Origin of the sequence: Gluconobacter sp. DsW_056 (assembly GCF_002153595.1) — a bacterium.
GTDB classification, from domain to species: domain Bacteria; phylum Pseudomonadota; class Alphaproteobacteria; order Acetobacterales; family Acetobacteraceae; genus Gluconobacter; species Gluconobacter albidus.
On the sequence record NZ_JOPF01000005.1, the window covers coordinates 57,672 to 115,342 of the forward strand.

The 57,671-nt window shown below is 61.4% G+C and carries 52 protein-coding genes (2 of these 52 cut by a window edge); 30 read left to right on the plus strand and 22 right to left on the minus strand.

Annotated elements, in window-relative coordinates; all coding sequences use genetic code 11:
• The 4 genes in view from HK22_RS04790 to HK22_RS04805 are tightly spaced (each overlapping or abutting the next) and all read left to right on the plus strand, a layout consistent with a single transcriptional unit that may run on beyond the window.
• On the plus strand, positions 1 to 987 hold the 3' portion of the coding sequence (locus tag HK22_RS04790; RefSeq protein ID WP_198945481.1) for an LptF/LptG family permease. It extends 123 nt beyond the left edge of the window; the window shows 987 of its 1,110 coding nt (coding positions 124-1,110); the start codon falls outside the window, past its left edge; it ends in the stop codon at positions 985 to 987.
• Positions 984 to 1,799 carry a sterol desaturase family protein gene (locus HK22_RS04795; RefSeq protein WP_062110317.1) on the plus strand — a complete coding sequence of 272 codons (816 nt, stop codon included), beginning with the start codon at positions 984 to 986 and terminating at the stop codon, positions 1,797 to 1,799. Before HK22_RS04790 ends, HK22_RS04795 begins: the two co-directional genes overlap by 4 nt.
• On the plus strand, positions 1,796 to 2,551 hold the full coding sequence (locus HK22_RS04800) for a nucleotidyltransferase family protein (RefSeq protein ID WP_077802556.1): 756 nt from the start codon (positions 1,796 to 1,798) through the stop codon (positions 2,549 to 2,551). Before HK22_RS04795 ends, HK22_RS04800 begins: the two co-directional genes overlap by 4 nt.
• Positions 2,548 to 3,618, plus strand: coding sequence for a glycosyltransferase (locus HK22_RS04805; RefSeq protein WP_086648525.1), 1,071 nt, complete (start codon positions 2,548 to 2,550; stop codon positions 3,616 to 3,618). The genes HK22_RS04800 and HK22_RS04805 overlap by 4 nt, the downstream gene beginning before the upstream one ends.
• A gap of 20 nt (positions 3,619 to 3,638) precedes the next feature.
• Here HK22_RS04805 and HK22_RS04810 read toward each other — a convergent pair whose 3' ends face one another.
• Entirely contained in the window at positions 3,639 to 4,529 is an 891-nt protein-coding gene (locus HK22_RS04810) for a hypothetical protein (RefSeq protein WP_086648526.1), read from the minus strand.
• Between the two features lie 83 nt (positions 4,530 to 4,612).
• Here HK22_RS04810 and HK22_RS04815 point away from each other — a divergent pair, with 83 nt between their 5' ends.
• The 3 genes from HK22_RS04815 (at position 4,613) to HK22_RS04825 (ending at position 6,917) form a co-directional block, all read left to right on the plus strand.
• Positions 4,613 to 5,152: an MmcB family DNA repair protein gene (locus HK22_RS04815; RefSeq protein ID WP_086648527.1), complete on the plus strand. Its 540-nt coding sequence runs from the start codon at positions 4,613 to 4,615 to the stop codon at positions 5,150 to 5,152.
• 9 nt (positions 5,153 to 5,161) lie between these two features.
• The gene (locus HK22_RS04820) at positions 5,162 to 5,950 is read left to right on the plus strand and encodes an inositol monophosphatase family protein (RefSeq protein ID WP_086648528.1); all 789 of its coding nucleotides are present in this window, start codon (positions 5,162 to 5,164) and stop codon (positions 5,948 to 5,950) included.
• Between the two features lie 88 nt (positions 5,951 to 6,038).
• Positions 6,039 to 6,917 carry a lipid-binding SYLF domain-containing protein gene (locus HK22_RS04825; protein ID WP_062030214.1) on the plus strand — a complete coding sequence of 293 codons (879 nt, stop codon included), beginning with the start codon at positions 6,039 to 6,041 and terminating at the stop codon, positions 6,915 to 6,917.
• Between the two features lie 35 nt (positions 6,918 to 6,952).
• On the opposite strand, the gene mltG is transcribed toward HK22_RS04825, so the two are convergent.
• The 7 genes from mltG to HK22_RS04860 all read right to left on the minus strand — a co-directional run bounded on the left by mltG (position 6,953) and on the right by HK22_RS04860 (position 13,342).
• Positions 6,953 to 8,002: an endolytic transglycosylase MltG gene (gene mltG / locus HK22_RS04830; protein WP_086648529.1), complete on the minus strand. Its 1,050-nt coding sequence runs from the start codon at positions 8,000 to 8,002 to the stop codon at positions 6,953 to 6,955.
• Between the two features lie 17 nt (positions 8,003 to 8,019).
• Complete coding sequence (gene fabF, locus HK22_RS04835) at positions 8,020 to 9,306, minus strand: beta-ketoacyl-ACP synthase II (RefSeq protein ID WP_086648530.1); 1,287 nt, start codon at positions 9,304 to 9,306, stop codon at positions 8,020 to 8,022.
• A 134-nt stretch (positions 9,307 to 9,440) separates the two neighbouring features.
• Positions 9,441 to 9,680 (minus strand): acyl carrier protein, encoded by a 240-nt coding sequence (locus HK22_RS04840; RefSeq protein WP_011253554.1) that lies wholly within the window; start codon positions 9,678 to 9,680, stop codon positions 9,441 to 9,443.
• A 222-nt stretch (positions 9,681 to 9,902) separates the two neighbouring features.
• Positions 9,903 to 10,643 (minus strand): 3-oxoacyl-[acyl-carrier-protein] reductase, encoded by a 741-nt coding sequence (gene fabG / locus HK22_RS04845; RefSeq protein WP_062030220.1) that lies wholly within the window; start codon positions 10,641 to 10,643, stop codon positions 9,903 to 9,905.
• 12 nt (positions 10,644 to 10,655) lie between these two features.
• Complete coding sequence (gene fabD, locus HK22_RS04850) at positions 10,656 to 11,600, minus strand: ACP S-malonyltransferase (RefSeq protein WP_077802550.1); 945 nt, start codon at positions 11,598 to 11,600, stop codon at positions 10,656 to 10,658.
• A 72-nt stretch (positions 11,601 to 11,672) separates the two neighbouring features.
• A complete protein-coding gene (locus HK22_RS04855; RefSeq protein ID WP_077802549.1) occupies positions 11,673 to 12,419 on the minus strand; it encodes a hypothetical protein in 747 nt (248 codons plus the stop codon).
• 44 nt (positions 12,420 to 12,463) lie between these two features.
• On the minus strand, positions 12,464 to 13,342 hold the full coding sequence (locus tag HK22_RS04860) for a bifunctional 2-polyprenyl-6-hydroxyphenol methylase/3-demethylubiquinol 3-O-methyltransferase UbiG (protein ID WP_086648531.1): 879 nt from the start codon (positions 13,340 to 13,342) through the stop codon (positions 12,464 to 12,466).
• A 254-nt stretch (positions 13,343 to 13,596) separates the two neighbouring features.
• On the opposite strand from HK22_RS04860, the gene HK22_RS04865 reads away from it, so the two are divergent.
• The gene (locus tag HK22_RS04865; RefSeq protein WP_062030228.1) at positions 13,597 to 14,376 is read left to right on the plus strand and encodes an acetoin reductase; all 780 of its coding nucleotides are present in this window, start codon (positions 13,597 to 13,599) and stop codon (positions 14,374 to 14,376) included.
• Positions 14,377 to 14,419: 43 nt separating this feature from the next.
• Here HK22_RS04865 and HK22_RS04870 read toward each other — a convergent pair whose 3' ends face one another.
• The 4 genes from HK22_RS04870 to HK22_RS04885 form a co-directional block, all read right to left on the minus strand.
• Positions 14,420 to 15,145, minus strand: coding sequence for a glycine betaine ABC transporter substrate-binding protein (locus tag HK22_RS04870; protein ID WP_086648532.1), 726 nt, complete (start codon positions 15,143 to 15,145; stop codon positions 14,420 to 14,422).
• Between the two features lie 74 nt (positions 15,146 to 15,219).
• Positions 15,220 to 17,304 carry a M13 family metallopeptidase gene (locus HK22_RS04875; protein ID WP_369827203.1) on the minus strand — a complete coding sequence of 695 codons (2,085 nt, stop codon included), beginning with the start codon at positions 17,302 to 17,304 and terminating at the stop codon, positions 15,220 to 15,222.
• An 83-nt stretch (positions 17,305 to 17,387) separates the two neighbouring features.
• On the minus strand, positions 17,388 to 18,023 hold the full coding sequence (locus HK22_RS04880; protein WP_086648534.1) for a Dabb family protein: 636 nt from the start codon (positions 18,021 to 18,023) through the stop codon (positions 17,388 to 17,390).
• A 101-nt stretch (positions 18,024 to 18,124) separates the two neighbouring features.
• Positions 18,125 to 18,946 (minus strand): acyl-ACP desaturase, encoded by an 822-nt coding sequence (locus HK22_RS04885; protein ID WP_062030236.1) that lies wholly within the window; start codon positions 18,944 to 18,946, stop codon positions 18,125 to 18,127.
• Between the two features lie 103 nt (positions 18,947 to 19,049).
• Between HK22_RS04885 and bioB the strand changes: the two genes are divergently transcribed.
• The 4 genes from bioB (at position 19,050) to HK22_RS04905 (ending at position 23,779) form a co-directional block, all read left to right on the plus strand.
• Positions 19,050 to 20,090, plus strand: a complete 1,041-nt coding sequence (gene bioB, locus HK22_RS04890; protein WP_086648535.1) for a biotin synthase BioB — start codon at positions 19,050 to 19,052, stop codon at positions 20,088 to 20,090.
• A gap of 124 nt (positions 20,091 to 20,214) precedes the next feature.
• A complete protein-coding gene (locus tag HK22_RS04895) occupies positions 20,215 to 21,516 on the plus strand; it encodes an Hsp70 family protein (protein ID WP_086648536.1) in 1,302 nt (433 codons plus the stop codon).
• Between the two features lie 258 nt (positions 21,517 to 21,774).
• Entirely contained in the window at positions 21,775 to 23,340 is a 1,566-nt protein-coding gene (locus HK22_RS04900; protein WP_198945482.1) for a carbohydrate porin, read from the plus strand.
• A gap of 148 nt (positions 23,341 to 23,488) precedes the next feature.
• Positions 23,489 to 23,779, plus strand: a complete 291-nt coding sequence (locus HK22_RS04905) for a hypothetical protein (protein WP_086648537.1) — start codon at positions 23,489 to 23,491, stop codon at positions 23,777 to 23,779.
• 4 nt (positions 23,780 to 23,783) lie between these two features.
• Here the strand turns inward: HK22_RS04905 and HK22_RS04910 are convergent, their stop codons facing one another.
• The 5 genes from HK22_RS04910 to HK22_RS04930 are packed head-to-tail and all read right to left on the minus strand — an operon-like array spanning position 23,784 to position 29,400.
• On the minus strand, positions 23,784 to 24,599 hold the full coding sequence (locus HK22_RS04910; protein WP_086648538.1) for a hypothetical protein: 816 nt from the start codon (positions 24,597 to 24,599) through the stop codon (positions 23,784 to 23,786).
• Positions 24,596 to 25,552 carry an MlaD family protein gene (locus HK22_RS04915; RefSeq protein WP_062110358.1) on the minus strand — a complete coding sequence of 319 codons (957 nt, stop codon included), beginning with the start codon at positions 25,550 to 25,552 and terminating at the stop codon, positions 24,596 to 24,598. The genes HK22_RS04910 and HK22_RS04915 overlap by 4 nt, the downstream gene beginning before the upstream one ends.
• The gene (locus tag HK22_RS04920; RefSeq protein WP_062110360.1) at positions 25,552 to 26,271 is read right to left on the minus strand and encodes a hypothetical protein; all 720 of its coding nucleotides are present in this window, start codon (positions 26,269 to 26,271) and stop codon (positions 25,552 to 25,554) included. Before HK22_RS04920 ends, HK22_RS04915 begins: the two co-directional genes overlap by 1 nt.
• Positions 26,264 to 27,088, minus strand: coding sequence for an ABC transporter permease (locus HK22_RS04925; protein WP_062030244.1), 825 nt, complete (start codon positions 27,086 to 27,088; stop codon positions 26,264 to 26,266). The genes HK22_RS04920 and HK22_RS04925 overlap by 8 nt, the downstream gene beginning before the upstream one ends.
• Entirely contained in the window at positions 27,085 to 29,400 is a 2,316-nt protein-coding gene (locus tag HK22_RS04930) for a cache domain-containing protein (protein ID WP_086648539.1), read from the minus strand. The genes HK22_RS04925 and HK22_RS04930 overlap by 4 nt, the downstream gene beginning before the upstream one ends.
• Positions 29,401 to 29,634: 234 nt before the next feature.
• Between HK22_RS04930 and HK22_RS04935 the strand changes: the two genes are divergently transcribed.
• Both HK22_RS04935 and hisI read left to right on the plus strand, forming a co-directional pair.
• Entirely contained in the window at positions 29,635 to 30,444 is an 810-nt protein-coding gene (locus tag HK22_RS04935; protein ID WP_086648540.1) for a folate-binding protein YgfZ, read from the plus strand.
• Positions 30,445 to 30,456: 12 nt separating this feature from the next.
• Positions 30,457 to 30,867: a phosphoribosyl-AMP cyclohydrolase gene (gene hisI, locus HK22_RS04940; RefSeq protein ID WP_062030248.1), complete on the plus strand. Its 411-nt coding sequence runs from the start codon at positions 30,457 to 30,459 to the stop codon at positions 30,865 to 30,867.
• On the opposite strand, the gene HK22_RS04945 is transcribed toward hisI, so the two are convergent.
• The 3 genes from HK22_RS04945 to HK22_RS04955 are packed head-to-tail and all read right to left on the minus strand — an operon-like array spanning position 30,855 to position 33,609.
• Positions 30,855 to 31,619 carry a ribonuclease T2 family protein gene (locus tag HK22_RS04945; RefSeq protein WP_086648541.1) on the minus strand — a complete coding sequence of 255 codons (765 nt, stop codon included), beginning with the start codon at positions 31,617 to 31,619 and terminating at the stop codon, positions 30,855 to 30,857. The genes hisI and HK22_RS04945 overlap by 13 nt on opposite strands.
• Positions 31,616 to 32,491, minus strand: coding sequence for an S-formylglutathione hydrolase (gene fghA / locus HK22_RS04950; protein ID WP_198945483.1), 876 nt, complete (start codon positions 32,489 to 32,491; stop codon positions 31,616 to 31,618). Before fghA ends, HK22_RS04945 begins: the two co-directional genes overlap by 4 nt.
• 2 nt (positions 32,492 to 32,493) lie before the next feature.
• Positions 32,494 to 33,609, minus strand: coding sequence for an S-(hydroxymethyl)glutathione dehydrogenase/class III alcohol dehydrogenase (locus HK22_RS04955; protein ID WP_086648542.1), 1,116 nt, complete (start codon positions 33,607 to 33,609; stop codon positions 32,494 to 32,496).
• A 181-nt stretch (positions 33,610 to 33,790) separates the two neighbouring features.
• Between HK22_RS04955 and HK22_RS04960 the strand changes: the two genes are divergently transcribed.
• The 5 genes from HK22_RS04960 (at position 33,791) to HK22_RS04980 (ending at position 38,355) form a co-directional block, all read left to right on the plus strand.
• Positions 33,791 to 34,666: a bestrophin family protein gene (locus HK22_RS04960; protein ID WP_077802540.1), complete on the plus strand. Its 876-nt coding sequence runs from the start codon at positions 33,791 to 33,793 to the stop codon at positions 34,664 to 34,666.
• Positions 34,667 to 34,754: 88 nt separating this feature from the next.
• Positions 34,755 to 35,342: a CarD family transcriptional regulator gene (locus HK22_RS04965; protein WP_062110371.1), complete on the plus strand. Its 588-nt coding sequence runs from the start codon at positions 34,755 to 34,757 to the stop codon at positions 35,340 to 35,342.
• Between the two features lie 173 nt (positions 35,343 to 35,515).
• Complete coding sequence (locus HK22_RS04970; protein WP_062030257.1) at positions 35,516 to 36,316, plus strand: SDR family NAD(P)-dependent oxidoreductase; 801 nt, start codon at positions 35,516 to 35,518, stop codon at positions 36,314 to 36,316.
• Between the two features lie 5 nt (positions 36,317 to 36,321).
• Positions 36,322 to 36,702 (plus strand): response regulator, encoded by a 381-nt coding sequence (locus tag HK22_RS04975; protein ID WP_086648543.1) that lies wholly within the window; start codon positions 36,322 to 36,324, stop codon positions 36,700 to 36,702.
• A gap of 9 nt (positions 36,703 to 36,711) precedes the next feature.
• Positions 36,712 to 38,355 carry a peptide transporter gene (locus tag HK22_RS04980; protein ID WP_233142407.1) on the plus strand — a complete coding sequence of 548 codons (1,644 nt, stop codon included), beginning with the start codon at positions 36,712 to 36,714 and terminating at the stop codon, positions 38,353 to 38,355.
• On the opposite strand, the gene HK22_RS04985 is transcribed toward HK22_RS04980, so the two are convergent.
• Positions 38,349 to 42,494 carry a translocation/assembly module TamB domain-containing protein gene (locus HK22_RS04985; protein ID WP_086648544.1) on the minus strand — a complete coding sequence of 1,382 codons (4,146 nt, stop codon included), beginning with the start codon at positions 42,492 to 42,494 and terminating at the stop codon, positions 38,349 to 38,351. The two genes, HK22_RS04980 and HK22_RS04985, sit on opposite strands and share 7 nt — an antisense overlap.
• Positions 42,494 to 44,590, minus strand: a complete 2,097-nt coding sequence (locus HK22_RS04990) for an autotransporter assembly complex family protein (protein ID WP_086648564.1) — start codon at positions 44,588 to 44,590, stop codon at positions 42,494 to 42,496. Before HK22_RS04990 ends, HK22_RS04985 begins: the two co-directional genes overlap by 1 nt.
• A gap of 284 nt (positions 44,591 to 44,874) precedes the next feature.
• Here HK22_RS04990 and HK22_RS04995 point away from each other — a divergent pair, with 284 nt between their 5' ends.
• The 11 genes from HK22_RS04995 to HK22_RS05045 all read left to right on the plus strand — a co-directional run.
• A complete protein-coding gene (locus tag HK22_RS04995) occupies positions 44,875 to 45,831 on the plus strand; it encodes a 1-acyl-sn-glycerol-3-phosphate acyltransferase (RefSeq protein WP_077803833.1) in 957 nt (318 codons plus the stop codon).
• Between the two features lie 272 nt (positions 45,832 to 46,103).
• Positions 46,104 to 47,504, plus strand: a complete 1,401-nt coding sequence (gene miaB / locus HK22_RS05000; RefSeq protein WP_233142409.1) for a tRNA (N6-isopentenyl adenosine(37)-C2)-methylthiotransferase MiaB — start codon at positions 46,104 to 46,106, stop codon at positions 47,502 to 47,504.
• Entirely contained in the window at positions 47,498 to 48,682 is a 1,185-nt protein-coding gene (locus HK22_RS05005; RefSeq protein WP_062030261.1) for a PhoH family protein, read from the plus strand. Before miaB ends, HK22_RS05005 begins: the two co-directional genes overlap by 7 nt.
• Complete coding sequence (ybeY, locus tag HK22_RS05010; protein ID WP_062110379.1) at positions 48,651 to 49,157, plus strand: rRNA maturation RNase YbeY; 507 nt, start codon at positions 48,651 to 48,653, stop codon at positions 49,155 to 49,157. Before HK22_RS05005 ends, ybeY begins: the two co-directional genes overlap by 32 nt.
• Positions 49,154 to 50,101 (plus strand): hemolysin family protein, encoded by a 948-nt coding sequence (locus tag HK22_RS05015; protein ID WP_062110380.1) that lies wholly within the window; start codon positions 49,154 to 49,156, stop codon positions 50,099 to 50,101. Before ybeY ends, HK22_RS05015 begins: the two co-directional genes overlap by 4 nt.
• Before the next feature lie 56 nt (positions 50,102 to 50,157).
• Entirely contained in the window at positions 50,158 to 50,793 is a 636-nt protein-coding gene (locus tag HK22_RS05020; RefSeq protein ID WP_086648566.1) for a thioredoxin domain-containing protein, read from the plus strand.
• Positions 50,794 to 51,429 (plus strand): thioredoxin domain-containing protein, encoded by a 636-nt coding sequence (locus HK22_RS05025; RefSeq protein ID WP_062030267.1) that lies wholly within the window; start codon positions 50,794 to 50,796, stop codon positions 51,427 to 51,429.
• Between the two features lie 35 nt (positions 51,430 to 51,464).
• Positions 51,465 to 56,000: an AAA family ATPase gene (locus HK22_RS05030; protein WP_086648545.1), complete on the plus strand. Its 4,536-nt coding sequence runs from the start codon at positions 51,465 to 51,467 to the stop codon at positions 55,998 to 56,000.
• Positions 56,001 to 56,112: 112 nt separating this feature from the next.
• On the plus strand, positions 56,113 to 56,799 hold the full coding sequence (locus HK22_RS05035; RefSeq protein WP_062030271.1) for a metallophosphoesterase: 687 nt from the start codon (positions 56,113 to 56,115) through the stop codon (positions 56,797 to 56,799).
• Entirely contained in the window at positions 56,789 to 57,133 is a 345-nt protein-coding gene (locus tag HK22_RS05040) for a chorismate mutase (protein WP_062030273.1), read from the plus strand. The genes HK22_RS05035 and HK22_RS05040 overlap by 11 nt, the downstream gene beginning before the upstream one ends.
• A gap of 27 nt (positions 57,134 to 57,160) precedes the next feature.
• Positions 57,161 to 57,671: the 5' portion of a histidine phosphatase family protein gene (locus tag HK22_RS05045; protein ID WP_077802532.1), read on the plus strand. The gene runs 5 nt beyond the window's last position; only the first 511 of its 516 coding nucleotides appear in the window; the start codon lies at positions 57,161 to 57,163; its stop codon lies off the right edge, out of view.

Sequence of the window (57,671 nt, forward strand, 5' to 3'; positions counted from 1 at the left end):
ATGGAGAAGACGACGCCGATCCTGAACCGGCATCTCGGGATCCGGGGGATCCTGACATTTGCGTTCCTGCATCTGCCGGCGCTGAGCATCGACATCCTGCCTTTGGCCTTCATGGTTGGCGCGCTTTTTCTCCTCACGCAGATGACGCTGTCGAGCGAAATTTCCGCCCTGCGTGCGGCCGGACTTTCGACACCTGCGCTGTATCGCCTGCTTCTGCCCGCCGTCCTGATTGTCGGTCTCTGCGGAACCTGCGCCCAGTACTGGCTGGTCCCCGCCTGTGAAAATGCCCTCACCACATGGTGGAACAGGACAGACCCTCTGGCCGGGCAGGACGGACAGCCTGAAGACGACATTTTGTGGTTTCGCGCAGGGCCAACGCTGGTGCGGATCGGACAGATCGCCCAGGGCGGATATTTCCTGCGGGATGTGACGATCTATCACCGTGATGCCACAGGACTACTGACCGGAACCGAACATACGAATACCCTGACCTACACACAGGGCCGGTGGCACCCGGATGGGGCCCAGGATCTTTCCCTTTCCGAAGACAAGTCGTTCGTGAATGTCACAAGAGGCGACAGCACCTTCATCATTCCCGCCACCCCGTCCACCATCATGACGCTGTCCCAGAACGGGGCTTTCGTCACCCCGGGTCAGATCAGCGCCATTCTGCACAGGGGCGCCCCTGCAAGTCTGCCACGGGCCACATACCGTATGGCCCTCTTTGGCGGCATGATTTTACCGCTTGAAATTGCAGTAATGCTTCTATTGACGCTGCCGGTGATCTATATCCCTCCTCGGGCAGGACTTCGAAATCCGCTTCCGGTGTATGTTCTTGGCGCCGGAATGGGCTTCGTCATCCTGCAGGGAATGATTTCCGCACTGGGAAACGCAGGCACGCTGCCAGCACCGCTGGCTGTCAGCGTCGGGCCGCTGCTTGGCGCCCTTCTGGGTTTGACCTGGATCCTGCGGATGGAGGAACGATGAGCACTTTCACTGCACCGTGGCGCAACATGTCCGCCATCCGGACTGGCCGCAGCTTTGATCTGGGGAAGATGAACCTCTCCCAGCTCTGGTTCGCCTATCTGACCTATCCGACGATCCTGCTCTATTTCGCCCTGATCGCGGGCGCTGCCTGGGCGGCCATACATTTCTCGACCAGTCTGTGGATGACGCTCATCCCCGTCCCCGTCGTGATCGTGGTCTACCCGCTGGCCTGGTATGCGATCCACCGTTTCATCCTTCACGGACGCTGGCTCTATCGCAACCACTGGACCGCCTCCCTGTGGAAGCGCATCCATTTCGACCATCATCAGGACCCGCATCTTCTGGACGTTCTGTTCGGCTCCCCGCTGAACACAGTGCCGACGATGGCCATCATCACGATGCCGATCGGTGGTCTAATCGCAGGGTGGAGCGGTGCGTTCTGCGCCCTTTCGACCGCGCTGATCATGACCTGCATCTATGAATTCTTCCACTGCATCCAGCATCTGGCCTACAAGCCGCGCTGGAAATGGGTAGCGGACATCAAGCAACTGCACGTCCTGCATCATTTCCATGACGAAGACGGCAATTACGGCATCACAAACTATGTGCCTGACCGTCTGTTCAGCAGCTTCTACCGTGAAGCGCGCGACCGGCCCCGCAGCAAGCATGTGTTCAATCTTGGCTACGACATTGAAGAAGCACACCGCTATCCGTGGGTCATGGACCTGACCGGCTCGCCGCCGAAAGATCGCCCGGACGGGGCCCGTCCGGCCTCATCCCGCACGACACCAGACCGTAACCGCGCCGCATGAGCCTTCCGGTTCTGGTCCTCGCCGGCTCCCGGGACGGCGAGAATGATGTTCTCGCAAAACTCGGGCAGGTCTCCCACAAGGCGCTTCTTCCCGTCGCAGGTCAGCCCATGCTGGCCCGCGTGCTCGCCACCATCGCCCGCACACCCGGCCTCGGCCCTGTTACGATCAGCATCGAAAACCCGGATTGCATCAGGGACCTCGCAGGCAATGCCAGGGTCCTGCGCTCCGCCTCCTCCCCCAGCGAAAGCGTGGCCGAAGCCATCGCGCAGATCGGCACGCCCTGTCTGGTGACGACGGCCGATCACGCGCTTCTGCGCCCGGAATGGATCCAGGAGTTCCTCGCCAAGGCACAGGGCTGCGATCTGGCGGCTGGTGTCGCACTCCGCGCGACGGTTGAGCGCGACGTTCCCGGCACGAAACGCACCTACATCCACCTGTCGGACATGAGTTTTTCAGGTTGCAACCTGTTCCTGATCGGCACCCCTAAAGGCCGGAACGTCATCGAACTTTGGAAGCGCCTTCAGCAGAACCGCAAGCGCCCGCTCCGGATGGCTCTGACGCTGGGCCTCGGCACGCTGCTGCGCGCCGTGACGCGCACGCTCAACTCCGCAGCCCTGTGCCGTCGCATCCAGACACTCACCGGAGCCAATGTCCGGCTGGTGACATTGTCGGACGGCCGTGCAGCGGTCGATGTGGACAAACCCTCCGACCTGACGCTGGCTGAACAGATTCTGGCCCAGACGACCCCATGAAAATCGCCTACATCATCAATTCGCTCGAATGTGGCGGCGCACAGCTTCCCATTCCGGATATCGTGTCCGTGCTGAAAGCACGCGGCGGGGATGTGACCGTCTTCGCGCTGGCCCGCAAGGACGGCCTCGCCATTCCGTTGCTCGAAGCCGCAGGCATTCCCGTCCGCGTCCGTGAAGGCACGACGCGCGACCATATCGTGGCATATCGCTGGCTGCGCGACGAGATGGAGGCGTTTCAGCCCGACCTGATCTGGACGTCACTCAGCCGCGCTACGCTTCTGGGACAACTGGTCGCCCTACGCCGCAAGACTCCGACGGTCCACTGGCAGCATTGCGGACGCCTCAAGAAGTCGAATGCGTTTCTTCTCCGGCTGTGCCGTCCCTACACCACGCTCTGGGTCGCAGACTCCCAGTCTGTCATCACCTTCGCCGCAAAAGAGCTCGGCCTAAGCGATAATTTCGTGGCCTGGCCCATTTTCCGCGCAGACCCTGACGCGCCCATCGCAACACCGTGGAAAGAGGGCGAAATCGTACGCGTCGGCTCGCTGGGAAGACTGAATCCGGTCAAGGCCTATGACATCCTCTGCGAGGCTGTGGCCCTGCTGAAGGATCACCCCGACCTGCCGCCGTTTCGTCTTCAGATTGCAGGCGACGGCCCTCTGCATGGCGCGCTTCAGGCCCGTATCACGGCCGGCAATCTGCCGATCGACCTTCCGGGCTATACGTCAAAGCCTCTGGATTTCCTGAAAACCCTGCACCTCTACGTCCAGTCGTCGCACTGGGAAGGGATGTGTGTCGCAGGGCATGAAGCCATGACCTGCGGACTGCCGGTTGTCGCAACTCCTGCCGGGGAGCTGCCATCAAGCATTCTCGACAGAGAGACGGGACGCATCGTGCCATTCGACAATGCCCCGGCCCTCGCAGCCGCTCTGGCGGACCTGATCGGCAGACCCGCCGATCTGGCAGCAATGGGCGAACGCTCCCGCAAACGGGTTCTGGAACGCTTCGGGCCGGAAGCCTTCACCCGCAATGGGAACGCCGTACTGGATCGCATTCCGGGCTTCTGAACACCCGGAATGCGTGTTCGTCAGGCGCCGAAAATCCGGCGCTTCATGTTCAGAAGGTCCCGTTTCGGGCCAAGTCCGATTTTCTTGACGTCGATCAGCGTCACCTGCCCGGCTGCGGAGAGCGTGTGCATGCCGTCCGGGAAGCGCCGACGCAGGGTGGCTGGGATGGAAACCGTAAGCCCGGGCGTGACTTTCGGCAGTTCACACTCCAGCCCCTCAATTTCCAGCAGCCGAATGCCCCGCCCATAGGTGCCCTGACAGTCCTGCGTCGGCAGGATGATCTTTCCATCCATCACGACCGGCGTCCCCGCCGGACGTGCTCCCGCACGGTCGTTCAGGAAAAGTCCGAGGTTTTTCCATGGCCCCGTCAGCGTATCGGCCACGGAAATGTTCAGCAGACTCTGACGTTCGACCTTGCTGCCCGCAGGAGTCCAGAACATCCACCAGCGACCGGCATAATGAAGAGGGGTTGCGTCGATTGCCGCTTCGGGGAAATCGAACGCTTCGACCCGCTCCCATTCCCGCGGGAACGACTTCGTACGATAGAGCGAGAGACGCCCGGAAGCGCTTGCTTCGGGCAACATAAAAACCTCGCCCTCATGCTCGAACACGAAGGGGTAAGACAGGTGCCAGGGCTCTTCCAGAACGCTCTCGCGCGACAGCATCCGCCCCGTACCGTCATAGATCAGAACGTCGATCGTGCCTTTCGGATGCCGATAATCGAAGGCTTCGGCAAAGACATGCAGCTTTCCATCCCGCCACAGGCCGAAAGGGTCCGCCAGAAAACGATGGTCTCCGATGTCAGGCAGTGTCGTGATGGGAAAACCGTTCAGGCTGGCCGCTTCGACAAGCTCCACCAGAGGCGCATGAACGATGGCGCATCGCCAGTGATCCGTCCGCAGAAATGGCATGAGGCACTCCTTCCGCAAAAATACAGCTTCAAAAAATATCTGCCGGGGCAGACGTAGAGCGCAGATCGGGGCAGGATGGAACCATGAGTGAGGCTCTTTCCGCAATTCCCGCAGACATCACCTGCGGTCTGCCCGAAACGCAACTGGCCATCCGGCGCGCCGTTCTCGGCCTGTGCCGGACGATGAACTGGGCGGCCATCAATGAATTCTCCCTTCCCGCCGCAGGCCGTCGCGCAGACGTGATGGCGCTTCTGCCCGACCACTCCCTGACCTGTATCGAGATCAAGTCCGGCCTGCGTGATTTTCAGACCGATCAGAAATGGCCCGAATACCGCGACTGGTCCGACCGTCTGTTTTTCGCAGTGGATGATGCTTTTCCCGCGGCGCTTATCCCGCCGGACGTGGGTCTGATCGTCGTCAGCGTCAGCGCCGTCCCCCCTGCCCTGCGCGACGGCGTTCTGGCAGAATGTACGATCATCCGCGAACCCGCGCTCCACAGACTCGCTCCTGCCCGGAGGCGGACGCTGCTGCATCTGTTCGCGACAACAGCCGCCAGCCGTCTCATGAGCCTTGAAGACCCCGCCATCACCTCATCCCTCCGCGCCGCACGACGCGCTGAATAGGACTGTTCCATGACCTTTGATCCGATTGCCGTCCGCCTAGAAGCCGCCCGCAGCGTCGTCCGCGACGCAGCTCAGCTGGCCCTCTCCCTGCGCCCGGCCCCCGGTGGCCCGAGCGGAACTCTCAAGGGACGGCAGGACTATCTGACCGAAGCGGACGGCGCCGTCGAAGCCCTCGTCAGCCGCCGCATTCAGGAGCTTTTCCCCGAAGACGGTTTTCAGGGCGAAGAAAACGGCGCCACCCGCCAGGGCCGCTTCCGCTGGGTCGTGGACCCGATCGACGGCACATCGAACTACGCCCGTGGCCGGGACCGCTGGTGTGTCTCCCTCGGTCTTCTGGAAGGCGACGAACCTGTTGCGGGTGTGATTGAAGCCCCGGCGCTGGGTGAAGTCTTCACGGCCAGCAAAGGCAAGGGCGCGTTCCTGAACGGCAAGCCCATCAAGGCGTCTCCCATCACCAACACGCAGGAGGCCATGATCGAAATGGGCTGGTCCTCCCGCGTTCCTGCCGAAACTTTCAACGAAAAGATCGCAGCCATCATGGCGCTGGGTGCCATGCCGCGCTCTGGCGGGTCCGGCGCGCTGGCTCTGGCGGATGTGGCATGCGGTCGCTCCGACGGCTATCTGGAAATTGTCATCCAGCTCTGGGATGTGGCCGCCGCACTGGCCATTCTCGCGGAGTCCGGCGCGGCCGTCTCGCCCTTCCTCCAGACTGGCGGCCTGACGGGCGGGGCGACAATCCTTGCAGCCGCACCCGGCGTGGCACAGGCTCTTTCAGCCGCCGTTGACATGGAAATCTGACATCTCCCTCCCCCCGCACTCGTGATTTGGCCGCATTTGGCGCATAGTGCGGGAAACATCTTTTCGATGACTGCAGAAGGTATCTTCCATGACCCTGTCCGGTCTCCTGCGTACCACCACGCTCGTCGCTTCGGGCTGCATTGCCCTGTCGGCCTGCTCCGACGCACCCCAGACCACTGCCAGCCAGCAGCAGCTTATCGTTGATCGCGCGACACTGGCTGTTCAGGATCTCTTCGCGGGGACCACCCCCCAGTCGCGCTCGCAGAAACTCCTCGCGGAAGCGAAGGCCGTCATGGTCTGCCCGTCCGTGCTGAACATGTCATTCGGGATCGGCGGCTCCGGCGGTCGCTGCCTGCTGCTCAGCCGCGATGCCCGCGGGTCCTGGTCCGATCCGGCTTTCTATCGCCTGAGCACGGCGTCGCTGGGATTACAGGTCGGCGTCCAGAGCGCTGAAACCATCCTGTTCATCATGTCTCAACGCGGCATTCAGGCCATTCTGGACAGCCAGTTCAAGTTTGATGCCTCCGCCTCCGCCTCCTTCGCCAGCATTGGCACGGGTCTGGAAAACAGTACGGCCGGCGCGCACAACACCGACATTTACGCCGCTCAGAAAAACGAGGGTCTCTATGCCGGTGCGGCTCTGGGCGGCTCGAAACTGACCGTCGATAGCGGTGCAAACCGCGCCTATTACAACCAGACGGTCGGTCCCGAGGACATCGTCGTGACGATGCGCGTCAACAACCCGTCTGCCGACCCGCTACGCCGCGCCCTGATGTCGGTTGCCCAGACTCCGGCAGCTTCCACGGTCTCGTCCCGTGTGACGCAGGCGGCCACTACAGCCCGTAACACGGCCGCGCAGGACGTTGTGGGCAACAGCCCCTATCCCACGACCTATGATGCCTCCCGCCCCTATTCGGCGCAGGCCGCAGGTGTCCAGAGCCAGAGCCTCGCGCCGCTGAAGCACTGATACGCCGTCCCGTCCTCTTGCCGGAGGGCGGGACTTCAGTCCGGGTTCTGCGGTGTCGCAGTCAGATGTGCGCGATAGGCGCGGATATTTTTATCCTGATCGGCAAGGGTCTCGGCGAAATTATGCCCGCCCGATCCTGTCGCCACAAAATACAGCATTTTGCCATCAGCCGGATGCGCCGCCGCATCCAGAGAACTCTGCCCGGGTGAGCAGATGGGTCCAGGGGGCAATCCGGCCTGAAGATAGGTATTATACGGCCCCGGCGTTTGCAGGTCCTCATGCGTCAGAGGCGCATCAAGCGTTCCCACACCGTTGCTGAGCCCGTAGATCACGCTGGGGTCCGTCTGCAGCCGCATTCCCAGCTTCAGACGGTTCAGGAACACGCGCGCCACCATGGGCCGCTCGGACGGTACTGCCGTCTCACGCTCGATCAGGGACGCCAGAACCAGCAACTCCTCCGGAGACTGGATCAGTCCGTCCAGCGCCTCGACATTGCGCCCGTCCCATGCTGCGGCCAGCCTGGTCGCCATCATTTTCTGCAATTTTTCGGCCAAGGCCTGACGCGACGTGCCCCAGACATAGGAGACAGTTTGCGGAAAAACCGTCCCTTCCGCCAATGCCGGCAGATCACCACTCAGGGCCGGGGCCTTGTCCAGAATAGCTGTAATTTTAAGCGCCGTCAGTCCCTCAGGCACTGTTACCTGGTGGGAAACAGGCTTGCCGTGACGCAGGATCTCAAGAACATGCGCGACCGAGACGCGAGAGGGAAACTGGAGTTCCGCCGCATGAATCTGGCCGTTGCGATGTGTCAGGAAAGCGGCAATCCGGAAAAAAGTACCGGAGGCCCAGGTCGGGGAAAGAATTCCATCATCCTGAAGGGCTTTTGTCACACGGGCATTGTTGCCGTGCGGGATAACGAAAGTCTTTTGGTCCTGTAGCGGACCGGGATCGGTGTAATGACCATATCCCGCGACCAGTCCGGCCACGAGGAGCAGCGGCGCTCCGAAGAGCGCCAGCTTGCGGCCAGCCTTTGGAGGAAGAACGAGCTTCCGCGGTTCCTCGCCGTCAGACTGACCTTCAGACATGGGAAACGAACCCTTCCTCAGCCCTTGAAGCGCTTGAGGATGATGCTCGCATTCGTCCCGCCAAAGCCGAAGCTGTTGGACAGGGCGACGTCGATCTTCCGCTGCTGGGCGACATGCGCCACGCGGTCGATCACGCTTTCACGTGCGGGGTTGTCCAGGTTCAACGTGGGCGGCACGACGCCGTCACGGATGGCCTGAAGGCAGAAAATCGCCTCAACCGCACCGGCCGCCCCCAGAAGATGGCCAATGGCCGACTTCGTGGAGGACATGACCAGACGCTTGGCGTCCTCGCCGAAGAAGCGCTCGACTGCATCCAGTTCAAGGTCATCCGCCATGGTGGAGGTGCCGTGGGCGTTGACGTAGTCGATATCGGCCGTGGTCAGGCCACCGCTGTTGCGCAGCGCGGCCTTCATGGCACGGAACGCACCTTCATGGCCTTCAGCCGGAGCCGTGATGTGATGGGCATCACCGGACATGCCGTAGCCGCCGATTTCACCATAGATCTTCGCACCGCGGCGCTTGGCGTGCTCCAGTTCCTCAAGCACGACTACACCGGCACCCTCACCCATGATGAAGCCGTCGCGGTCCTTGTCCCAGGGCCGCGAGGCCTTGGTCGGATCATCGTTCGAAGCGGTGGACAGCGCACGTGCCGAGCAGAACCCGGCAATGCCGAGCGAGCAGATCGCAGCTTCCGCACCGCCGGCAATCATGACATCCGCATCACCATACTGGATGAGACGCGAGGCGTCGCCGATGGCGTGAACGCCCGTCGCGCAGGCCGTCACGACCGCATGGTTCGGTCCCTTGAAGCCGTAACGGATCGAAAGATGACCGGAAATCAGATTGATCAGGGCCGAGGGAATAAAGAACGGCGACAGACGGCGGGCCTTGCCGCTCGAAACCGTCAGGGAGCCGTCATAAATTGTCTGAAGACCGCCGATCCCCGAGCCGATCATCACGCCCGTGGCGCAGCGATCGTCTTCGTCCTCAGGCTTCCAGCCTGAATCCTCGACAGCCTGAATGGCTGCGGCAAGGCCCAGATGGATGAAGCGATCCATCTTCTTCTGGTCCTTGACCGGCACCCAGTCGGACAACGTGAGACCACCTTCCGCCGTCGGGCCATCCGGAACCTGTCCGGCGACCTGGGCAGGAAGTTCGGAGGGATCGAAATGCGTGATCCGGCCAATGCCGGACTGCCCTTCGATCAGCCGCTTCCAGGTCAGTTCCGCGCCCACAGCCAGTGGGCTGACAACACCGATACCGGTTACGACGACACGCCGCCCGTTAGTTGCAGTCCCGCTCATCGATGCCTCTTGTCTCACGTTATGTCCGGGTCTTGCAGCCGGGCCTCATGACAGGACCCGGCTGGTCTTCCACCCCTGAAGGGGGTGGGAATCCGGGACCGGAAAACCGTCCCCGGTCAGCTTGAGGACTGGCCTCAGGCTGCTTTCTGCTTTTCGATGTAGTCGATGGCATCCTTGACGGTTGCGATCTTCTCGGCTGCATCTTCCGGGATCTCAACGGAGAAGGCTTCTTCGAAAGCCATGACCAGCTCGACCGTGTCGAGGCTGTCTGCGCCCAGATCGTCGATGAACGACGCGTCCGGCGTTACCTTGCTTTCGTCCACACCGAGGTGCTCGACAACGATCTTCTTTACCTTGTCAGCAATGTCGCTCATCTGTTCGTTCCTTATGCCCATCCGGGACCCTGTTGCCCGTCCGGTGCGTTACATCAAAACTCGTACTGCCGCCTGCCAGTCCGGAAGCCCAGTGGTTCCTCCAGAGCAGGGCCGCCCCCGTTGAAGGGGAGGCGTTGCCACCGGAAGAACCGGACATCAGCCTTCAGCAGGCCGGGCAAAGCAGCGCGCGATTAGCATGCTTTAACCAAAAAGGCCAAGCATTCACACCATCGCCATGCCACCATTGACATGCAGGGTCGTACCCGTGACCCATGCTGCCTCTTCGGAAGCCAGATATACCACTGCGGACGCCACGTCACCAGTATTCCCCATCCGACCGAGCGGAATGGAGCCAACCAGCTTTTCGCGGACCGCTTCCGGCAGCACATCCGTCATCGGCGTTTCGATGAAACCGGGTGCCACGACATTGACCGTGACACCACGCGGACCGGCTTCCTGCGCCAGAGATTTGCTCATGCCCACGATGCCTGCCTTGGCGGCGGCGTAGTTGGCCTGACCGGCATTGCCCGTCGTTCCCACCACGGAGGCGATCGAGATGATCCGCCCCGCACGACGGCGCAGCATACCCTTGAGCGCAGCGCGGGCCAGACGGAACGGGCTTTCCAGATCGACGGTCAGAACCTGCGACCAGTCGCTGTCCTTCATGCGGATGGCCAGCGTATCGCGCGTCAGACCGGCATTGTTGACCAGAATGTCCAGCGGAGCGCCAGCAGCGGCTTCGGCCTTGGCCACGAGACCGTCGGCCTCGGCGGGATCGGACAGGTTGGCGACGGCGATATGGGCGCGCTCGCCCAGGCTGTCGGCCAGTTCCTGAAGGGCCGCTTCGCGCGTGCCGCTGAGCACGACCGTCGCGCCCTGCGCGTGAAGCTGGCGGGCGATCGCGGCACCAATGCCGCCTGATGCGCCCGTTACGAGGGCCGTCTTGCCGGTAAGAGAGAACATGATCGGTGGTCCTTAAAGGGTCTTGAGCAGGGCTTCGATTTCGGCAGGCGTTCCGGCATTGCTTGTGGCCAACTCGGGAGCGATACGACGTGCCAGACCGCACAGGACCTTGCCCGCACCAAGCTCGTGCATGTTCGTCACACCCATTGCCACCATCGCCTGCACGCTCTCGCGCCAGCGCACGGTGCCCGTCACCTGCTTCACGAGAAGTTCGCGAATGGTTGCCGGATCGGTCACCTTGGCTGCCGTGACATTGGCAATGACGGGAACGGACGGTGCGTTCAGTGTCGCGGTCGCCAGTGCATCTTCCATCTCGCGTGCGGCAGGCGCCATCAGCGACGAATGGAAAGGTGCGGAGACCGGCAGCTTAACGGCGCGCTTGATGCCATGTTCCTTGGCCACGGTAATGGCACGGTCAATTGCGCTCATCACACCGGACACAACGATCTGACCACCGCCATTGTCGTTGGCGATTTCCAGCGTCTCGCCTTGGGAGGCTTCATCACAGATCGCACGGGCCTGAGACGCATCCACACCCAGAAGAGCCGCCATACCGCCCTCCCCGGCCGGAACGGCGCGCTGCATGGCCTGCCCACGTAGACGCAGCAGACGCGCACCTTCCGCAATCCCAAGCGTGCCAGCAGCGGCCAGCGCGGAATACTCACCCAGCGAATGCCCAGCCAGCAGAGCCGCCTTGTCCGCCAGTTTGAAGCCGCCTTCGCTTTCCAGAGCACGCACGGCAGCCAGCGAGACCGCGAAGAGAGCGGGCTGGGCGTTTTCGGTCCGTGTCAGTTCATCCGCATCACCAGCGAACATCAGGCGCGACAGATGATCGCCAAGCGCCTCATCCACTTCCTGAAAAACGGCGCGCGAGGATGCAAAAGCCTCGTGAAGGGCCTGCCCCATCCCGACGGACTGGCTCCCCTGTCCCGGAAAGACGAACGCGTGAACCGACATGGATCCCCCTGCTGGCAGTGAATTTAAGGTTCCGCGTGATGCGTCCTCACGATCCATCTGTCAAATCCCGCATCAGTTTTTACGCTTGAGCGTGAAAAATTCATCAGTCGGAATCTTCACGCGGATCATGGAAAACGGCCTGTCGGAGCGAAACACGGTTCCGTCCTGATAATCCTGCGGGCGGAGAATGAATGTATAGGGCACGACACCCTGATTATCGACCAGAAGCCTCGGCGTTCCGTTTTCCACGGCTTCAAAACGCGCTCCGGGGGCGACATCAACCTTCAACCGGTGCGCATCAGGCGCCAGAAAGGCGAGAATCACGCCAAAAAAATCGCGGATTGCGGCATTGATCTGGCCAAGCCACCCCGCAGCCTCTTCTTTCGTGAAAGACGGCGCCGGGAGAGGATCGACCTCGATCGCCAGCTCAAGCTGGACCTTCCGGTTGGACGGCAGGGTCAGCAGAACTGGAGGATTTTCTGCCAGAAGGGCCTCTGAACGCGGGAAGTGCATCTCCCGGTCCTGACCAGTGAAAAGCGGAATATCGCCCTCTTTGGCATGCAGCACGACCCGCGCTTCGGACGGCACGGCATGGTCGGGCAAAATATCCCCCAGAAAGTGCAGAGACAGATTTTTCCCCGCCTTCTCCGGCAGGCGGTCAAACCGGTCATAGACCCGGTAAATACCCTTGTAGCTCCCGACACGCATGGCGTGCTGGCCGGTAACGGTGACAGTTTCTTCCGGTTCGGCAGAAACGCTGGGAAAAGGTGCGGCCAGAAGAACTGCGAGCAATCCCATGCTGATGCCAGTTTTTTTCAAGTCCCTTCCCTCCCGCTCTGTCAGATCTTCATGACAAACGATGACTATCCGATCTTCTGCATCACAATCAGGACCTGTGGCAACCGGACGGGATTGTCCATGTATTCGATCAGACGGAACAGTCCGCCCCATGCCTTGATGATGTAATTTCGCGGAATGATTGCCTCGCCATAATGCGACTGGGGCTGAGGGGGTTTTGAGGACGCCGCGTGAAGGAAGCGCCCGGCCTCGAATTCCGCATTCGCACGCGCTTCATCCGTGAAACTGTCGGCACAGGCCTCATGCCAGGGATGCTCCAGGCGGATGCCGGAGGCGCGTTTAAGCCGCTGTTCGGCGCAGAAGGCGATGAAACGGCGGCTCTGCGTTGTCATGACAAGAATCCCCCCTGGCCTGAGCAGACGGTGAAACTCCCGGACCCAGTGCCCCGCAAGGAACTCGTCGAGATGCGAAAACACCGACCATGACGTAATCAGGTCAAAGCTTTCCGATGTCAGAAGCATGGGCGGCACGAGATCGCAGCCCAGAAAATTCAGCGCGGGATTGCTGCGCCGCGCAGCCATGAGAAAACGGTCCGTGGTTTCCGCGCCATACAGGTTGGAAGGCCGGATATCCTTCATGAACAGCCGGGCAATGCGCCCCCAGCCACACCCAAAATCCAGCAGCCGCGTCTCGGGACGGACCGGACGCCCGGCATAGGCGCAGTACGCCTTGATTTCCCGGAAGAAGACGTGCGCCTCATGGACGGAAATTTCCCCATGATGTCCATGGATTTCCCGCTGAAGATCATCCGGCGGAAAGGTTGGCATCCTCACACCGTGAATTTCAGGAATACGGACGGACGACACCAGAACCTGAAGCCATTCCTCGTCGCTGATGCCGCCGAATGTCTCGAAGACGGCGCTAATGCTTTCAGAATGGCTCATTAATTCCCGCCGCATCCGTTTCGTAACGTTTATTTAACGCATTCTTACAGTCCCGGAAATACATGACCAGAGCCGGTTCAGGAAAATCGCAACCCTGCTCCATCTCCAGTCTGCGTCGGCCCCGTCTGACACAATTCCGTGTAACTTTTGGAAAACAGGCGGTTTTTTGTGGAATCGCAAAAATAAAGAACGGATGGTTTGCGCCGTCATGGCATTCACATGCGGATGACGGACAATCGAAGGATCTTTTTTCAATGTCCCTTTCTGGAAAAGTAGCTGCCGTCACGGGTGCCGCCCAAGGTATCGGCAAGGCCATTGCACTTCGTCTGGCCAAGGATGGCGCGGACGTCATTCTGCTGGACGTCAAACAGGACATTCTCGCCCAGACCGCCAAGGAAGTTGAAGCGCTTGGACGTCGTGCAGTCGCGCTTACGGCCGATATCAGCAACCGCGACCAGTTCGCCACAACCCTGCGCGAAGCCGCGGAGACGCTGGGCGGGCTGGACATTATGGTCAACAACGCCGGAATCTGTCAGGTCAAACCGGTTCTGGAGATCGAGCCTGCGGAGATCGAAAAGATCTTCAGCATCAACGTGCAGGGCGTGTTGTGGGGCATTCAGGCCGCTGCGAAAATTTTCAAGGAAAAGGGCACGAAGGGCAAAATCATCAATGCCTGTTCGATTGCCGGACATGAAGGCTACCCGCTTCTGGGCGCCTATTCGGCAACAAAGTTCGCCGTCCGCGCCCTGACGCAGTCCGCTGCCAAGGAACTGGCTTCTTCGGGGATTACGGTCAATTCCTACTGCCCGGGCATTGTCGGAACCGATATGTGGGTCACGATCGACCAGCGCATGGCCGAGATTACCGGCACGGAAGTCGGCGCGACCTACAAGAAATATGTCGAGGGAATCGCTCTCGGACGGGTGGAGACCGCCGATGATGTCGCGGGTTTCGTCGCCTATCTCTCCAGCAGCGACGCCGATTACATGACCGGTCAGTCCGTCCTGATCGATGGTGGCCTCGTCTTCCGCTGAGGCCAGAAAAAAAGGGGGCCGGTTTCCCGCGCCCCCTGATGTATCAGCGCCCGATCAGACGGCCGCGCTGCCAGGCTTCAGCCGCGCCTTCAGGATCCTGCCCGTCAACGGAAATGACATAATCCAGGGCGCTCATGACCTTGTTGCCCAGCATCATTTCCGAAAGTTCATCCAGCAGATCGCTGTCTGCCTGACGTGCTACATCTTCACGCAAAATCATGCGGGCAGACATCTCGCCCCCAAGCAGACGCGACGGGTCTTCGAGCACGGTCAGCAGATCGGTATGGAACACCGCATGCGGATGCGTTGCGACCACCAGCGGTTTCTCCCCGGCGTCACGGGCTTTTTCAAGCCGCTCGATCAGAGCGCCCTCACCGATGGTTTCAATGGACAGGACCGAAAGCGCCGGAAGCTGCTTGAGCGCCTCTTCCAGAGCCTGACGGCTGTCATCGGTTACGATGATCCGGTCCACATCTGTTGCAGTCAGGGTCCCAACGGCGCCCAGAGACGTCAGGGCTGCAAAGCTGACGACAGGCTGATACAAATCACCCAGAACCCGGCGACCCGGCCCGGCAAGATTTTCATCACGCGGGAACCAGGCGGAGACGAGAAGATCGACTTCCCCCTGCTCCAGGGCCTCTTCGACGTCATCGGGGTCCAGATCAACGTACTCGACCTCGACCTCATAGGCCTCAAGCACGCGCGCGACCGCGCTGGCACATCCCGCATGCAACGAGGTGTACAGATGGCCGATCGTCATTTGTGTCATGAGAATGGGTCCGTCAGGCAGAAAATTGAAACGTGAGACCGTGATTAGGCCCCACGTTCCAGTTTGTCACGACCTTACCAGATCTTTACGCGCTGATCCGGTGCCAGATAGAGCTTCTGGCCGGGTTTTACATCGAACGCATCATACCAGGCATCAATGTTGTGAGCCGGGATGTTGACGCGGGTAACAGCCGGGGCATGTTCGTTCGAAAGCACCTGCTGACGCAGCGCATCCGGACGGTCCTTTTCACGCCAGACCTGAGCCCAGCCGAAGAAGACGCGCTGGTCACCCGTCAGACCATGCACGACCGGCGCGGGTTGACCGTGCAGCGAGTCATGATAGGCCTGAAGACCAAGATTCAGCCCGCCGGAATCCGCGATATTCTCGCCCATGGTCATCTTGCCGTTCACATACAGGCCCGGCAGGACTTCCTGCGCATCGTACTGCGCAGCCAGACGGTCGGCCAGCTTCTGGAACGCTTCCGTCGAAGCCTTGCTCCACCAGTCGCTCAGACGGCCATGTTCGTCATAATGACGCCCCTGATCGTCGAAGCCGTGGCTCATTTCGTGACCGATCACGCCACCGATACCACCATAATTGACGGCGGGATCACCCTTCGGGTCGAAGAACGGCGGCTGGAGAATGGCAGCCGGGAACACGATCTCGTTCATGGTCGGATCGTTGTAGGCGTTCACCGTCTGCGGCGTCATACCCCATTCGTCGCGGTCCACCGGCTTGTCGAGCTTGTCCAGATCGTGCTGCCAGCTGAACGCCGCACCGCGCACGGCATTGCCGTAGACGTCGCCCTTGCGGATGTCGAGCTTGCTGTAATCCCACCACTTCTTCGGATAACCGACCTGAATGGCAAAATGGTCGAGCTTGTTCAGAGCGGCCTTGCGGGTCGGCTCGTCCATCCAGCTGTTGTGTTCGAGACGATCATGGAAGGACGCCTTCACTTTCTGCACCAGATCCGTGATCTGCGCCTGTGCGGAAGGCGGGAAGTAGCGCGCGACATATTCGCGGCCCAGTGCCCAGCCCAGTGCACCGTTCGTCACGCGCACGGCCCGCTTCCAGCGCGGAGACTGCTGCGCCACGCCCGACAGCGTATGGCTGTTGAAGTCGAAGGACGCATCATAGAACGTGCTGGACAGATAACCGGCCGCATTGTCCCCGAGATGGAACGCCAGCCACGCGCGCAGCGTCGCAGGGTCTGCAGCCTTGAGAACTGTCGTCATCGCCTTGATACCGGCGGGCTCGCGCACGTCGATCTTGCGGCTTTCCAGCCCCTCTGCGGGCAATCCGGCGCTGGTCAGGAACGTGACCCAGTCGAAGTCCGGCGCAAGCTTCTGAAGCTCGGACACCGGCATCGGGTTGTAGATCTTGAGCGGATCGCGGGTCTGGTCGCGCGGCACTTCAACCTTGGCCAGAGCCGTTTCGAGATCGACCACCGCCTGCGCGTTCTTCGCAGCATCCGGCCAGCCCTCAAGCGTCAGCATCTTGGCGACATAGGCCTGATAGGCCTTCTTCTTGTCCGCCAGCTTGGGATTTGTGTAGTAGCTCGTGTCCGGAAGACCGAGGCCGCCGCTCACACCGATGCTCATGCCCTGATCGAGCATCAGCATGTAGCGTTCCGGGTCCTTCTGGTCCTGCTCCACACCGATCTGGAACGTGGAGAACATCATGGATTTCAGGGACGCACCGAACGCTGCGGCAAGAGACTTGCCATCATTCACGTTCCGAATCGTTTCAAGATCGGCTGCGAGCGGCTTGCCACCCAGACGATCCACAGCCTTCTGGTCTAGGAAGCTGGCGTAATAGGTGCCGATCTTGCCCATGTCGTCCGTGGGCTGCTGGGCCACCTTCTTCGCGGCCTCGTCCAGAATAGTCTTCTGACGCGACAGGGAGAGTTCATACAGGATACGGAACGGGCCGTAGCTGCTCATGTCTCCGGGGATCTTGAGGTTCTTGAGATAAGTGCCGTTGGCGTATTCGAAGAAATTGTTTCCCGGCTGAACGGCACGGTCCATTCCGGCTTCATCAAAACCCCAGCCGGCGTTGTAACCGGCAGCCTGCGCGCTGGAGACCATCAAACCCGCGGCAAGGGCGAGAAGGCTGGCACCATGTTTCAGAGTATGTCGCGACGTAAGGAATCGTTTCACAATGTACCTCATTCCAGAGTGGTGCCCCTAGAATGAGGTATAAAGTATCATTTCGTCAAAAGGACAAAATGCCCGCACTGCGTTCAGTGGGCCTTGCGGGCTTTTTTGATCTTTGCGCCCGTGCCTTCCGGTGTCACGGCCGCTGCGACCGGGTAATCGAAGACGACAACTTTTTCGAGATACGGCCCGGCAAATTCCTTGAAGGCCTCATGGGCGGGATCAATGAACGCCACGTCTGTCACGACAGGTTTGCCGACGTAATAATTCCGGTCTCCTTCGGAGCGGAACGTCACAAGAAATGCCTGCTGAAGGCCGGCATCCGCCCCTTCTCCACTGTTCTGGAAGCCGGTTTCGATGCTGGCGACAACCGGTTTGCCGTCTGCACGACGGCTGTCCTCCGCGAGATGCAGGAAACGTCCCGACACTTCGGCACGCTGTGCCGTTGTGGAATCCTTGGTGTAGCGGAACATCACCATGTGCCGGACAGGCCCGACATGCCAGTCCGGCGCGGTGAACTGCGCGTAACCGACCTGCTTGGCCAGCTGCTGCGCGGACAGGGTGGCGGCGCTCACCGTATCGGTTTTGACCGGACCGGACGATGCGATCGGCAGGGAATAGGGATCCGCTTTCGCTGTCGGAAACTGATACAGCCCGGCGGCACAGAGGGACAGGGTTGCGCCGTAGACGGCACGACGGGAGAAAATGGCGGAAACGGTCATCGAAATCTCCGGACGCAGGCGAAAGAATCAGGTGCCTTTCATGGCACAGACGCCCGGTTTCGTCTTCTTTTTTCCAGTTTCCGGATGTTGCGTGGAAGTCCTCAGGCCTGAACCTGCCTCCTGAAGACTTTCCGGCGCCACTGGATCAACCGGTAGACCAGCGAAGATGCCAGCTTCTGCCAGCGAGAATGCGGCGTAAACCCGATCGTCTTGAAAATCATCGCCGTCACGCGGTCGATATGTTTGGGCTGATAGAAGCCCATCGCCTTGGACATATAGGCCGCAATGCAGCGCTGATGGTCATAGGCCATGCCTGGCGGCTCGTTGGTCGTGTGATAGGCCGAGGCCAGTTCGTCGTCCTCGCTCTCGGTCACACGACCCAGCGCAATGCGCGTCCGCGCCCAGACGCTTAGTTTCTCGCGCTTCAGATACCGGTGCATGTGATCGTAGAACAGCTTGAAATGCCGGTACTCGTCCGCTGCGATCTGCTTGCAGATGGCCTTGAGCAATGGCTCGTCCGTCGCGTCCGCGAGTGCCGTATAAAAGGACGACGTACCGGTTTCGACCATACAGCGCGCAATCAGCTCGCCCGTGCGGGAGCCGCGGATGGAAGCGTCCACATCGGCGTCGATCTTGTACGATGCGCGATAGCGGTCGAACGCCTTTTCATAGTTCCAGGACGGATCGGCCAGCATGGCCCAGCGGCCAAGAGCATCACCGTGCTGCACTTCCTCGACCGCCCAGTTCGCGGCAGCCGCGCTGAAATCCGGATCTCCGACGAAGACGCGACGCAGATATTCGGCATAGTCGAGACCGTTTTTTTCCACCACGGAAGCGGCCTTCACGAGGGGGATGATCTCGGGGTCCACGCGGGACGGATCAAAGGAGTTCCAGTCCATCTGATCAATATGCCAGTGTTTCATTCTGCAACCTCGTCCGTTTTCCGGCTCACCAATAGTGACGATCAGATGACACGGTGGGACAATTTTGGGTAGGTGTGATGCAGCAACCCTTGGAGATTGATCCGTGACGGCCACCCTTACGCCCCACCCAGACGTCCGCCACGACTGGACCCGCGACGAAGTCGAAGCCCTTATCAGCCTGCCTTTCCCGGAGCTGATGTACCGTGCGCAGACCCTGCACCGTCGCTACTTCGACCCCACGAAAGTGCAGATTTCCACGCTTCTTTCGATCAAGACGGGCGGCTGCCCGGAAGACTGTGCCTATTGTCCGCAGAGCGCGCTTCACGAAAAAAGTGTCAAGGCCGAGCGCCTGATGGCCGTGGAATCCGTCCTGAAGGAAGCACGCGCTGCCAAAAAAGCCGGTGCGGGCCGATTCTGCATGGGAGCCGCCTGGCGCACGCCGAAGGATCATGACCTCGATACCGTCTGCGAGATGATCGAAGGCGTGAAGTCGCTGGGGCTGGAGACCTGCGTGACGCTTGGCATGCTCGATGCGCAGCAGACGGAGCGCCTGAAGACGGCGGGGCTGGATTATTACAACCACAATCTCGACACGTCCGAAGAGTTTTACGGCTCCATCATTTCCACCCGCACCTACCAGCAGCGTCTCGACACGCTTTCGAACGTGCGCGACGCAGGCATCAATGTCTGCTGCGGCGGAATCGTGGGCATGGGTGAAGACCTGTCCGACCGTGCCGGTCTGCTGATGACGCTCGCCAACCTGCCCAAGCACCCCGAGAGCGTGCCCATCAACCTGCTTGTCCGCGTTGAAGGCACCCCGCTGGGCGAGGCCGAAGCCGTCGATCCCATCACCTTTGTCCGCATCATTGCAACGGCGCGTATCATGATGCCGGAAAGTCATGTCCGCCTTGCCGCAGGGCGCGAAAACATGACCGACGAAGCCCATGCGCTGTGCTTCCTCGCGGGTGCGAACTCGATCTTCTGTGGCGAGAAACTCCTGACCACGCCGAACCCGGCTGAACACCGTGATCGCCAACTCCTCTCCGCGCTGGGAATGTCACCCATGGTGCAGTCCGAAGCCGAGATGGGCACGATGCGTCCGGCCTTGACGGAAGAAGCCGTCTGCGAGATGGCCGCGTCCTGATCTCAGCCGCTGCACAAGAAGGGGAAGGACCCGAAAGGGTGCTTCCCCTTTTTTTATGCTTGGCCTTTGACGGCTTCTTCCCTAAACCCACGCCCTTTGCCCAAACCGGAAGAAAGCAGAACCAATGACGACGCCCGGACACAACCAGACCAAAATCCGCGTCGGCATTGATTTCGGCACCACCAACAGCGTGGTCGTGATTGCGGATGAAAACGGCAGTACCCACCCTGCCCGCTTCGTCTTTACGGACCACGCCACCAGCGAAACCTGCCGCACCCTGCTTTGTCTGTGGATGGATCAGGACGGACGACGCCGCGTCATGAAAGACGCGATCGGGCTGGACGCCATCGAGGCTTATCTCGACGATCCGGCCGAGAGCCGTCTCATCATGTCCATGAAAACCTACCTTGCGCAGGGATCCTTTCGCGAAACGCGGGTTTTCAGCAGTGTCATGACGCTCGAAGCCCTGATCGCCCGTTTCCTCACGTCGCTGATGGACAAGGCCGGGCTGAACCCATCCGATGTGAGTGCCACGATCGGCCGCCCAGTGCGGTTTGCGGGCGAACTGGCCGATGATTCGCTCGGCGTTACCCGTCTCCGCGAGAGCTTTCTGGAAGCAGGCTTCCCCGAACCGAATATCGTGCTCGAACCCGAGGGCGCGGGCTGGCGCTTCATGCAACGCCTCGACCGCCCGGCGACCGTTCTCGTTGGCGATTTCGGTGGCGGCACCAGCGATTTTTCGATCATGCGCTTTGACCCGCAGGCCCGTCAGCGCGTCACGACACTGGGCCATTCGGGCGTTGGTATCGCAGGCGACCAGTTCGACTACCGCATCATCAGCCATGCCGTTGCCCCGGCACTGGGCCGGGATGCGACCTATCGCGTCATGGGCGGACAGCCCCTGCCCGTCCCGGCCGAATGGTTCGCAAGCCTTGGCCGCTGGCATCGCCTGTCCCTGATGCGCACGCCTCAGACGCTGCGCGACATCGCAGACGTCGCCAAGACATCCTCCGAGCCGGAAAAGCTGCGGAGCCTGCTGCGACTGATCGAGGATCAGGAAGGCCAGAATCTTTATCGTGCGGTTGGCCAGGCCAAAAGCGACCTGTCGCGTCAGGACAGTACCGTCCTGCGCTTCGTCCATCGCGATCTGAAAATCGAAGAGACCATCACCCGTGCCGATTTCGAAAGCTGGATCGCCCCCGACCTGGAACGTCTGGACGGCGCCATCGAAGATGCCATGCGCCAGACCGGTCTGGGACCAGACGATATCGACCGGGTCTTCCTGACCGGGGGCACCTCTTTCGTCCCCGCGGTCCGCAACCTGTTCGACCGGCGTTTCGGTGCGGAACGCGTGGATGGAGGGTCGGAGTTCGTGTCCGTTGCCGAAGGGCTGGCTCTGATTGAACGTGAGCGCCACCTGAGCTGAACCTGCCTCTATACAGTCAAAAGATACCCCTGACCGGGACGATGCAAAATAGACCCGGAATCAGTACAATATATTGTACTTTTTTATTTAGTGAAGAAAGTTCCGGATTATGTGATTGGGAATTTTCTTCATTACGGATTTTATCTTTCCTTGGAGAACCAGAAACGCACCATGGGAGTCCCTGAGCGTTCTGCTTTCACAGACCAGATTTACAGTCATGCATCATGCAGTCCATGATCGCAGGAAAGAAAAGCAGACATGTCTCGCCCGCGTTTTTTGAAAATACTCCTGCAGATCAATATCCTTTCAGTATTCACCACACTTCCACTAACCGTTCATGCACAGGGCACGGCGCCAGTGCTTCAGCAGGCTCCGCACCAGCCAATGGTACGCCTGCTGCCGTCAACCTCAGCCGGCGTTTCGCATCCGGCCAGCGCAGCACAGCACACAGCCACCGGAAAGTCTCATCCAGCCGCCCCTTCCGCCGATCATCTGGGTGCGATCTTCGATACGGAAAGCATTTCCTCACTCCTCAACCGCAACAACGATGCCCTGCGCCGCAGCGATCTGACGGCCGGCTATTACGTTCCGGCCGAAGCTTTCGGCCATCTCGTGCCCCAGCTTTCGCCTTACCGGAACTGGCTGACGGAGCGCGGTTTTAGCTTTGAATTCTCCTATAAGGGAGAGTCGATGGCGAATGTCGGGGGCGGCATCAGCAAGGGGATGTCCTACGCCCATGAACTGACCTTCAACACGCGCTGGGATCTCGGGCGACTGCTGGGGCTGGATGGCTGGATCTTGCACGCCGTAATGATGGAACGTGCGGGCCGTCAGATCTCCTACGACCATGTCGGGGAGCATCGCATCCTGCTGAGCGAAGTCTACAGCCTTTCGGGCCATGCCGCCGCGCATCTGGCGGATATCTATGTTGAGAAGTCGTTCTTTAACAATCGCGTCAACATCAATATCGGTCGCATCACGCTGACGCATACCTATGCGACGTCGGTGCTGCTCTGCACGTTCATGGTGCAGTGTTCCGCGCCGCCTGCAATCAAGGCCGATGAAGGCTGGAGCGTCTATCCGAAAGCCACATGGGGCGGCACGCTGCGAATCAAGCCCACCCGCGACCTGACGTTGCGCACCGGCGTCTACAAGGTCGGCCCGTTGACGGAAAATCCGAGCGGCTGGGCCTGGGGCAGTGAAACCTCCACAGGTGTCATGCTTCCCATCGAGCTGACCTGGGAGCCCTTTATCGGTAAAGATAATCTGCCAGGTCATTACAAACTTGGCTTCGGACACGACACCTCCCCCTATGCCGACCGTCTGGGGACAATTCCGGCAATGTTCGCGCATGACGTATTTCACGATGCCAACAAATCCCGGGATACATTTTATATCGAGGCCGACCAGATGGTCTATCGCAAGGGCGGCCAGCACCAGATGGCGGGCGGATACGTTCTTGCGGGCTATGTGCACAATACGCCCAGCGTCTCGACATTCTCCGATCAGGTCTATGTTGGGGCCTCGCTTCTGGGCATTATTCCACGCAGACCGTTCGACCGTTTCGGCGTGATGTATTCCTACTACCAGATGAGCCCCGCCATTACGCTGGGGCAGCGCCTGAGACAGCTTGCAGGCATGTCCATGGGCGCGTTCGTCAACGGACCGCAGACCCATTCCGCCATTCTGGAAGCCTATTACGGTATTCCCATCCATCCCGGCCTCGTGGTGCAGCCTGAGTTCGAATACATGATGCGCCCCGGCGAAACGTCGATCATTCCAAATGCAACACTGATCGGACTCAAGGTTCTTGGAAACCTGTAATAATAAATCACAGATAACCGATTCGTTACTTGTGATTTAACAGAAACGTTATCTCCGGATGCCGGAATTACCCGTTCGTGATTTTGGCATAAATATTTATTTACATAACCTCACAGCAGACAAGGATCGCTGACAGAGGATTTTCCAAATGAAAACGTTGCTCGCTTCTTTTCTGGTTCTCGGGGTTCTGGGCGGAACGGCACTCGCACAGGATCCCAAGGTCGAAAACGCCACTGTCACCGCCCCTTCGGACGGAAAAGCCCCGGTCACACAAATTGCAGACACCAGAAACAGCGAGACCTGCACTCAGGTCTGGGTCAACACGGTGACCCATGTCTATCATGTACAGGGCAGCTTCTGGTACGGCGCCACGGCCCACGGAACCTATATGTGCGAAGACGACGCCAAGCGGGCCGGCAATACCCGCGGCCAGTTCTGAGCGTTCAGGGGGTTTCTGCCGAACCGCTCTCTTCCGCCTTCTTGTCCTCCACCTGCTGGCTGGCGCTTTCCTGCTGCCGCAGGGCTGCGGCCTGACGCGGATGGCCCGCGGCCTCTGCAGCATCGGCTGCCAGCGTGAGCGCACGACGCATCCCGCGATAATCCAGAGCATCCCGACGGCTTTTCACGACCGAGAGTGCTCCGTCAGAGGCGAGTTCGGGCTGGTCTTGCAACAGCTCCAGACGGGCCAGGAGTTCCTGCCGGTCAACGCTCGCGCCATTTTCATGAAAAGCCGCCAGATCGTTCACGCGTTGCGCCAGAACAGCGTCCCGCTTCTGGTCTGCGGCAATCAGGCCGGACAGATACAGAGCTCTTTCGCGAATGCCCATATCAGGGGATTGCAACGCGCGATCCACGGCCTGTGACGCGAACATCATGTCATGCAGTCTGTACAGGGCAGCCGCACGGATCACCGCCAGATCGGACGTATCAGAGACATTGCGCAGGCTTAGCGCGGTCTCGGTTTCGCCAAGGCTCTGGAGGGCCTTCCGGGGCTTGTCCTGTACCAGGAGCACCGTCGCGAGATTGAAGCCGGCTTCATGAATGGCGACGGCATCGTCCCGCATCAACGCACGGTCCATGGCCGTCCGGTACTGTGCCTCGGCCTGAGACGCCTGACCGATACCGTAGACGGTCTTTCCCGTATCCATGGCGTCCTCATAAGGCTGATCGGGCTTTGAGCCTTTTGTGGCATTGGAAGAAGAGCAACCGTCCAGCGTCAGGACGATCAGAGCCGTACAGGCCAGAAGACCGCGCTTCATGGGCGCACTGCCTGTGCCGGAAGACGATGGGAAGGCTCCTGCTTCGTCCCTCCGCCGCCCAGCAGCCACAGGCCCCGGAGCTGATCCGTCAGCTTGCGCAGACTGCTCGCGCTCGCTTCGGCCTGCGCCAGCAGGGCCGGAAGCTGGGCGGTCGCGGTGTTGGCATGTCCTATGGTCTGCTGGATCTGGGGCATGCTCTGACGCAGACCCGCAGTCGCGGCCCGCGCGTTGTCCATCGTTCCATCCACCTTGGTCATGACCCCCCCGACCTGTTTTTCAATGGGCTTCAGATCCGCAATGACGGTATCGAGATGTGCCAGGGCCGCATTGGCTTTGTCCAGAACGTCATCTTTCACCAGCAGACCGCCGATCGTGCCCTGCCCCTTGCGCATATCGGTCATCATGTCGTTCACCTGCGCCGTGATGAGCTGAACGTTATTCATCGCCGGCACCAGCTTGCTGCGCAGATCCATGACGGTCTGGGTAATTACATCCGCGGGGTTTGCCTCTACCGTGGCCTGAAGGACCGCATAGTCCCAGTCCAGCGGCTTGCCCTTGCCCCGCCCGAGTTCGATGTAACTCGCCCCCGCCACGATCAGGCGATGGCGGATGACGGCCGTACTGTCCTGACGGATGAAATTTGCGAATTGCGGGTCTAGGTCCCCTTCCGCATACATCCGGCCCGTTTCATTGAGCTTGAGGCGCCGGATTTCACCGGCATGGACGCCCATGACTTCGATGTCGTTGCCGATCGCAAGCCCTGCCACGCCGCTTTCGGGCAGAATGAAATGCAGCTTCTTTTCCGGTGTCAGCCACTGACGCAGGAATCCGGCCTCCACGACCGCAACCGCGAACATGACGATCGCAGCAAGAACAAGCAGCCCGACCCATTCATCCGCATAGCGGTTCTGAAAGAGCGGGCGGGCGGTCTCGGTCTGGCGCAGGCGGAACATCAGGAACCTCGCATCGAAAACAGTCCATCATCGTACAGTCTCAGGCGGATCGTGGCATCGGACGCATAATCCCCCCACCCGCTTTCATCCGGAGCCATCCACACCACCGCGCAGCCACGGTCCCGCAGATCGGTCACAAGAGACAGAAACGCATTCATCAGGCTGGCGGAAACCCCTTCCATCGGGTGTTCCAGCAGCAGGAGCGCCGGTTCCCCCAGCATGGCCCGCACACAGGCCGCGCGCTGCCGGTCCATCGCCGACAGGCGTCCCGGTGGCACCACCGGCAGGCCCGGCAGACCCAGCGTAACCGCCAGATGCACGGCCTGTGCCTGAAGTTTTTCGATGGGCGTGCGCGTGTGATGAAGCTGCGGCCACAGGATATTCATATGCGTCCCATACAGGTCCACCCAGCCTCCCGTAACCACGATCCGTCCGATCCGCCCCCGCAATGCGTTGGCGCGCCGCTCGTCCAGATCGGCCCAGTCCATACCCATGCAACGCACATGGCCGTCATCAAGCGGAATAAGGCCCACGCACATATCGGCGAACAGTGCCGCCTGCCCCATGTCCCGACACTCGATCAGCGCGCACTCGCCGGGATTGAGCCGCAGATTATAGCGGCTCGACACCAGACCGCTCTCATCAAACCGTGGACGCGCGTCCACTAATTCGAGCCGGGCTTCCAGCGCATCGGACAGGACGTCGTCGTTTTCAGCCATCGAAACACACGCTGAAAACGACATTGATGACCATGATCGACAGCATTCCGCGTGCAAACCCGCGCGGAAGCATGCTTGCCAGATCGTCTTCGGTCGTCACATCCATGCCCGAGAGGCATGAACACACACCCACCGCGTAGCCGCTGAAAACAAACTTGGCGGGGATCACGAAATAGTCGATCGGTTTTACGCTCCCCGCGACCTGATCCATGAACGCCCAGATCGGCATCGTGATCGCATCTTCCACGCGGCAGACTGCATAACCCACGACAAGCGCCGTCAGGCTGAAGATGATGCCCAGCGTAAAGCCGCTGATCGTCATGGCGAGACTGCGCGGCACAAGAAACGAAATAAAGGGATCGACCCCCATTCCGGTCATGGCGCGCATCTGACCGCCAGTCGTGAGGGTTCCGAGTTCGGTCAGCATCAACATCCCCGAACGCCCCAACAGGATCACGCCCACCAGAACCGGCGCGATTTCACGCACCAGAACAGTGGACAGGATGGACCCCGTCATCTGTGCCATACCTGCAAAGCCGAGCCAGTAGACAGTCTGCGCCACGATTCCGAAACCTGTCAGCGCCGCCGTCACCAGAGTACTCAGCAGGCCTCCGCCCACAGCCTGATGCAGGGATGCCCAGAATTCGATCCGCACCGTCCGCCGCCATGTCGTCAGGCGGGTCGCCTCCCGCATGATTCCCCAGCCGGCCCCGATCATCATCAGCGTGAAACGCATCTGCGTGCGGGAAAAATATCCCAGATGGACCAGCATGGTCCGGACCATCGTGATCCGGTCGAGATTGCGCAGTCCTTTCATCGGCGGCCAGCCAGAATGAAGCTGCGGGTAATGCCGCTATTGGGAAGATAAAACATGCCGCGGGCCCGGAAGAGAAAATGCTCCCGCAGGATCAGATAGGCCTGTTCGGACACCTGGATCGTCCCGGCATCCGGTGCGCTCCCGGTCAGGAGTTCGGCCCCGTTGAGCGCATCGCCCCAGATGTTGAAGACGGAGGGCGCCTCTCCCAGTTCGGAGGCCATGACAGATCCCACATCCATCCCGATCCGGAACACGGGGTCCAGATCCGCCGCCGCCAGAGACGACAGGCAGGCCTCACGGATCGACACCGCCGCATCCGCAAGACGCACGGCGGCAGACGGGTCCGGCGTCTGCGAGCAGCCGCCCACGAGAACGAGCCTGTTGCTTACCACCTGCACGGAGAACAGCCCGCTGTCGCGGGCGATTTTCTGGATTTCAATACTGAGCGTGCGGATAACGGTCATGGCGCGCGTGATGCTGTCGCGATCCGGCGCGTAAGGGTCTACGAAGGAAATGACCATGACCGGAACCTGCGGGTAGAACCCGGCCGCAACCGGCTCTTCCGCCGTGGGCGACGGCTCCAGCAGGAAGCCTTCGCCAAAGCGCGTCTCGTATTTCTCGGCCGCGACCGCAAAGCCGGACGTGCCGTCGGCCGCCGCATCGAAAGGCTTGGCAAAGCGCAGGGCGACCACGGAGCCGACAATGGCAATGATATGCTCCATCGTCTCCGGCTGCCCCGGATCTTCCAGAACAATGGCGCCGACCGTCCGGTGAGCATTGCGGACCGGCTGGAACAGCAGCGTGCTGGCGCCCACGGCCCGCATGATGACGCGCTGGAAGTTCTGCGTCCGCTCGTCCTGCGAGGCATCCGCGATCGACAGTGTATGTCCTTCGTCCAGAGCATCGAACAGCTTGCCGTTTTCGCGGCGGCTGATTTCGATGCCCGTGCTGTGAACATCGCGCGATGGATCGAACGCATCCTCACACAACAGACGGTCGCCATCCGGCAGCAGCCGCCACAGGCTGGCGCGACGCGCGCTGGTCCGCGCGGTCAGGGCTTCCGTCAAGATCGGCACTTCATGAGCGGGATCGAACAGATCCGGCGTGCTGGCGATTTCCAGTAGTGAGGCATTTTCCGCCCTGATCTGCTCCCGGCCCCGCTGGATCCGCTTTCGCAGACGCTCCACATGCCGCCCCTGCGCCACCAGCGCAAACGCCAGAACGGAAGCCAGCATGACGATCAGCAGTGAAAACCCGATATTCTGTCGCCGCGCCGTCTGCGCGAAATCGGCGAAATCACTTTCGGGTGCATTCAGCAGCAGAACCCACTGCCGGTGTACGAACGGCAGTTCAGAGGCAATCGTAACGTAGTTCTTCCCCCGCGCATGCACCACGCCCGTTCCCGGCCCTTCGATGCGATACCGGTTGAGCGCCTGCGTGAAGACCGGCTGTGTCTTGGGATCAAGGAAGACATTCCCCGGATCGAAAGTCTTGGGGTCCTGTCCGGGGGCCAGATTATGCCCCGCGATGATCCGGCCATGCATGTCCACGATCACGGCCTGCCCGCTGCGACCGACCTGAAGCTTGTTCAGAAACGACGTGAGCTGATTCAGCGAGACATTGATTGCAAAGACCGATTTGTGCCCGTCATGCCCGTCATAGGCGAGCGACGCCGTAATGATGAACTGACGCGTGGAAACAAAGGCGTAAGGATCCGTCCAGTGAAGCTGACGGCCCGGATCGTTCTGATGCTTGACGGCCTTGGCGAACCATGGACGCACCACGACATTGTAGCCGTCAGCCGGGTCCGCCGCCTCTCCCGTAATATTGCCGTCACGATCCGTATAGACGTGGTGATAGACCTGTTTGCCATCGTCGGTCTGGAAATGGGTCTGCTCGAAACCGTCCTTTCCATGCCGCGTGATCATCCAGAACTGCCCCTGATCGTTCGCAATATAGAAGCTGTCCACCTGAGGCGCATGGGCCAGAATGGAGCGTCCGTAGAGCATGAACGTAGAAGGGGTAGTATTCGTCAGCGGATCGCGGAACATGTCCCGCGCGATCATGGCGCCGACGGAGGCCGGAGCCAGATAGTCGCTCACTTCCTGCGTCACATAGCGCTGCTGGCTGCGCAGAAGATCGTTGGACAGCGCAATCGCGCCCCTGCGGGTCGTCTGGTAATTGTGAAGACTGATGCCCGTGATCGCGGCAATGACCAGCAGAACGCCCACGAACGGTCCCAGGATCTGGAAGATCCGGCGACGGTCACTGGCGGGGCTCTGCGTCGGGTCCACGATTTCTGCGGCTGACAATGTCTTTCCTCTCCGGACAGGCACGGGGTCGCGGAACAGGACCATACTGCCGCGATAGGTCAATATCCTCCGAGTATTGCGAGACCGCAACCCGCCGTCACGGACTGAAACAGCCCCATTCCCGAAAATACCCTCACTTTCCCGAACTGGCGGTTTACAGGGTTCGTCGTTATGGTCAGACGTTTTTCCGGCAGGATGGTTTTGCTGGAAGCTGTCGGAACTGCGGTCTGTCCTATGAATCACTCTCTGTCCCACCGCGCCGTCCTGTCCTTCACAGGGGCGGACCGGACCAGCTTTCTTCAGGGCCTCATCACCAATGACGCCCACGCCCTCACGCCCGCGACCTCTGTCTGGAGTGCGCTTCTGACGCCGCAGGGCCGCTGGCTGAGCGAATTTTTTCTTTATGACGCATCCGACCGCATTCTGATGGATTGTGCGGACGACCATGCCGACATGCTCGTCAAACGCCTCTCCCGCTTCCGTCTCCGCGCGGACGTGCAGATCGAAAAAACAGATCTGCACGTGGTCACTGGCGCAGAGAACCGACCCTTTCCGCCTGATGCGATCACGCATGCCCCGGACCCGCGCTGTGATGGCGCGGGCTGGCGGGCCATCGTGACCGGAACCGGGCAAGGCGGTGAAACACCTGTCGAATTTCTGGAGCGCCGCCTCACGCTGGGCCTGCCGGACGTGATGGATTTCGAAAGCGAGCAGACACTGGCGCTTGAAGCGGACATGGACCTTCTGAACGGCGTCTCATGGAAAAAAGGCTGCTACATGGGGCAGGAACTGACCGCCCGCACCCATTACCGTGGCCTTGTCAAACGTCGCCTGTTGCCCGTTGGCCTGTCGGACGGAACGTTTTCCGATGAAGGCGGAACGATCATCGCGGGAGAGCGCGAGGTTGGAGACATCCGTTCCCGCAGCGGCAACCGGGCGCTCGCTATACTGCGGCGGGACGCATGGTCGTCCCCCGAACTGACCTGCAACGGACAACCGCTTTCTGTCGTCTGGCCCGCCTGGTTCCCACCGGAAATGCGTTGAGGAGATGCGTTCGTGACCTATATTGCCCCTGCTCCGTCCACTGTCGATGACATCATCGCTCAAGTGAAATTTGATGCGAACGGCCTGATTTCAGCCCTTGCGCAGGCGCCGGACGGCGTGGTGCTGATGCTCGCCTGGATGAACGCGGACGCCCTGCGCGAGACGCTTCTGACCGGTCGCGTCTGTTACTGGTCGCGCAGCCGCCAGAAGCTCTGGCGCAAGGGCGAGACCTCGGGCCAGCAGCAGAAACTGATCGAAGCGCGGCTCGACTGTGACATGGACGCCGTTCTCATGATCGTCGATCAGACCGGCGTGGCCTGTCACACCGGTCGCCGGAGCTGTTTCTATCACGGCGTCACGCCGGACGGGCTGCGTGACACGTCGCAGCCCGAAATCAGCGCCGAAGAGCTTTACGGCCGCTGAGCAGCCTGACCCGACAGGGTCCAGCCCGGCACGAGGAACGTAGCCGGGCAGCCGTTCTGATCGTCCGGTGAAGACAGATAAGCGCCCTCATACGGGAAGCGCGACAGCTTCTTCGGGTCCAGCGTGAACCAGAGCTGCGTCAGGACCATCTGTCCGTTATGCGCGGGCTCGCAGCGGACCTGAAGAGCGCGGCTGTCCCGGACATTCATCAGACGCGCGAAAGTGGCCAGCATGTCATCGCGGTTGACCTGAAAGCCCACCTGTTGCGACAGCCACAGTCCGAATGCCGACGCTGCAAGCCGGTCCCGCATCTGCATGGACGTGACGAAAAAATGGTCTGCATCATAGCCAAAGCAACGGGCATGCTTGGTATATTCATGCACGTAAAGCGGCTTTTTCAGATGTGGCACGACGCCCCGCAGTGCCTCCACCGTCGTTGGCAGAAGCTGCGGCGGGGTGTCGTTATGGTCATAGAGATCGCAACCTTTCGACCACCATTCCTGCACGGGCACACCCTGCGCTTCCAGACTGTGCGGTTCTGAAGCCCACAGCCCGTGCAAACCGATCGAGATCCGATGCGTCTGGTCCCACTCGCACCCGCCACCGGTGGCGCAGAACCCCGGCTGCCAGGTCAGAGCAAGAGTATCGTGCCGGAAATCGGTATGGGCCGTGGGCGTGAGCGAAGGCCCCATCGGAACCTGCGAGACGCAGCCTCCCAGCAGGAAAAGAGCAACAAGAACGGAACGCTTCACGCGGATAGCCCCCTGGCATGATGGGTCAGATGGTCCGCAATGAAACTCTGCACGAACCAGTAGGAATGGTCATAGGCGGCATGGCGACGCAGTTCGAGAGCCTGTTTGCCCTCTTTCGCGGCCCCCTCCAGAGCGTCGGGGCACAGATCCGCCAGATACTGGTCCATCAGCCCCTGATCAACGAGGATAGTGGAAGGATGTGTGTGCCCTGACCGCAGAAGCAGCGTGGGATCGCAGCTCTGCCATTTCGCCGGATCGCCGCCGAAATACGCATCGAACGCCTTCTGGCCCCACGGAATCGTGCTCGGATGGCAGATCGGTGCTAAGGCCGAAACCGTCTTCCAGCGATCAGGATATTTCAGCGCCTGAATCAGTGCGCCCATTCCGCCCATGGAATGCCCCATGATGCCGCGTCGGGCGCCATCCAGCGCATAAAGCCGCTCGGTCAGCGCGGGCAGTTCCTCGCCGACATAGGTTTCCATACGATAGTGACGGCTCCACGGAGCGGACGTGGCGTCGATATAAAACCCTGCCCCCGACCCCAGATCGTAGACATCATCCTCACCTTCGATCCCCGTATGGCGTGGGGAGGTGTCGGGAGCGACCAGCGCGATACCGTGTTCGGCGGCAAAACGCAGGGCATTGGCCTTGATGAGGAACGTCTCCTGCGTGGCCGTCAGTCCGGCGAGCACATGAATGACTGGAACTTTCTGCCCCGCCAACGCCTCTTTCGGTAGAAACACTCCAAACGTTGCAGGCACGCCGAGCGCATCCGAATGATGCCGCACGAACCGCAGGGAGCCGTCGAAACAGGCGTGATGCGCCAGAACCTCGAGACCCGGAACGTCGCCCGACGCTTTAACATCCGCCATGCTCAGTACTCCACGACGGTACGGATACTCTCGCCGCGGCTCATCATGTCGAAGCCGAGATTGATGTCAGCCAGCTTCAGCTTGTGCGTGATGAGAGAGTCGATGTTGATCCGGCCGTCCATGTACCAGTCCACGATTTTCGGCACATCGGTCCGCCCGCGCGCGCCACCAAAGGCCGAGCCGATCCAGCGGCGTCCCGTCACGAGCTGGAACGGCCGCGTGCTGATTTCCTGTCCGGCACCGGCGACACCAATGACGCACGACACGCCCCAGCCGCGATGCGCGCTCTCCAGCGCCTGACGCATCAGGGTCGGATTACCCACACACTCGAACGTGTAGTCCAGACCACCGCCCGTCATCTCGATCAGATGTCCGACGAGATCGTCGTTCGGACCCAGTTCTTTCGGGTTTACAAAGTCCGTCATGCCGAACTGGCGCGCAATCGCCTCGCGCTCGGGGTTGATGTCGATGCCGATGATCCGGTTCGCCCCGACCATTTTGGCACCCTGAATGACATTGAGTCCGATGCCACCGAGTCCGAAAACGCCAACCGTCGCTCCGGCCTCGACCTGAGCCGTAAACAGCACTGCCCCGATACCCGTCGTCACGCCGCATCCGATGTAACAGACCTTGTCGAATGGCGCGTCAGAACGGATTTTCGCCAGTGCAATCTCCGGTAGCACCGTAAAATTCGCGAAGGTCGAGCAGCCCATATAGTGATGGATCGGCTGTCCCTTGTAAGAGAAACGGGAAGTGCCATCCGGCATCAGCCCCTTGCCCTGCGTACTGCGGATGGCCGTGCACAGATTGGTCTTGCGTGACAGGCAGGACGGACATTCCCGGCATTCCGGCGTATAAAGCGGAATAACGTGATCGCCGGGCTTGAGGTGTTTCACCCCGGCACCGACTTCACGAACGATGCCCGCTCCTTCATGGCCGAGAATGGCGGGGAACAGCCCTTCAGGGTCCTGACCGGAGAGTGTGTACTTGTCGGTATGACACAGTCCCGTAGCCATAATTTCGACCAGAACTTCCCCGTCACGCGGGCCTTCAAGCTGAACCGTGTCGATTTCCAGCGGCCGACCGGCCTCGAACGCAATGGCTGCGGTCACGTCCATAACATCACTCTCCTCTGAAACGGTGGAAACAGGGTGTCGTATCGGAGGGGCTGGCGGCAAGAGGCTGCTGCAAAAGAAAGTAAAAAGACAGACACCCTTTGCTGTTGGCCGGGAAGCGGGTTCGCCGCTACGCTTGCCGGGGACTTGTCTGCATATTCCGCCCATCCGAGGAGACAGCCGTTTGATCGTCAACCGTCCACATGGACTGGCCATTCTTTTCCGGGAATCCCTTCCACCACTCATCATCCTGACCCTTTGGGATTTCGTGGTGGTCATCCTGTTCCAGATCTATCATCAGGACTGGATGGAACAGCCCTCGCTGCCGATTTCCCTGATGGGTACGGCGCTGGCCATCTTCCTGAGCATGCGCAACAACGCGGCCTATAACCGCTGGTGGGAAGGCCGTACCCTGTGGGGCGCGATCACCAACAACTGCCGCTCCTTCGGTCGTGAAGCCGCAACGCTTCTGGGAGGGCGCCCGGACCTGGCCCGCGCCATGGCCGCGTATCCGCACGTCCTGCGCGCGGCCCTCAGGGGCGATCCGCCCAATGAAGACATAAAGCGTCTCCTGTCACCCGAGTTGTACGAGAAGGTCTTTTCCTGCTCGAACACCGCCAACATGCTGCTCTACCAGATCGGCCTTGGTGTGCGGGATGAAGTGGAACTCAAGGGAATCGACGGCGCTGTTCATGGCACGGTGGACCGCATTCTTTCGGACATCGCCAATGCTCAGGGCGGCCTTGAGCGCATCAAGAACACGCCCCTTCCCGCGCAGTATTCCATGCTCCCCGAAATCGCGACACATCTGTTCTGCATCATCCTGCCCCTGTCGGCCGTGCAGACCCTCGGCTGGATCACGCCGCTGGGGTCGAGCATCATCGGCATGCTGTTCCAGATGCTCGACCGGAGCGGCCGTGATCTTCAGGAGCCGTTTACAAAGAGCGTTCACGCTCTTCCCATGCTCACCATGGCCCGCACGATCGAGCGCGACCTGCTCCAGCCGATCGGCGAGACACCGCTCCCGGCCATTCAGGCCAGCAACGGCGTCCAGCCCTGAGGCAGCGCTGGAAAAGCGTTACAGCAAAAAGGGCAGCCCCTGCGATCGGACAAGACAGCAGGGGGTTTTTCTGCTATGAACCAAGCCTATGAACACGTTCAAAAGCCCCCAGAAGGGCGGCATGACCGATGAAATGGCTCGTGTCGCAGCCAACAACACGGCCCGTCAGACCGACCCGGAACACGAAACCGACCCGTTCCACGAAGGTGACTCCATTGTTTACGCCGCCCATGGCGTGGGACGCGTGGACAAGATCGGCATGGTTGATGTCGCCGATACCGTCATCGAGATGATCCAGATCTCGTTCCCTGGCAACCAGATGACCCTGCGTATTCCACTGGCCAAGGCCCGCAAGGCCGGCCTGCGCAAGATCGTCACGCGGGATATCGTCGACAAGGCGATGACCGTCATCAAGGGCAAGCCGCATGTCAGCAAGGGCATGTGGGCCCGTCGCGCCGTGGCCTATCAGGAAAAGATCAACTCCGGTGACCTGATCCAGATTGCCGAAGTGCTGCGTGACCTGCGCCGCAATGTTGACAGCCTCGATGGCAGTTTCTCGGAGCGCAAACTGTTCGAAGCCGCGCAGGAGCGCTTCGTGGCCGAGGTTGCGGTTCTGGAAAACGTCGATCCGGCGCAGGTTCTGGAAAATCTGACCAAGACGATGAAGGCCGCCTGAAACACGGTCTGCGACAGGGTTTGAAAAGCCCGCGCTTCTTCAATATGGATCAGGGTGTGGTTTTCTTCGCATCCCGGGCAGGGTCTTTCGCGTTGGCGACACGAAAGACCTTCTCCGTGACGCGTTTTCAGTCACCGTTTCAAACCTGCATTCCAGAGGAGAGGTGAGGCCACATGCCTGCCCCTTACAAAGACCGTTTCGCCGGCAAGAAAGTCCTCGTCACCGGGGCATCCCAGGGAATTGGCGAGGCCACCGCGCTTCGTTTTGCCGAAGAAGGCGCGCAGGTCGCCCTCAACGGCCGCAAGGAAGACAAGCTGATCGCCGTCCGCGACAAGCTGCCCAAGGTTTCTGGCGGAGAACACCCGATCGCCACGGGTGACATTTCCAAAGAAGACGACGTCAAACGCCTGGTCGCCGACAGCATCAAGGCCATGGGTGGTCTGGACGTTCTGGTCTGCAACGCAGGCTATCAGATCCCGTCTCCTTCCGAAGACATCAAGCTCGAAGATTTTGAAGGTGTGATGGCGGTCAACGTCACAGGTGTGATGCTGCCGTGCCGCGAAGTCATCCGCTACTGGCTGGAAAATGGCATCGAGGGCGCGATCATCGTGAACTCCTCCGTTCACCAGATCATCCCCAAACCGCATTATCTTGGCTATTCTGCCTCCAAAGGTGCTGTTGGCAACATCGTCCGGACGCTGGCGCTGGAATATGCCGGTCGTGGTATCCGGGTGAATGCTGTGGCACCAGGCGCCATCGTAACGCCGATCAACATGTCGTGGATCAACGATCCGAAACAGTACAAGGCCGTTTCAAGCCATATCCCGATGAAGCGTCCCGGTGAAAGCCGCGAAATCGCGGATGCCATCACCTTCCTTGCCGCCGAGGACAGCACCTACATCACGGGCCAGACCCTGTATGTTGACGGTGGCCTGACCCTCTACGGCGACTTTGAAAAGAACTGGTCCTCGTAATCCAGATGCCTTCTTCCCTGACCGTCCTGCTGATCGAAGACGATTTCCTCATCCGGACCTGTCTGGCGGAATTCCTGCTGGACAACGGCCTGACAGTCAGGGAAGCGGATCATTGTGCCGAGGCGCGCGCCATCATCGACGCGGAGCCGAAGCTCGATGCCCTTGTGGCTGACATGACCCTTCCGGACGGGGACGGCATGACCCTTGTCCATCCGGCCCGCCAACGCTGGCCGGCCCTCCCGGTCATTTATATCAGCGGCCATGGAGATCTGCGCCGGGGCGAAACCTCCGGTGACCCGGCCCGGGACCGTTTCATCTCAAAGCCTTATACGCTAGCCAGTATTCTGGAGGCTCTTGAGGACATGACATCAGCGGCCTCGGACTAGGAGATCCACATGTCCGACAGTCTGGACAGACCCGTCCTCGAAAAGTCATCCCCGAAGATCGAGGACATCCAGTCTGACCCGCCGGACCGCCTGAAACGGGCACAGGACGCCATGATGCGTGGCGCCCCGGAAGAAGCACTTGCCATAGCGCGCCCTACCCCTGATGGAACGCCCGAAATTCCGGCCCTGCATTATGTTCGGGCGCGGGCATATTTTCATCTTCGCCGCTATCAGGACTGCGCGGTTGAGCTTGAGCGGGCCAGCACAAATGCAGGGCCTCATGCCATCTCCCTACTGCTGAACGAGGCCGTCTCCATACGGCGGCGGGACGATCTTCTCCCGCTCCTGAAGATCTGTCGCAAACGCAAACCCGACGATTTCCGCCTGATGAACGCCGGGGCGGCGGTGCTGATCCAGCTTGCGCGGTTTGATGAGGCCGAACTTCTTCTGCGCCTGAGCCTGCAACGCTGCCCCGAAGAGCCCAATACCCTTAATCTGCTCGCCTTGCTCCTGACGGAAACGGGTCGCTTCGAAGGCGCGCTTTCGGTCATGGCCGGTCTGCGAGACGCGGATCCGCAGGACTGGGAGCCGCTCTGCAACATGGCCTGTATCCTCAGCAGCATGGGCCGGATGGAGGAAGCCGCCAATCTGTACCGACAGGCTGTCCCGATGGCGCCCCAGAACGCCCGCCTGCGTCTGAACCATTCCATCACCATGCTCAAGAGCGGCCGCATGGCGCAGGGCTGGGTCGAGCATGAATGGCGTTTCGGACTGCCCGGCCATACCAGCATGCCGCTGGATCGCCTCCTGCCTAACATTTCTCCATCACTGGACCTGAGGGGCAAGCGCGTTCTCATCACGCAGGAGGAAGGTCTGGGCGATACGCTTATGTATCTGCGCTACATCCCGCCCCTCGCCCGCACGGGCGCCATCATTCATATCTGGGGCACGGAAACGCTGGCTGCGATCTGCGAACGCGTGGCCGGGGTTTCGGAAGTGCAGTTCGGTGGTGAGACGCCCGACTATGACTATCACTGCCCGTTCATCAGCCTGCCCCGCGCCTTTTCGGGAACGCCGGACGCAATGGGAGCGCCCGTCCCCTATCTCAGCGCCGATCGCCGGAAGGCCGAAGCATGGCGCCAGCGGTTTCAGGACGATCACAAGCTGAGGGTCGGGCTGGTCTGGGCCGGTGCCGCACGCCCCGAAGATACGGCGGCTCTTATGGTGGATCGTCAGCGCTCCATGCCGCTCTCGGAGCTTGCACCTCTGGCAGGGATCGAAGGTGCGAGCTTCTATTCCCTTCAGAAAGATACACCGGCCGAACAGATCCCGGATTTTCCGGCCCCGCTGGTGAACGTTATGCCAGATTGTCATACGATGGACGACACGGCGGCCCTAATGGTGAACCTCGACATCATCGTCTCGGTCGATACGTCAGCCGTTCATCTGGCCGGAGGGCTGGGCAAGCCCGTCATCATGATGGACCGCATCAACAACTGCTGGCGCTGGCTGCACGGACGGGATGACACCCCCTGGTATCCACAGATGCGGATCGTCCGCCAGACCCGGTTTCAGGACTGGTCGGACGTCGTGCAACGGGTCAAGCGGCTTCTCGAAGACGCCGTCGCTGCCCGGAGACCCGGACCTCAGTAACTGTAGCCGTAGGACAGGCCGATGCTCGACCCCGGATCGTTTTCCGGCGTCGTAAAGCCCGTGACCTGCCCCCCGGTTCCGACCGTCGTATTGAATTTCAGCCGTTTCGTCAGGTCGATCTGTACCTGAGCCTGCGTGCCCGAGCCGGATGTCGCCTGTTTGGCACCAACATAGACGCCCTTCATGACGTATTTTCCCGCCTCGACACTGGTGCCCCCATTGTCGACACCACTGCCCCCGCCGACCGCCAGACGATCCAGTCCCAGCAGATTCTGAACCTTGCTCAGCGGATCAAATGCGGAGCCACCCGCAAGCTGCACCACCGCTGCGCCCAGCTCCGCAAGCTGCGTCGTGGACAGCGAATGCGTGTCTGTTCCGAACAGCAGGATAGACAGGACCTGATCGCGCGGCAGGCTGGGTGAGGAGACGAAATCGAGCTTCGGCGCACTGGCATAACCCGTCACCAGAAGGCTTGCGAGCGTGCCGCTGGCATTGCGGTCCGCCCGGAAATCCAGCGTCGGATCGAGCTTGTGGTTTACGCCCGAGCCGTTGAACGCCACCCGCCCGTTCGTGAAGTTGAGGTTGATCCCGCCCAGATTGAAATTGCCGCGCTTGAGATCGAAGCCTCCGCTGATCAGAGGCTCCGCACTCGTGCCGCGCACCCGCAACCTTCCCTGCATTTCGGCGAACACACCGTGACCGCGCACGAAAAACTCGCCGGGCGAGATCACGTCCACGCCCAGTCCGATGACCAGGCTCGATCCCGTCCCGGAAGCCGGCTTCTGCCCCGGACGGATTACGTCGAGCTGGGGCACCGAGGCGGGCATGGAATTCGGAATATTGACTGTCGCGTTGGGAATATTGACTTTCCCGTCCACATCCAGCCGTGTCGTGGCCTGACCGTGGATATGCAGATCGGTATTGATCGTGGCAGTCAGCAGTTCGCTGGATACAGGACGGGCCTTGTCGGATGTGATGTGCAGATCAACGGGAAGGTCGGGCCGGAAGGCTCCGACAGTGCCGTCGAGCGTGATCGTGCCAGGCCCTGCATGGGCGATGATGTGGTTGACGTTGATCGTATCCCCCGAGGCAACGAGTGCCCCGTTGATCCGGCTGAGATGCACGCCCTGCGCATAGTTGTCGAAAGAGGCGTTCTCCAGCCCGATCTGGCCTGATGCCCGCGGCTGCGCGGCTGTTCCTGCGACGTTGAGGTTGATGCCGATTTTCCCGGCCACAGCCATGCCGTTCGCGCCCAGAACAGCATTTGCAACCGACAGATCAACATGACCCGTGGTGGCTAGGGCGATCGCACCCGTTTTGGAAAGCGGCGCCGTTCCGTGGACGGCCAGCGCGACGGACGGGCCTGCACCAAACGTTGCATCCACCTTCGCGGAATGTCCCGCAAGGCCGAGATTCGCCAGAATCTGCGCCGCTGGAAGGGATGCCGCCGGACCGGTCTTCATCCGCAGATCACGCCCGTTCAGCGAGACCGTTCCGGTCGGAGCATCCAGCGTGCCGCCCAGTTTCGCCGCAAGCGAGATCGTACCGGTGGCTGACAGATCCGGCGCGAAAGGTTTTGCGATGGCGGGTGTGAGGTGATCCAGACGCGCCGTGAGTGCGAGTGCGGGCTTGAACGTGCCCGCAATATCGACCGTTGCGGGCGCTACACCCTGAGGTGCGAGGGTCGCCACCAGATGATCCACACCCATCGTATCGCCAAACGACACCACCGCAGGGCGGCTCAGACGCAGGCTCTCTCCCTTGACCAGAGCCGCCAGTCGCCCGAGGCGCACCGTCTTTTCGGGGACGTTCAGGACAAGTGCGGTGTCGATATTGGCCGGGGCATCCATCACGTTCTGGAAGGCCGCGTTCAGCGCGACGGCCATCGCGGTCTGGGGCCCCTTGATTGTGGCATGTGCCCTGCCCGTCATGGCCTGATAGCGCAGCCCGGCGAGATCCAGCACCAGCGAGGGTTCGGGCGCATCAATCGGGTTCGCGATGCTTCCACTGACCTTGAGAGACTGGACGGCGGCCTGCGCCATCCCCAGCATTCCGTCCAGTCCGAGCTTCACGACAGGCGGCGCGCCCTCGGTCTCCGTCGTGTGCAGTCCCAGCGTCAGATGGCCGGAAATCGCCTGCCCGATCAGGCGGCGGAAATCGCCCAGATTGCGGATCGAGACGTCTAGATCGCCGAGCGGCACTTTCGCCCCTTTGGGGAGGCGCAGCTTCCCTTTCCCACTCAGGCTGTTCCAGTCCAGCGTGTTGAGATCCAGATGATACACACCCGCGTCATCCTGCTGAAACGCGGTATCAAGCACCAGCGGCGCATGATCGAGCGTCCCCTTGGCCGTCAGCACGCCTGCCGGATGAGACGGCAGATGCTGGACATCGGCATGAAGCGCCACTGGGCCTTTCACCACGTCTTTCGTGCCGAATTCCCCGCTCAGATCGGCCTTGACCGCCAGATCGTCGGTTGGACCATCGGCCGTGGCCGTCAGCGTCGTGTTGCCAAGGATGGCCGGGCTGGCCTTTGCAAGGTCCGGAAGCTGAACAGAAGCCTTCGTCTGCATCCGGTTGCCATGCGCCATGTCGATCACGGACGACACCAGCAGATGCAGCGCCGCCCCATCCAGCGCGAAGCTTTTCAGCGTCAGGATATTGGCCGGAGATTTCGCCAGATCGAGCGAGAATGTGCCATTTTTTCCGACCAGATTCAGGGCCTGTGGCTGCCCGCCCGTGATCGCAAGCGTTCCCGTGCTTTTCAGCGTCAGGTCATCCTGTCTTGTCACCGGCATGGCAAAATCGGCATGCAGCCCGGCTGTACCACTCAGATCCGTACTGCCCATCGCCGCCAGCGGGTGCAGATCCGGCAAAGCAAGATCCAGCTGGCCTTTCGCAGCCGGCTTCAGATCCGCCGTTGCGCTCGCGTGCAGAAGCGGATGATCCAGCTTCGCTACAACCGGGACGGAGGCCGCGAGCGGATGTGCCAGAACGTCCAGCGTCAGCGGCGCGGACGCCAGAAGCGTGGGCTGTGAACCCGGAATGCGCAGCCCATCCAGCACAGCCGCCAGATGGGCGGTCGTGTCCTCAGGCCGTGTGCCTTCCACACCGTCAAACCGGGCATGCAGATGCCCGATCCCGGCCCCTGCTGCGGTCAGGGCGTCGATATCCAGCACCCCCTGACCGTTCGGCGCCATGAGCGGACCATGCAGATCCGTGTCCAGCGCGATGCTGTTCCACACAATGCCCGGACGCAGTGTCATGGACGGCGCATACGCCTTCACATGCAGGTCCGCGGTCATGCTCAGCAGGTTCATCGTTCCGCTGGCGACGGCCTTCACTGGCCCCGCACCCAGACCGAAATCCAGCACCGCCGCCGTGCGCGGTCCGTTGAGATTCAGATGCAGATCTAGCGGATCAAGCTGCGGCATCTGGCCCAGGGTGGTGGCGAAGCCGTTTTCACCTTCCTGATATCGCACGCCTAACGCGATACGATCCTTGGGCGTCTGGACATTGATGGCCAGATTTGCCGGCTGATCCAGTCGCTTCAGGGCCAGTGCGATGTCCATGACCGGTAGCGTGCGCATCGTCACACCGTCCAGAAACGGCGCGATGCTGTGGATATGGGCGTGTCCGTCCGCCAAGAAGACGGTCGGGGTGACAGTATAATCCGGGCTGACTTCCAGCCGCCCGACATGCAGCGATGCCAGATCGACCCGCAGATGCAGCTTTGAGGGCGCGGTACTGGCGGGTGTCGGCTGCGCGGGTGTGGTGTCCGGAGACGACACCATCTTGCGCAGAACGGCCACACGTGATGCGCTCAGACTGGTAATTTTCGCGTCCAGATGCAGCAGCGACAGCGGCGACCAGCGCAGGTCCGCGTTGTCCAGTTCGATCCAGGGGCCTTTCTCATCCTTGATGAGGAGTTTCGTTACCGCGAGATGTTGCGGCAAAAAGCCCGAAAGCCCCGAAATCTCGACCATGCCCCCTGTCAGCGGGCCAATCTTCCGCTCGATCAGCCGCTGGCCGGCCGACAGGTTGATCCCGATCAGAACCCCCGTGACCGCCACGGCCACCAGCCCCGCAGGGACGATGACCAGACCGGCCGCGACACGGAGAAGAACTTTGCGAACCCGCATCAGAACGTCTCCCCGAGGCCGAAATACAGTTCCCATTTATCGCCCTGCGGCGGCCGGTTCATCGGGAGCGCCACGTCCACGCGGATCGGACCGATCGGCGTGAAATATCGTACGCCCCCACCATATCCGACCCGGAGCGTTCCCTGCCCCGGCCGTGATCCCGTCCCGACCTGCCCGGCATCCACAAAGCCGGCAAAACCCAGATTCATTGGTAGACGCTGACGGAATTCGACACTCCCCGCATCCATGGACGTCCCGCCGATCGCATATTTTGTGCGGCCGTATTGCGGCCCCACGCCCTGATAGCGGAAGCCGCGCACCGTTGCCGGGCCACCGGCATAGAGCCGCTGATCGGGCGGGATCTGATAGGTCGACGCGCCCTGCACGGAGCCGACGATGCCTCTGACCGCAATCACGCTGCGACCGGGTCTGGAAATCCCGAGATGGTGCAGATCGAAATAGGTCGAAGCCTGTGCGGAGAGAAGCGTGAAGAACGTCGATCCGCTTTCCAGCGATTCCGAGGGGGTGATGGACAGCGACGCCCGCACGCCGTGCGTGGCCGGGTCGATCGGATTGGACAGGCGCGTATTATCGAATGTCGCGTTCAAAGGCGCTGCGACAATGAAATAACTGCGTGTGTCGCCGAACTGTTTGATCTGTTCCTGCTCGCCCATCAGGCTGCCCGAGAGGTTCCAGTATTTCCCCACATGCCGGTTCAACCCGGCCCGCGCGATGATGGCGGTCTGGTGGTACGAATAGAGAAGCTGACGCACCCCTTCGAGGCGCACGCTCAGGTTCTGTCCCTTCGACAGGAAATCCGGCTTCATGAAATCCGCATAGACATCATAGCCCAGCCCCTGTTGTGCGGAGCCGCCAAGCCCCGTGACCAGAGCCGTCAGTTTCAGCTGTTCGGCATCACCGAACAGATTGTGATGCGTCCAGCTTGCGCCCAAACGGCCGCCGAGATCGGTCGAATATCCGACTTCGGCCGACAGCGTCCGCCGCTTGGCCTCCTTGAAGCTGAATTCGATGGGCATGGCCTGAAGAATACCCGGCATCAGGGTGCGGCCGGGCGGCAGGGTAATGATGGGCGGGGCATTGCGAACCTGCACGGACGCGAACACCCCCGTACTCACCAGATCCTGACGCGCGGCCTCGATCCGTGACGGACGATACAGCTCGCCTTCCTTGAGTTCCAGCCGGTTGCGCAGGAAGCTCTGGTTGGTGTGAACCAGCCCCGTCATCCCGATCGGACCGATCACGACCCGCGGCCCGCGCTGGACGCGGAACACGATGTCGAGTTTCTGTGCCTGAGGTTCCAGATAGGCCAGGGGCGTCGAGACGCTTGCGGTCGCGTAGCCGTCTTCCTGAAGCTGGTTGAGCAGCGTGTTCTGTGCGGCCAGCACGGTTTCCGCCACCGCAGGCTGCCCAGCAGAGAGGTTGAACGCCTTGCGCTCATCCGGCGTGAGACTGACGGGCCGGGACTGCTCGACGGCCTGTGCGAACGTTACCGGGGCAGTCGCCGCAGGCGTTGGCATCTGAGTGTCTTTGGACGCGGGAGCCTTCGCGGTGGGGGTCTTTGCAGCAGGGGTCTTTACGACCGGAGCTGCTGCGTCAACCTTTTCGGGCGGTGCAAGCAGCGCGATGCTTCCCAGACTGAAGCGCGGCCCGAGCGTGGTGGAAATCGTGATGGCGACTTTCTGGTTTTTCTCCAGCGCCTTGAGAACATCCGGCAGGGAGGGATCCTTACCGTCCACGAGCCGCGTCCCGACCTTGACGCTGATCTGCACGGAGCCTGCATAATATCCCTGCGATTCCAGCGCGATATTCACACGGTCATAATCGCTGCGGATGCGCCCGGCGAGCGCATAGGCTCCGACGGAGTGGGACGTCTGGAGCGACTGAAGCTGGGACGATGCGCTGATCGCGGCATCCAGCTCCGGATGCTTCGTCGGTGTCAGAGTTACGGTATAGGGAATGGCGGGATCGGAGGTGCCATCCGAAACCGGCTGAGCGGTCGCAGGTGCTTTGGATGCCTTCGCATGCAGGGGCACCGGCGCGCAGAACACCGTTACGACACCCAGCATGCAGGACATCGAAGCGACTGACACAGAATAAGAAACTGAGCGGCGGCCTGACTTCACCGTGCGTCCTGAAAAATCTGTCTTGAGAGCATTTCCGGCCTTGTGAAAGCCGGATACGGGCGGGCAGACCGAACGACAGGGCTGCTATGTCCGAGGAACCTTGCACGGCGCTCCCTGTCAAGCCCTCTCCCGCTGGGACACGCCGGAAAAACGCTCCGTACCGACTAACACAAATGAAGGCCGCGGAGACAAACAAGATTGTGTCGTCCCTTCGAAAACCGTATCACTCAGCACCCATGTCCAATCGTGATGCCCAGACCCCGAACGGCCGACGCGGTCACAACCGTCCCGTCGTGGATGGAAATGCCGCCTTTCCGGCTTTGCAGCCAACAACGTCCACATCGCTCTACAGCCGTCTGCGCTGTGCGCTGCGCCTGTCCCTCGTCCTGATCTGGACGTTCTGGGCGTGCAGTCTGCAGGCTCTTCTGGTGCGGTTGCCCGGACGGCTGAAAATCATGATGCCGCGCATTTACTGGAGAGGCGTGTGCCGGATTCTGGGCATCAAGACAAAAGTCATCGGCCGCAGCGCGGGTGGCGTGCGGACCGCAAGGGACGTCCGTAACGGCAAACGCCCGGTCGTGTTCGTCGCCAATCACTGTTCCTGGCTGGACATCGCCATCATTGGCAGCGAACTTCCCGTCGTGTTCGTGGCCAAGGGCGAAGTCGGCAAATGGCCACTCATCGGTACGGCGTCACGTCTGGGCCGCACCATTTTCGTCAGCCGCAACCGTCAGGATACCAGCCGCGAACTTCAGGAAATGGCCGCGCATCTGTGGGACGGCGACGATATCGTGCTCTTCCCCGAAGGCACGTCGTCGGACGGCTCACGCGTTCTGCCGTTCCTGTCCTCGTTCTTCGCGGTCGCCAAGCCCGGACGTCTGGAGAAGGTGGGCCTGCCCAAGGCCCCCCCCGTGCTGATCCAGCCCGTTTCCGTGGTTTATGACAGCCTTGAAGGGCTGCCTGTCGGCCGGGGGCGGCGGAATGTGTTCTCCTGGTACGGCGACATGGATCTTGCGCCGCATCTGTGGTCCTTCGGGCAGTGGCGCTCCATGGGGGCGTCCCTTATGTTGCACGAGCCCATCACACCGGATGGCTTCCTGTCCCGCAAAGACCTCTCGCGCGCGACCTTCGAAGCCGTCAACAGCGGTGCGGCAGACCTCCGCCGCGGTCGCCCGAAAGCTGTGAAAGCCTGAAATGCGCTCCATAGCGGGGACTGACATCAGGTTTGTCTTGACTTGAAGCCCGCTCCCACGTCACTTTCGGATCATGACACGGCGGCAACCCGGCCTTCGTGTCCGGAGGTGGTATTACCCATTCAGGACCGTCTGATCATCCGTCGGCCCCTTGCGTTCGGCATGCCGTTTCCCGGAACAGGCTTGACCCCGAGGATGCCTGCCCCGATGTGTGTGCCTGAATCTGCCATTCCCGGACCGAAACTTTGACCACCACCCCGAATTTCCCAGCCATGCCCGCTTCTTCCGACCCCATGCCCACCGTGCAGGCACCGCGCGGCCTTCATGTCATCACATGGGGCTGCCAGATGAACGTGTATGACAGCGCGCGCATGGCCGATGTCCTGCGCCCGCTGGGCTATGGACCGGTCGAGCGCCCCGAAGACGCGGACATGGTCATTCTCAACACCTGTCACATCCGCGAGCGGGCGACGGAGAAGGTTTTTTCCGAACTCGGACGCCTTCGCAAGATCCGCGACGAGCGCATCGGAAACGGTCAGGATCGCACCATCATCGCTGTTGCCGGGTGCGTGGCGCAAGCCGAGGGAGAGGTCATCCTCTCTCGCGCGCCTTACGTGGATCTGGTGCTCGGTCCGCAGACCTATCACAAGCTGCCCGAAATGGTGGCCCGCGCCGCCCGTGCTGGTGGCGCCTTGATCGAGACGGACTTTCCGGTCGAGCAGAAATTCGATTTCCTGCCCACGGATGCCGCCCCACAGACACAGGGTAACCTCACGGCGTTCCTCACCATTCAGGAAGGCTGCGACAAGTTCTGTTCGTTCTGCGTCGTGCCCTATACGCGCGGCGCGGAGACGAGCCGCCCGGTTGCTTCAGTTCTCGCCGAGGCACGCCGGATGGCTGAAAGCGGCGTCCGCGAGATCACGCTGCTCGGGCAGAACGTCAATGCCTATCACGGTGATGACGGTGAAGGCGGAAGTGCCACGCTGGCGGGGCTGGTCGAACAGCTCGCGCAGATCCCGGGTCTGGGCCGCGTCCGCTACATGACGTCCCACCCCCGCGACGTGGATCAGAGCCTGATCGACGCACACCGGGACAATCCGGCGCTCATGCCGTTCCTGCATCTGCCGGTACAGAGCGGCTCGGACCGGATCCTCAAGGCCATGAACCGTGGCCACACGGCGGACGAATACCGCGAGAGCGTTCGAAAGCTGCGTGAGGCCCGGTCGGATCTGGCCCTGTCTTCCGATTTCATCGTCGGTCATCCCGGCGAGACGGAGGAAGATTTCGAAGCGACCATGCAGCTCGTGCGCGATATCGGTTTCGCCATGGCTTACAGCTTCAAATATTCCCCCCGTCCAGGCACACCCGCCGCCGGTCAGCCGATGCAGGTGCCCGAGGACGTAAAGGATCGCCGTCTGGCCGAGTTGCAGGCGCTTCTGCGCGAACAGCAGGACGCTTTCAATGCCAACATGGTCGGGACGGTGCAGGAAATCCTGGTGACGAACCGGGGCCGCAAGCCCGGGCAGATCGCCGGGCGTTCGCCTTATCTGCAACCCGTTCACTTCGACGGCCCCGACCATCTGATCGGCTCCACCGTCAAGGTCGCCATCACCACACGCCGCACCAATTCCCTGGGCGGTACCCTGATCCGGGAGACAGCCTCCGCTTGCTGACAACGCACCCGACCCGTCCCGTCGCCACCAGCAGTGGCTCCGAAGGCAACCGCACCGTTGCCCTGCGTTTTAACGACAACATCCTGCTCCAGCGCCTGCTGGGAGACCATGACCGGCATCTTGTCCGGCTGGAGGAAGGGTTCAACGTCAAGCTGTCCTGTCGCGGCAACAAGATTGCCATCTCTGGCGAAACGGACTCGGTCGGGCGCGCACAGGCGGCCATCATCGCCCTGTACAACCAGCTCGAACAGGGCGGCACGATTGATGCCTCGCAGGTCGATGGCGTCATTCGCCTGACCGCCCTCCCCAGCCGTCCGGAGCGTCCGGTCGATACACGACAGGCCCGTCCGGCTGCTGCGCAGGAGCCTCCTCCGCGCGGCAATGGCCAGCGCCGTCCGGAAAAGGGTTATGGCAAACCGCAGACGCTGCCCGCCACTCCGTTCGGGGATCTGCCCGCCATCCGGACCAAGCGCGGCGTCATCGCGCCGCGTTCGCACGGTCAGGCTGCCTATATGGAAATGCTGGCCAATACCGACATGGTGTTTGGCATTGGCCCGGCGGGCACTGGTAAGACCTATCTCGCAGTGGCGCAGGCCGTCGGCATGCTGCTCGCCGGACAGGTGGACCGGATCGTACTGTCCCGCCCGGCCGTGGAGGCTGGAGAGCGCCTCGGCTTCCTGCCTGGCGACATGCGCGAAAAAATCGACCCTTATCTGCGCCCGCTTTACGACGCCCTGCATGACATGATGCCGGGCGATCAGGTGGTGCGCCGCATGGGGACGGGTGAGATCGAAGTGGCGCCACTCGCTTTCATGCGCGGACGCACGCTCGCTCATTCCTACGTCATTCTGGACGAAGCCCAGAATACGACCGCAGCCCAGATGAAGATGTTCCTCACCCGCATGGGCGAAGGCACACGCATGGCCATTACGGGCGATCTAAGTCAGATCGACCTGCCAAATGGTGTATCATCCGGTCTGCGCGAAGCGGTCGAGACCCTCGAAGGCATCAAGGGAATCGGCATAACGCGTTTTTCTTCCGAAGATGTGGTGCGCCATCCGCTGGTTGCCCGTATCGTCGATGCTTATGAACAGAAAGCGCCAGCCCCCCGGGACGTCTTCCGGAACAGGCTGCGCCGGGAAAACAATGGAACCTCCAAGTCGACACGCCGGCACTGACATCATCATCGAGGACGCGCGCTGGCGCGCCTCGGTGCCGGGAACGGAGCGCGCAATCCGGCGCGCTCTCGTCGCGGTCGCCCGCCAGGGTGGCCCCGATTTCACACAGTCTCCGGCCCCTTCGATCCTTCTGGCAACGGACAGGGTCGTCAAGCGCCTCAATGCGCGCTTCCGGGACAAGAACAAGCCCACGAACGTCCTGACGTTCGAGCCACTTTCGCCGGAGCATGGCGGAGATATCGTGCTGGGCTATGAGACTGTCCGCCGGGAAGCAGACGCCGCACGACGCTCACTGAAGGCGCATCTGTCGCATCTTGTTGTGCATGGCGCGCTGCATCTTGCCGGTTATGATCATCACCACCCCGGTGAAGCCCGGGAAATGGAAGGGATCGAGACCCGGACGCTGCGCTCCCTCGGCTTTGGCGATCCATGGCAGCAGGGCAACGGGCAGATGGCGGGGAGTGTCCGGATATGAGTGACGATACAAACGACCGCTCATCGGAAGAGTCGGGCAAAAGCCGCTCATCGCGCGGACTTTTCGGACTTTTCAACCGTCGCAACCGCGATCAGGGCCTGCGCGAATCCATCGCGACCCTTGTTCACGAAGCCAGCCAGCCGGCCGAGGATTCCAGCGACGAGCCGGAACTCGACCGGCAGGAACGCGCCCTCATCATGAACGTGCTGCGCCTGCGCGACATCACGGCTGATGACGTCATGATCCCACGCGCAGACATTATTGCCATGCCCGAGGCTCTCCCGTTCGGCGAAGCGCTGGACCTGATGCGTCGGGAAAACCACTCCCGCCTTCCGGTCTATCGCGACCAGCTCGACGATATCGCGGGCATGATCCATGTGAAGGATCTGATCGCCTATGTCGGCGAGCCGGAAGCCTTCGACATCCGTCCGCTTCTGCGCCAGCCCCTGATGATCGCACCAACGATCCCCGTGCTGGACCTGCTGCTCCAGATGCGTCAGCGCCAGATGCACATGGCCCTCGTCATTGACGAATATGGCAGCATCGACGGGCTCGTGACGATCGAAGATCTGATCGAAACCATCGTCGGCGATATTTCGGACGAGCATGACGATCCGGTGACGACCATGTGGGTGGAGCGTCCGGACGGTTCTTTCGATATCGACGCCCGTCTTCCGGTCCGGCAGCTTGAGGAACGGCTTGGCGCCGTCCTGACGGAGGCGGAACGGGAGGCCGAAATCGAGACGGTGGGGGGGCTGGTGTTCCGTCTGGCCGAACATGTCCCTGCCCGGGATGAGGTTCTGACCCATGAAAGCGGCCTCGAATTCCGCGTTCTGGACGCCGACGCCCGGCATATCCGCGCCCTGCGCATGAGGGTTCCGGAAGGCTGGGAAAACAAGCCTCTTCCCGCTCTCAAGACACAGGAAGACGATCGGGGCTCTTGACGGAGCCCCCCGTTCGTCGTTCGAGTATCACCATCGTTTCCAGCGGAGCCCCGTTCATGCCTGCCGCCCAGCTTCTCGGCCGCCGTACCCTTCTCGCATCCGGAATGGCTCTCGTAGCCACTGCGGCCGCGCCCTTCGCCCACGCGGACGACGTACCGGCCAACGATCCGCGCATGGGGCCGCGCTTCATCGGCTCGCCGGATGCGAAGGTCATCGTGGACGAATGGTTCTCCCTGACCTGTTCGCACTGCGCCCATTTCTCGCGGGAGATTTTTCCGCAGGTTCGCAAGAACCTCATCGACACGGGAAAGATCCGCTATCGGTTCCATGATTTCCCGATTGATCAGGTTGCATTGCTGGCCGCCATGGTGGCCCGCTCCCTGCCGGCGGACCAATACGCAGCCTTTGTGACGGATCTGCTCGACCATCAGGACGAATGGGCTTTCGCACAGAACATTGACCCGGTTGCCGAACTGAAGAAACGCGCGGCCCTGTTCGGGGTGAACGCAGCAGCGTTCGACCGGATCAACGCCGATAATGCCCTGCGTGAAGCCATTATCAACAAACAGGATCACGACGGCGCTTTCCTCCAGATCCCGGGCACGCCATATTTCCGCATCAATGATGTTCCCGCGCCCACCGTGGTCGGGAGCTATGATGATTTCGCCAAAGCAGTCGCAAAGGCCTCCTGAATGACCCGTCTTTCCCTTTCCCGCCGCTTTTTCGTCTCTGCCGCCCCGGCCCTCGCCGTTGCGGGAACCGCCGTCGGTACGGCCCGTGCCGCCGATGCAACTTCGAGCGACGCCCGACTGAGCCCGCGTATTCTTGGCAACCCGAACGCCAAGGTTCTGGTGCAGGAATGGTTCTCGCTCACCTGCACGCATTGTGCGCATTTCGCGACGGAAGAATTCCCCAAAATCAAGGAAAAGCTGATCGACACGGGAAAGATCCGCTATCAGTTCCATGATTTCTGCGGTGATCGTGTTGGCCTGACGGCGGCCATGGTGGCCCGCTCCCTGCCCGAAGAACGTTACGTTCCCTTTATCGAGGCCCTGTTCTCCAGCCAGATGCAGTGGGCTTTCGCCGCAGGCGGCGACCCGATGCAGCGCCTTCAGCAGATGTCTGCTCTCGCCGGTGTCTCCGCAGCCCAGTTCGACGCCATCAGCAAGGACAATGCCTTCGCCGAGGCGCTGTTCGATCAGGTCAAGAAGGACGCGGACACATACAACATCCAGGGTACGCCGTATTTCCGCTTCAACAATACGCATTACGACCAGGACCCTGAAACTTACGAAAAATTCGCCGATCTCGTCGCCAAGGCGTCCTGATCCGCCAACCTTAGGACCAGTATTTCCATACCCTGATGTCGAGCCGTACCACGACGATCGACCGCCTGAGCATCGGCGGTTTCAAGAGTTTCGCCGATGAGGTGCGTCTCGATATCCTCCCGGGTCTGACGGGGATCATCGGGCCAAACGGCTGCGGCAAGTCCAATGTCGTCGAAGGCCTGCGATGGGCGATGGGCGAAACCTCCGCCCGCGCCCTGCGGGGCGGAGAGCTTGATGATCTGATCTTTGCTGGTACGGGCGCACGCTCGGCCCGCAATATCGCACAGGTCACGCTGCATCTCAGCAATGCGGCAGGTCTGGCGCCCTCGCCGTTTCAGGACGCGGAAGAGCTGGAAATCAGCCGCCGCGCCGAACGCGGATCGGGCAGCGAATATCGCATCAACGGTCGCGTCATGCGCGCGCGTGACGTTCAGACCCTGTTTGCCGATCTGGCTTCCGGCGCACGAAGCTCCGCGATCATCAGCCAGAACCGCGTCGGCCAGCTCATCGCCGCCAAGCCCGAGGAACGGCGCCTGCTGCTTGAAGAAGCTGCGGGCATCACAGGTCTGCACGCCAGACGCCACGACGCCGAACTCAAGCTCCGCCAGACCGAAACCAACCTCTCCCGTGCCGAAGACCTGCGTCTTCAACTTGAGGAGCGGCTTGCGAGCCTCGAAGGCCAGACGGTTCAGGCCCGGAAATACCGTGAGCTTTCCGAAAAAATCCGCGAGACGGAAACCGCGCTTCACGCCCTGCTTCATGCCCGCGCCAATCTGGCCGTACAGCGCAGCCGGGACGATCTGGCCAAGGCGCGCGAGGATCTGAAGAAAGCCGAACTTGCCGCCGAAACCGCGGCCATCGCCGAGTTCGAAGCCCGCAAGGCCGCCCCGCAGGCGCGCGAGGAAACGGACCGTCTGCGCAGTACGCTTGAACGCCTGAAAGTCCAGTCCGAGACCCTGAGACAGGATCTCGACCGCGCCCGGCAGACTGAAGCCGAAACACGCCTGCGCCTCGAACAGGCGGAAGGAGATCTGGCCCGAAGCGATGCCAGTCTAACGGCGGACCAGACTGCGCGAGGCATCGCAGTCGGGGAATGTACGGACCTTGAATCCGAGATGGCTGCCCTGCCTCAGCTCCGCTTAGCCTGTAGCTCCGAATGCGAACGCCTTGATGCGCTCGAAAAGGAGCAGGCGCTCACGCTGGAAGACGCAACCCGTCTGCGGGATGCCGAAGCCATCCGCAGGGATGCGATGATGGAAGGGCTCGATGCCCTGACGCTGCGGCTCGATGCGGAAGCCAGCGCGCTCGATGCCATTCAGGCTGAAATTACAGCGCTGGACGCGGCCACACCTGATGATGCAACGCTGACTGCGCTGCGCCGGAATGTCGCGTCGATGCAGGAACAGTCCGAAGCCGACAGCCGCAGGGAACAGGACTGCATAACGGCCTTGCAGGACGCGCGCCTGAAAGCGGAACTGGACGGACAGGCGCTGACAGATGGTAAAAATCGCCTTCAGGCGCTGGAAGCCACGGAAGCCGATCTGGACAGACGCCTTCAGACAACACAGGCGCAGATCACGCAGGACCGCACAACACGTGAGGCTGCCCAGGCCGGGCTCCTGACCGAAGCAGCCCGAGCGGACCTTGAAAAAACCCGCGCCGTCACGGCACAGGCCCAGAGCGACGCCCACGCTCAGGAAGCACAGGCAAGGCAGGAGCAGGAACGCCTCGGCACGATCTGGCTGGAAGCCCGTGCGGCGGCCGAGGAAGGTATGCAGCGTCATAAAACGCTGCTCCGCGCCGTCGAACAGAGCCGCCACACACGCGATCAGGCGCGCCAGAAAGTGCAGCTCGCGGCAACGACGGAGGCTACGGCCCGAACCGCTCTCGTTCCTGAGCAGACGGTTCAGGGCGTCCGCGATACCGTAACGCAGGCTGAAGACCGCCTGAAAACCCTTCAACAGTCTCTTTCGGACGCGGACGCCACCCTCACGACCGCCCGTGAGCGGGAGGCGCAGACGCGGCAGGCACTTTCCGCACTGGAGACGCTGATCCTGCGCGCGCAGGGCGAATGTGAAGGGCTGGAGCAGAGCCTTAGTGCCGTGGCCGCACAGCCCGACCCACTCGAAGATGTGCTGGACATTCCCGCAGACATGGCGCGGGCCGTCGCGGCAGTTCTGGCGGAGGGGCTGGATGCCTCTCTTGCTCCGGACAATGTTCCAGCCGATCGGCGCTGGCGGCCGCTGGAGCGGCTTGCGCCCGCAGAACTGCAGAACTGCGTCCGGCTTTCGAGGCTTGTTCAAACGCCTGAAGCACTGCAACGCTGTCTGGACGCCGCATTCCTGCTGGATGACGACGCTGCGGGGCCCGAACTGCAAAAGACCCTCCATCCGGGGCAGGTTCTGGTGTGTCGCAGCGGGGCGCTCTGGCGCTGGGACGGCTTTATCCGCTCGGCCGACGCCCCGGATTCCGGTGCTGCACGGCTGGAGCAGCGTCGCCGCCTGACGGACGCCCGCACGCTGCTTCAGTCCCATCTTGCGTCACAGCCCGCACTGGAAGAAAGTTGTGCCGCAACCTTGCAGGCCCGCGAGCGGGCGGAAGTGGCTCTCACCGCCCTGCGACAGGAACGCGCGACACTCGAACCCCAACTGGCCGAAGCCCGGACCGTCTCGTCGCGGATGGAACAGAAAGCGGCCCTTGCGCTCGCCCACTGGGAACAGGCCAGCGAACGCCTGAAAGACGCGGAAGGCGCGCTGACAGCCGCACAGACCAGCGTCACGCAGACAGAAGCCGAACTGGCCGCCCATCCCGATCCCGAGAACCTTCAGGCGCAGGCCCGAAACAGCACAAAGGATGCCGAAGCCGCCCGCGAAACGCTCCGGGTGGCGGGAACGAGACTTCAGGACGCCCGGAATGCCGCCGATACCGCCGCCCGGACGCTGGATCAGGCTCTTCTGCGCCACGACACCACGCTGGCGCGTCTGCGGGATCTGGATGAAGCCATAGCGCGGCTGGAAGCGGAACAGGCCCGTCTTGCAGAACAGCGTGCCTCTCTTCAACAGCAGGAAAACCGTCCTGACATTTTCGCCCTGAGGACCGCCGCCGAAACGTCGCAGCAGGTTTTCGATCTGGCACGCTCTGCGGCGGATACAGCGACACAAGCCGCGCGAAAGAGCCGTGAAGACGCCCAGCGTCTGACCCGCGAACTCCAGACGCTGGACCAGACTGCCGCAACGACCCTCGCCCGCCGCTACGCACTGCAACCCCGTCAGACGGAGCTTCAGGCCCTCGTCACCCGTCTGCGGGACGACCATGCGAAACGGATGGCCGAACTGGCGGAGCGTCCTGAACCCGCACGGCTGGAACAGGCGGTTCAGGACGCCACGGCTCCTCTCCATGCAACGCGGCATTTTCTGGAAACTGCCCGCACCGAAAGCGCGCGCCTTTCCCTCGAAGACGTTCGCCTTACCGGCGCCCTGACTGCGATCCGTGCCAGACTTGAAGGACTGGCAAACCAGATCGCGGCCGGAGAAGCCAGCTTTGCGCATCTGCGGGACCGGCGGGACGAACTGCACAACAGCTTCCAGACCGTGAGCGCGGTTCCCGCCGAACTGGAGCGCAAACTTGCCGGTCATGACCAGATCCTGACGGACGCCCAGAGCGCTTACGATGCGGCACGGGCCGCTGATGAGGCCGCTGGAGTTGCCGGGCTTGAAGCACATGAGCAGCGCCGCACTGCCGATCTGGCGCTGGCCGCGGGGCGCGAGGCGATCGCACGCCTGACCGAGCGCGCGGAACAGGCTGTCGCCGCCCGAGAACGCCTGCTGGCCGACAGCGAACCCCCACAAGGCGGCGCACAGGGCGCAGCCTACCCCTCCGACCTGTCTGAACAGGCTGAGACCGCGACCCGCCGGCGCCTCTCCCGCCTGACGCGCGAGCGCGAAGACCTTGGTGCGGTCAATCTGCGGGCCGAAGCCGAATTCGAGGAAGCCCGCGAGACGGCGGAAACCATTGCCCGCGAACATGCGGAGTTGACGGCTGCCATCAACAGGCTGCGCGGCGGGATCGGCACGATCAACCGCGAGGGACGCGAGCGCCTTCTGGCGGTCTTTTCGGAAGTGGACCGGCATTTCCAGTCTTTGTTCGCCCGGATGTTCGGCGGCGGACGCGCCCATCTGGGTATGGTCGGAAGCGATGACCCGCTGGAAGCCGGGCTGGAAATTTTCGCGCAGCCTCCGGGCAAGAAGCTCTCCACGCTGTCCCTGCTGTCGGGTGGCGAACAGGCCCTGACCGCACTTTCGCTGATCTTTGCGACCTTCCGATGCAATCCGGCCCCGATCTGCGTGCTCGATGAAGTGGATGCGCCGCTTGATGATGCCAATGTGGAGCGGTTCTGCTCTTTGCTGTCCGACATGACCAGGGAAGCCGGAACGCGGTTTCTGGTGGTGACGCATCATCAGCTGACAATGGCGCATATGGATCGTCTTTATGGTGTCACGATGCAGGAGCGTGGTGTAAGCCGGGTGCTGTCAGTCGATCTGGGGCGCGCAGCCGCGTTGATGGACGGCTGAGGTCAATTTTCTCAAACAGATAAATTGACCTTGGACCGTTCTGGCCCTTTGATAGAAGGAAAATCAGAAAGCACGCGCCATCTTCGTTGATCCTCCCCTTCCCGACCCCGTCATGACGCGAATCCGTGAACACGGCATCCGCGTGGTAGGGGACGTGCATGGTGATCTGAACGCTTTCCGGCATGCAACGGCGACGGAACGCTTCGTCATCCAGCTCGGAGACCTCGTCGATCACGGACCTGACAGTGCGGGCGTAATGGAGCTGATGCTTGATCTTCTGGAACAGCAGCGCGGGCTTTTCATTCTCGGCAATCATGACCGCAAACTCGGTCGTGCCCTTGAAGGCCGCCGTCTGAGACGCGATCCTCCGCTTGAGGAAACCCTGCGTCAGATTTCGCTGCCTGAGTACGAAGGTCTCCCCGAACGCATTTACAGGGCGATCGACCAAGCGCCGACATGGCTGCGGATCGGACGCTCCCTGTTTGTGCATGGCGGTTTTCACACTGCCATGCTGTCCCACTCTTCCGTGCCGGGTCTGGGCGAGATGTCCGCGCCTTTGTCCCGCGCCCTTTTTGGAGAAACCACCGGCCGCATGCAGCCGGATGGCTATCCCGAACGCCGCCTGACCTGGATCAACCGCATCCCCGAAGGGATGACGGTCTATGTCGGCCATGACCGCCGCTCGACCGACGGACGCCCCTGGCGCCGGACGGGACGTCTGGGGGGCACGGCTGTCTTTACCGATCTTGGTGCCGGAAAAGGCGGCCATCTTGCATGGATTGATCTGAATGAGCCCTGAGCCTGTGTCTTCCACATCCCGCACTCCCGATCCCGCTCTGGCTGAACTCGAACGCCTGCGCGGCAGCATCGACAATATCGACGCTGCCCTGATCCATATGCTTGCGGAACGGTTCCGCTGCACGCAGGAAGTCGGACAGCTCAAGGCCCGTGCCCATCTTCCGCCTGCGGACCCGTCCCGCGAAACACGGCAGATCGAACGCCTGCGCCAGCTTGCCCGCGATGCCCATCTCGATCCTGACTTTGCCGAAAAATTTCTGGCCTTTGTCATTCACGAAGTCATCCGCCATCACGAAGCCATCGCCGCCAGCGCGCGCAGGGCTTCGGAAGGCTGATGGCCCAAAGCGGGTGATCCAGAACTGATGCCCCTGCGCCGCCTTCTGCTTCTGCGCCATGCGGAAGCTGTCCCGCATGTCCTGACGGAAGGTGGCGACCGTAGCCGAGCCCTGACGTCCAGAGGACGAGAACAGGCCGCAAGCATCGGCATACAGCTTGCGTCGCGCGATCTGTCCGATCCGATACAGATCCTTTGCAGCCCCGCCACCCGCACCCGACAGACGGCTCAGGGTGTGCTGGATGCACTGGATCAGATGCCTGCATTCACGATCGAAGACAGTCTCTATGCGGCAACCCCGGACACGCTTTACGGCCTCGTACATGCCACATCAGAAGCGGTACGAACGCTTCTGATCGTCGGGCATAACCCGACCATTGGCGAGTTCGCCTGCGACCTTCTCGGCCCGGCCCTTCAGAGCACGCACTTCTCGGCTATTTATCGGGGGTATCCGCTCGCGGGCCTGACGATTCTCGATATTCCGGGAGAGTGGCTGGACGTCCGTCCGTCGACCATTCAACCGGCCACACTCCTTCTTC

Excerpts from the sequence above, each read along its gene's own strand:
- HK22_RS04795 (WP_062110317.1), top strand. The coding sequence starts at position 984 with ATGAGCACTTTCACTGCACCGTGGCGCAACATGTCCGCCATCCGGACT.
- HK22_RS04800 (WP_077802556.1), top strand. The coding sequence starts at position 1,796 with ATGAGCCTTCCGGTTCTGGTCCTCGCCGGCTCCCGGGACGGCGAGAAT.
- HK22_RS04805 (WP_086648525.1), top strand. The coding sequence starts at position 2,548 with ATGAAAATCGCCTACATCATCAATTCGCTCGAATGTGGCGGCGCACAG.
- HK22_RS04810 (WP_086648526.1), bottom strand. The coding sequence starts at position 4,529 with ATGCCATTTCTGCGGACGGATCACTGGCGATGCGCCATCGTTCATGCG.
- HK22_RS04815 (WP_086648527.1), top strand. The coding sequence starts at position 4,613 with ATGAGTGAGGCTCTTTCCGCAATTCCCGCAGACATCACCTGCGGTCTG.
- HK22_RS04820 (WP_086648528.1), top strand. The coding sequence starts at position 5,162 with ATGACCTTTGATCCGATTGCCGTCCGCCTAGAAGCCGCCCGCAGCGTC.
- HK22_RS04825 (WP_062030214.1), top strand. The coding sequence starts at position 6,039 with ATGACCCTGTCCGGTCTCCTGCGTACCACCACGCTCGTCGCTTCGGGC.
- mltG (WP_086648529.1), bottom strand. The coding sequence starts at position 8,002 with ATGTCTGAAGGTCAGTCTGACGGCGAGGAACCGCGGAAGCTCGTTCTT.
- fabF (WP_086648530.1), bottom strand. The coding sequence starts at position 9,306 with ATGAGCGGGACTGCAACTAACGGGCGGCGTGTCGTCGTAACCGGTATC.
- HK22_RS04840 (WP_011253554.1), bottom strand. The coding sequence starts at position 9,680 with ATGAGCGACATTGCTGACAAGGTAAAGAAGATCGTTGTCGAGCACCTC.
- fabG (WP_062030220.1), bottom strand. The coding sequence starts at position 10,643 with ATGTTCTCTCTTACCGGCAAGACGGCCCTCGTAACGGGCGCATCAGGC.
- fabD (WP_077802550.1), bottom strand. The coding sequence starts at position 11,600 with ATGTCGGTTCACGCGTTCGTCTTTCCGGGACAGGGGAGCCAGTCCGTC.
- HK22_RS04860 (WP_086648531.1), bottom strand. The coding sequence starts at position 13,342 with ATGAGCCATTCTGAAAGCATTAGCGCCGTCTTCGAGACATTCGGCGGC.
- HK22_RS04865 (WP_062030228.1), top strand. The coding sequence starts at position 13,597 with ATGTCCCTTTCTGGAAAAGTAGCTGCCGTCACGGGTGCCGCCCAAGGT.
- HK22_RS04870 (WP_086648532.1), bottom strand. The coding sequence starts at position 15,145 with ATGACACAAATGACGATCGGCCATCTGTACACCTCGTTGCATGCGGGA.
- HK22_RS04880 (WP_086648534.1), bottom strand. The coding sequence starts at position 18,023 with ATGACCGTTTCCGCCATTTTCTCCCGTCGTGCCGTCTACGGCGCAACC.
- HK22_RS04885 (WP_062030236.1), bottom strand. The coding sequence starts at position 18,946 with ATGAAACACTGGCATATTGATCAGATGGACTGGAACTCCTTTGATCCG.
- HK22_RS04895 (WP_086648536.1), top strand. The coding sequence starts at position 20,215 with ATGACGACGCCCGGACACAACCAGACCAAAATCCGCGTCGGCATTGAT.
- HK22_RS04900 (WP_198945482.1), top strand. The coding sequence starts at position 21,775 with ATGTCTCGCCCGCGTTTTTTGAAAATACTCCTGCAGATCAATATCCTT.
- HK22_RS04905 (WP_086648537.1), top strand. The coding sequence starts at position 23,489 with ATGAAAACGTTGCTCGCTTCTTTTCTGGTTCTCGGGGTTCTGGGCGGA.
- HK22_RS04910 (WP_086648538.1), bottom strand. The coding sequence starts at position 24,599 with ATGAAGCGCGGTCTTCTGGCCTGTACGGCTCTGATCGTCCTGACGCTG.
- HK22_RS04915 (WP_062110358.1), bottom strand. The coding sequence starts at position 25,552 with ATGTTCCGCCTGCGCCAGACCGAGACCGCCCGCCCGCTCTTTCAGAAC.
- HK22_RS04920 (WP_062110360.1), bottom strand. The coding sequence starts at position 26,271 with ATGGCTGAAAACGACGACGTCCTGTCCGATGCGCTGGAAGCCCGGCTC.
- HK22_RS04925 (WP_062030244.1), bottom strand. The coding sequence starts at position 27,088 with ATGAAAGGACTGCGCAATCTCGACCGGATCACGATGGTCCGGACCATG.
- HK22_RS04935 (WP_086648540.1), top strand. The coding sequence starts at position 29,635 with ATGAATCACTCTCTGTCCCACCGCGCCGTCCTGTCCTTCACAGGGGCG.
- fghA (WP_198945483.1), bottom strand. The coding sequence starts at position 32,491 with ATGGCGGATGTTAAAGCGTCGGGCGACGTTCCGGGTCTCGAGGTTCTG.
- HK22_RS04955 (WP_086648542.1), bottom strand. The coding sequence starts at position 33,609 with ATGGACGTGACCGCAGCCATTGCGTTCGAGGCCGGTCGGCCGCTGGAA.
- HK22_RS04965 (WP_062110371.1), top strand. The coding sequence starts at position 34,755 with ATGAACACGTTCAAAAGCCCCCAGAAGGGCGGCATGACCGATGAAATG.
- HK22_RS04970 (WP_062030257.1), top strand. The coding sequence starts at position 35,516 with ATGCCTGCCCCTTACAAAGACCGTTTCGCCGGCAAGAAAGTCCTCGTC.
- HK22_RS04975 (WP_086648543.1), top strand. The coding sequence starts at position 36,322 with ATGCCTTCTTCCCTGACCGTCCTGCTGATCGAAGACGATTTCCTCATC.
- HK22_RS04980 (WP_233142407.1), top strand. The coding sequence starts at position 36,712 with ATGTCCGACAGTCTGGACAGACCCGTCCTCGAAAAGTCATCCCCGAAG.
- HK22_RS04985 (WP_086648544.1), bottom strand. The coding sequence starts at position 42,494 with ATGCGGGTTCGCAAAGTTCTTCTCCGTGTCGCGGCCGGTCTGGTCATC.
- HK22_RS04990 (WP_086648564.1), bottom strand. The coding sequence starts at position 44,590 with ATGTCCTGCATGCTGGGTGTCGTAACGGTGTTCTGCGCGCCGGTGCCC.
- HK22_RS04995 (WP_077803833.1), top strand. The coding sequence starts at position 44,875 with ATGTCCAATCGTGATGCCCAGACCCCGAACGGCCGACGCGGTCACAAC.
- miaB (WP_233142409.1), top strand. The coding sequence starts at position 46,104 with ATGCCCGCTTCTTCCGACCCCATGCCCACCGTGCAGGCACCGCGCGGC.
- ybeY (WP_062110379.1), top strand. The coding sequence starts at position 48,651 with ATGGAACCTCCAAGTCGACACGCCGGCACTGACATCATCATCGAGGAC.
- HK22_RS05015 (WP_062110380.1), top strand. The coding sequence starts at position 49,154 with ATGAGTGACGATACAAACGACCGCTCATCGGAAGAGTCGGGCAAAAGC.
- HK22_RS05020 (WP_086648566.1), top strand. The coding sequence starts at position 50,158 with ATGCCTGCCGCCCAGCTTCTCGGCCGCCGTACCCTTCTCGCATCCGGA.
- HK22_RS05025 (WP_062030267.1), top strand. The coding sequence starts at position 50,794 with ATGACCCGTCTTTCCCTTTCCCGCCGCTTTTTCGTCTCTGCCGCCCCG.
- HK22_RS05030 (WP_086648545.1), top strand. The coding sequence starts at position 51,465 with ATGTCGAGCCGTACCACGACGATCGACCGCCTGAGCATCGGCGGTTTC.
- HK22_RS05035 (WP_062030271.1), top strand. The coding sequence starts at position 56,113 with ATGACGCGAATCCGTGAACACGGCATCCGCGTGGTAGGGGACGTGCAT.
- HK22_RS05040 (WP_062030273.1), top strand. The coding sequence starts at position 56,789 with ATGAGCCCTGAGCCTGTGTCTTCCACATCCCGCACTCCCGATCCCGCT.